Raw genomic sequence first — 57,671 nt, forward strand, 5'->3', positions numbered from 1 at the left:
AGGCTGTCCCAAATATTGTTCAGCCCAATCCTGCTCATGTGAATGTGATAATGAGACCCCATCATCAACAATGCGGCGGGAACGGCCGTTCCCCGGCCAAACATCACCCGCGCCAAAAAGTAGGTGGCCACCACCGCCAGCACGCCGCCCAGCGCCGCAAAATAGCGCACCGCCTCAATCGTCTGCCCAAACAGATCAATAAACACGCTTTGCAGGGCATAGTAAAAAGAAGGGAACGAAAACCAGCCGATGGTAAACCAGTTATTTGCCTGCCCCCGTACAAACAACGCCGCGTGCAGCCCGGCCGAGCCTTCATCGCCAGAGAAGGTGTTGGGAAATTGAGTAACGGCCGTTCCCCGCAACAACCACGCCCCAACAATCAATCCCAGCAACAACCACCACTCCCACCGTACCAGCCCCAAATCGCGCCGCAGCCAAAAACGGTACTCCGTCAACGGCACGCCCCCCAGCAGCATAAAGCCAATTGCCAACAGCCAAGCCACCACCGACACATCCCAGCGGTGCGCCAACCACAAATCTCCGGCCGCAAGCCAGGCCAAGAAAGTCAGCAAAACGGCCAGCAGCAGCAACAGCGTCTGCCAGCCCACCACGCCCAGCCGTTGCCCAAGCTGGTGCAGCCGGGCCGATACCCAATCGCTGGCCAAACCATCGGGGCGAACGCGACTGCCAGCCCACAAAAAGAGTGCGCCGCCCAGCACCATAACGCCGCCCACGGCCCAACGCGCCCCAATGGGCAGATGGGCAAACGCGAGCTGCCCCAACACAACCAGCAGCAGACCGCCGCCCAGCATGGTGGCAATCAGTTGGCGATGCGTTTGTGGGGTTAGCGTGGGATTTTGTGGTGTAGGCTCTGTAGGTTCAACCGCCTTGAGCAGATCGGTGCCAGCTGAATCTACCCCCACATGCTGCCGCCAACGGCGCAGCAGCAGCCACCCAATCAGCAGCAACAAGACCCCCAACCACAAAAAAGCCAGCGTTGTATTTGGCGCATCAGTTATCACAATGTGAGCAATTATCGGCATCTGCTAATTTTACGCAATACGGCCGCTACCTCTGGGAACCAAAGAGTGAACCCCAAGCTGAACACGCGTTCAGCTTGGGGTTCACCAGGGCAAACCACTTTTTGCTGCATCTTATCATTCCGTAGCAATTGTATTTACCTCTGCCAATGATAAAATCCTCCGTGCTATGGAAAAAGAAACCAAACAGCTTGTCCAAGCCATCCACGATGCCCCAGAGCGCATTGTCCTCGTCGCTGCCGGGGCTGGCACCGAGGCACTCTCCAATCTATTGGGCGTTCCCGGCGCGACCCGCACCTTGCTAGAGGCGCTCGTCCCCTACAGCACCGCCGCCTTCGATGAGTTTCTGGGCAAGCCACCCGCAAAATACGTTACCGAAAGAACCGCTCGCCTGCTGGCTGGCCGGGCCTTTACCCGCGCACGCTGGTTAGACGCTGCCAACCATCCTGTCGTGGGCGTTGCCTGCACCGCCACCATCATCACCGACCGCCCCAAGCGCGGCGAGCATCGTGCCTTCATTGCCATCTGGCAGCCGGATCTTCTGGTGGAGTACGGCATTCATCTCAACAAGGGCTTTCGGAACCGATCGGGCGAAGAAAATCTAGTTAGCCGCATCATCCTCAACGGGCTGGCCGAGGCGATGGCTTTGCCCCACCGATTGCCGCTGCCCTTAACAGCCGCAGACCGACTTGTGGTGTCTACGCATCATTTTGGGCAGGCGGCCCGTCAGCTAAATTTGGGTGAGCGTGCGTTTTTTGGGGTTCGGGCAGACGGCCGTATCCGTCATAAACATGTCAACTCACAGGCGCTACTCTCTGGCGCGTTCAACCCCCTGCACGACGGCCACCTGGAACTGCTGCAGGTCTCTGCCAAGCTACTCGGCCATCCGGTTGCCTTTGAAATATCAGCAAAAAATGTGGATAAGCCACCCATCTCCCCAGAAATGGTGGTGGCGCGCATTGCCCAATTTGCCGGACGCTGGCCCGTGTATGCCACCAACGCACCCACCTTTCTGGAAAAAGCACGGCTGTTTCCCAACACCATCTTTGTGATTGGTTTTGATACGGCCGTGCGCGTTCTTCAGCCCCGCTACTACCAAAACAGCATCACGCGACGAGATGCCGCCCTACACGAGATTGCGAACCAAGGCTGTTCATTTTTGGTGGCTGGTCGTCAGGATAAAAATGGGATTTTCCGAGATGGGGCACAGCTTAACGTGCCAGAGGAATTCCAGCAGCTATTCCGGCACATTCCAGCAGAGGCGTTCCGCAAAGATATTTCGTCTACAGAATTAAGGGCAACGGGGCAGCGCGGCAGCCGTTAACCTATTGCAACAAAAAAGGGCTTGATGTCTCCCAACACCAAGCCCCTTGTAACCAAACCAAATTATTTTACGACGCTTGATTACGTGGCTCAACCACTATGCGAATGGCTGTTCGTTCTTGGTCGTCAATAGAAACTTCTACAAATGACGGGTCACAAACGATATCAACCCCCTCCTCGGCCAGGTACCCTTTGGCAATGACAATTGCTTTTAGAGCCTGGTTGACGGCACCGGCTCCGATGGCCTGTACCTCTGCCCGATTGACTTCCCGCATGACACCAGCGATGGCACCGGCAACAGCGGCCGTTCGAGATCGAGCAGAAACTTTGATGACGTTCATGTTAGGCCTCCAAGATGTCTCGTCAATGACCCACTTTCAGGTTCATGTCAGAGTGTAGTGCTCAGGATGACTAAATTCTCTCAATACATTAGTAAGTTGTCAAGGATAACAGTACCCCCAATTCCTGGCAAAAAAAGGAGCCCCCGGAAAAATGCTCTTTAACTTTGCTTTTTGCTAAATAGTTAGCACTGTCGTTTCATAACCCATCCCCCAAATATTCGGCAGCCCCGGTACATTTACCCATATACAGACCTCTCACTTTTGCGCCTCAGCCACTTTTTGGTGTCAAATTGCAATAATATTGTGGATAAACGGCCGTAAACTGTGGAAAACTGATCCCAGATGTGGAAAACTCCAGTTGTCATAAATTTCACAAAAAGAAACTATTCCCCAGATATGGGGGGCATACTGAAGTCCTGGGCTATATACACATTTTGACCAAAATGGGAAACAACCGTGATAAATCCCAACAAATCCAAATTTATACAAAGAATTCCCCAACCACTGAAAAGACCTTTTGGTGGTTTTTCAGAAAGATATGGGTCAGCCCCGGAGAATAGCCGAAGATATGGGAACTAAAAAGAAATGTACACATATCCCCAGCCCCTACGACTACATACTAAAAATAATATTGATAAGAATAATCATCTGAATAACTTCTTTAATAACAGAAACTGATCCATAAACCTGACAGGTCTTTAACCAACGCTATAATCTTTATATGTCACTTGCTGAACTGATTGCCTCTTTGCGAATGAACCGAGACTTTATGCAGAATGTCGTCGCCTGGGAACGCATCCCGGCACGGCCGTCTGCCACACATCCCCTCACCTTGCCCCCACAAATTATCAAGGCACTGCAGCAGCGGGGGATTGACCAGTTGTTTACCCACCAGGCTGCGGCGGTATCAGCCGTTTCCCAAAACCAACACGTCGTCATTGCAACCACCACAGCCTCCGGTAAATCACTCTGTTACACTATCCCCGTTTTTCAACGCTTGCTAGAGCGACCCAACGCCCGCGCCCTCTACATCTTCCCCACCAAGGCACTGGCGCAGGATCAACTCGCCGAAACCCAGGTGCTCATCGGTGCGGGCAATCTGCCGTTTGAAGTATACAGTTACGACGGCGACACGCCCCGCAGCCAGCGCACGCAGGTACGCCGCGCCAATGGCATTTTGATTACCAATCCTGACATGCTCCATGCAGGCATCTTGCCTTACCATACCGGCTGGCGCAATTTGCTGAGTAATCTGGAATTTGTTGTGCTGGATGAGATTCACGCCTACCGGGGCATCTTTGGCAGCCACGTAGCCAACGTGCTGCGTCGCCTGCAGCGCCTGTGCCAATTTTACGGCAGCGAACCCCAATTTATTTGCTGCTCGGCCACCATTGCCAACCCCCAAGAACATGCAGAACGATTGGTGGAACGGCCGTTCCACCTCATCGACGAAACGCAAAATGGCGCACCCAGCGGCGAGAAGCAGTTCATTTTGTACAACCCGCCCATCATCGACGAGACGCTAGGGCTGCGCGGCAGTTCCGTACTGGCCGCGCGGGATGCTGCCAGCACCTTCCTGGCCTCAGACATTCAAACCATCGTCTTTGCCCGCGCCCGCCAAACGGTAGAGCTGCTGCTGGCCTACCTGCGCGACGACGTGGTTTACCAAGGTGGCGAAGAACTGTCCGTGACGGGCTACCGGGGCGGCTATTTGCCGCTGGAGCGTCGCCAAATCGAACACGGTCTACGCAACGGGCAGATTCGCGGCGTGGTGGCGACAAACGCGCTGGAATTGGGGATTGATATTGGGCAGCTAGATGCGGCCGTCATCACTGGCTACCCTGGCTCGATAGCCTCGATTTGGCAGCAGGCGGGCCGCGCCGGGCGACGCAACGACCAGTCCGTCGCCATCATGGTCGCCAACAATAGCCCCCTCGACCAATACATCTGCACCCATCCGCGCTACATTTTTGGCAATTCGCCCGAACATGCGCTCACCAATCCAGACAATTTACGCATCATGGTGCGCCATCTGCTTTGCGCAGCCTTTGAGCTACCCTTCAAGCAGGGCGAACCGTTTGGCGGTTTTGGCGACGCGACCCCACTGCTGGAAGCCCTGCGCAACGGCGGCGATTTGCACGAGACGCGGGATCAGTTTCATTATGTGGGGGAAGGCTCGCCCGCAACGGCCGTTTCCCTGCGAACCAGCGGCGATGATACCGTCGTCATTCAAGCCCACGATGAGGACAGCGTGCAGGTGATTGGCGAGGTGGATTTGGAAACCGCCCCCGTCATGGTGTACGAAGGCGCGATTTACATGCACCAGGCACGCACGTATTTGGTGGAGGAATTTGATTGGAACGGCCGTATCGCCCACGTCCGCCCCATCGAGGTAGATTACTACACCCGCGCCAGCGTCGGCAGCTCCATCCGCGAGCTGAACCCGCTGGAGACGGCCGAAGAAACCATCCTCACGCAAAGTCGCAAAGCCGAAGGGACTAAATCCAAAAAATCCGCGCAATCCGTGGCTATTCTCCGCGCCTGGGGAGACGTTACCGTCGTGACCAAGTCCACTGGCTACCGCAAAATCAAGCGATACACGCACGAGACGCTGGGCTTTGGCGAGATTGAGTTGCCGGAGATGGTGCTGGAAACCAGCGGTTACTGGCTCATCTTCTCCGATGCGTTGACGGAGCGACTGTACGATGCGGGCATTTTGCTGCGACCCAACAACTACGGCCCCAACTGGCAGCAACAGCGCCAAATTGTCCTTGCCCGCGACAACCACCGCTGCCGCAACTGTGGTGCGGAAGGCCGCAAAGACCTGACAGGTTTACAACCAGACGAAGCTCAGAGCGAGTCACCTCAAAAACCTGTCAGGTCTGTTACGCTACACGTTCACCATATACGGCCGTTCCGCGATTTCAACTACATCCCCGGCCAAAACGACCACTACAAAGAGGCCAACCAGCCTGAAAACCTGATCACCTTGTGCCCAAGCTGCCACAAGCAGGCCGAAGCTGGGCAGCAGGCTCGCTCCGCGCTGGGCGGGCTGGCCTATGTGCTGCGTAACCTCGCCCCGCTTTACCTCATGTGCGATCCCGGTGACATTGAGGTGGTTGCCGAAAGCCGCAGCCCGCTTACCAAAGCCCCCACGATTGTGATTTACGAGTCTGTAGCAGCGGGGGTGGGCTTTAGCCAGCGGCTGTTTGAGCAGCACCACGACCTGCTGCCCGCTGCTCTGGAGCTAGTCAGCGACTGCCACTGTCGCGACGGCTGCCCCGCCTGCGTCGGCCCCCCCGGCGAAATCGGCCCGGACACCAAGCAAGTTACCCAGCAGCTTCTAAAAATGCTGACATGATAAAAAGCGTCAAAACCTGAAATTGTCATTCTGAGCGGAGTCTTCGGAGCGAAGAATCCCTCCAATGAGGGTGAGATTGAGCGATTTCTGGGGTTAGAGGGATGCTTCGGAGGACCTCAGCATGACAATTGAACGTAAAAGTGCCAGTCACTGGGCAGAACGATCTTGGTCATTACGGATCGTGTGCCCCGTGACTGGCACTTGGGAGACGCGACGAAACCTCCCGCAGGTTTACGCCAGAAGTGTGTTTGCTTACCAAACCTGCGGGAGGTTGGGTACAGGCGAAGCAATTGTGTAAAATGGAACCAAAATTTTGCCAGACAAGCGGGACGCACCTGCCAGATGCACCCACCTAAAACACGAGGAACCCCATGGCCAACTATAGATACAACAACCCCGATGATGCTTACAAAGAAGCACAGCGCCGCATAAAAATAGTTAAAGATGAGTCAGCCACCGAACTTACCTTGAACAATTTGGGCTTAACGGCCGTACCGCCCGAAATTGGGCTGCTGACTGAGTTGAATGTTCTTAAGCTCAAAGATAATAAGCTAACGGTCGTTCCGCCTGAAATTTGGCAATTGACGAAACTTAAGAGCCTTTGGCTTGAGGGCAATCAGCTAATGGCCATATCATCCGAAATTGGGCAATTGACGGTATTGACGAAACTTTTTCTTTATGATAACCAACTAACAGCCTTACCGCCCGAAATTGGGCAATTGAGAGCATTAGATTTGCTTTCTCTTCATAGAAATCAGCTAACTACTATTCCGCGCGAAATTGGTCTGTTAACAAGTTTAGAAGAGCTTTGGCTGCCAGATAATCAGATAACATCCATTCCCCCTGAAGTCACAAAACTAACAAAGCTAAGACGGCTTAGACTAGAAAACAATCCCGACTTGCCCATCCCGCCAGAGATTGTAGCACAACATAATGCCCAGGCTATCCTTGATTATCTGCGTGAACAGCAGAAAGTGTCCGCTCGTCCGCTAAATGAAGCCAAGCTCATCCTTGTTGGGCAAGGGGGCGTGGGCAAAACCTCCCTTGTTAAGCGGTTACTGGGGCAAGGCTTTGACGAAGCTGAAAGTCAGACGGAAGGGATCAACATCGAAACCTGGTCGCTGGATGTCAATCGAGACCAGCAAGGTGTTGTCCCTATCGCCCTCAATATATGGGACTTTGGCGGGCAAGAAATTATGCACGCCACTCACCAATTTTTCCTCACCAAGCGCAGCCTCTACCTGCTCGTCCTTGACGCTCGCCAAGGGGAAGATGAGGGGCGCGTGGAGTATTGGCTGGCGCTCATCAACAGCTTCGCCCCCGACGCCCCCGTCCTCATCGTCATCAACAAATCAGACCAGCACCATCTGGATATCAACCGGCGCGGCCTGCAAGAAAAATATCCGGCCATCAAAGGCTTCATCCGCACCTCTGCCCGCAGCGGCAGGGGCATTGATGAACTCAAAACAGAAATCGCCAACATCCTGGCTACGATGGAGCATGTAGACACTGCCTTTCCCGCTAGCTGGATGCAGGTAAAAACCTCGCTTGTTGCAATGCAAGCTCAGCGTCATTTTCTTCCCTACCATGAATACGAAGCCCTCTGCTACCAAAATGGCATTGAAGAAGAAAGTAGCCAAACCACGCTGGTTCGCTTCCTCCATGATTTGGGTATTGTTCTCAACTTCACCGACGACGACCGCGTCCGCGACACCAGCGTTCTTAACCCCAACTGGGTTACGGAAGGCATTTATACCCTGCTCAACAGCGATAAATTGCAGAGAAAGCACGGTATTCTGGCTCGCAATCAGGTGCGGAACCTGCTGCCCGGCGACGAATACCCAAACCAGCAACGCCGCTTTTTGCTGGACATGATGCTCAAATTTGAACTGGCCTTTGGCTTGCCGGGCGGTCAAACGCTCCTCATCCCCGATCTCATCAGCAAAGAGCAGCCTGCCTTTGAATGGGACGACGCCAACGCGCTCCATTTTGCCTACCAATACAGGGTTCTCCCGCGCAGCATTTTGCACCGCTTCATGGTGCGCCAACACCAGCGCGTGGACGAGAAAATCCGCTGGCACACCGGCGTCATGCTCCACCATGATGGCTTCGCTGCCCTCGTCAAAGCAGACATCAAAGCCGCCACCATCCGCATTTCCATTCTCGGCGGCGGAGATCGGCGGCAATTTCTTTACAGTCTGAGGCTGGAATTTGCAGGCATTCACGACACCATTCAGGGCACCAAGCCGCGCGAGGTCGTGCCCATCCCCGGCCATCCAGACGCGCAGCCTATTGATTATGCCTACCTGGAGCAGCTAGAAGAAAAGAAGATAGACGTGATTCCCTACCCTGGCAAAGAAGGGAAAGTGATTATGCTGGATGTGCAGCAACTGCTCAACGGCGTCAGCACGTCAGAAATGCGGCAGGCAGGCATCCCCACCCGCCGTGAGGTTTTGTCTGCTCTGAAATCAGCGTTTGATGAAAATGAGTTTCACGATTTGCTGTTTGATCTGAAAATAAGGTCAGGATCGTTGGTGGGTAATTCGCTGGATGGCAAGATGCGGGAATTGGTGACGCTTGTGGAGCGGGAGAGCCGTTATCAGGATTTAGTCACCGAGGTGGTTGGCAAACGGCCGCATCTCTTCAACGAATCCCGCCGTTCCCACACCTAATCTTGTAGGGGCAGACCCCCGTGTCTGCCCAAATTTGGGCGCGCACGGGGACGCGCCCCTACCATTGCCTGGTTTACTTTTTAACACCGAGAGGGTGGAACAAGAAAAACGGTATTTTATGAGAGATTCTATTCCTTACATTGACTTTGGCGGCAACGGCCGTATTCTCCACTTCGCTCATCCGAACGCCTACCCCCCGGCCGGGTTTCGACAGTTTTTAGAGCCGCTGACGGAGCGGTTTCGCGTTTTCGCCGTAGAACATCGACCGCTGTGGCTGGGCTCAAAGCCCGAGGAGATGCACGACTGGACGGTGATTGCAGATGACCTGATTCGCTTTTTTGACCAGATGGGTTGGCAGCAGGTAATTGGCGTGGGGCACTCTTTGGGGGCGGTGGCGACTTTGTATGCGGCCGTTTCCCGCCCAGACCTCTTCTCCCAACTCATCCTTATCGAGCCCGTCTTTTTACCCCCAGAAGTGCTGCAAATGACGGCCGAAAATCCCGATGCAGGCGCGTTTAACCCGATGGTGGCTGGTGCGCTCAAGCGGCGCAACCGTTGGGACAGCCGCGAAGCTGCTTTCTCCCGCTTCCGCCGCAAATCGGTTTTTGAACGCTTTTCAGATGACGCTTTGTGGGATTATGTCAATTCAGCTATCAAGGAAACCGAAGCTGGCAAGTTTGTGCTGGCGTTTCCACGCGAGTGGGAAGCCCGCTTTTACAGTATGCCGCCGCAGGGCGTGTGGGAGGCGCTGCCCAAAGTGACCCACCCCACGCTGGCCATCCGCGCCGAGGATTCCGACACGCTTTGGCCACCATCCTGGCAGCTATGGCAAGAATTACAGCCCAATGCCACCTTTTTAGAGATTCCCGACTGCGGCCACATGCTGACGCTGGAACGGCCGTCTCAAGTCGCCACCATCATCCTCAACCAGTTAAGAGACCCTTGAAAACAGATTTATTTTGCCACAGAGATCACAGAGAATTTAGAGGAAAAAGAGTTTTCCTCTGTGTCCTCTGTGGCTTTATTCCGTGAGCCAGTTATGAAGATACAATTTACCACTTGCCAAGCACGCAACACCCACGCCGTCACCGGGGCCATCGCAGACTATTTAGCAGAACAGCTCAACTTAGAAACTGAGTTCATCATTGATCCCCCGTGGGAGGAATGTTTGCAAAACGTGCTGGCGGGGCGCATTCAGATTGGCTGGATGTGTGGCTACCCGTATGTGCAGGAAACGGCCGTACCCACCCCAGACATCCAACTGCTAGCCCTGCCCGTTTTTGCCAAGACCCGTTACCAAAACCAGCCCATCTACTTTTCTGACGTAATCGTGCGGCGAGACAGCCCGTTCACCAAATTTGAGGATTTGCAGGGAGCGACCTGGGCGTTCAACGAAGTTGGCTCCCAATCTGGCTACCATGTCGTGCGCTACAAACTGTCTCAAATTGGGGCAGATGGGGATTTCTTTGGCAAAATTGTAGCCTCTGGCGCACATTTGCAATCGCTAGAGATGGTTTTGGCAGGGGAAGCAGACGGTGCAGCTTTAGACAGTACTGTCATGGACATAGCTTTGCGTGAACGGCCGCAGTTAGCCAATCAAATTCGCATTATCGAGGCACTTGGCCCCAGCCCTGTTCCCCCCTGGGTGATTCACAAAAGCGTCCCCTCACCGCTGCGGCAGGCTATTCAGCAGGCACTTACCCAAATGCACCTAACCCCCGACGGACAGCAAGTTTTGGCTTTGGGCGAGCTAGCGCGGTTCGAAACGGCCGTAGACACCCACTACAATCCCATCCGCCACATGCTCCACGCTGCCAAGCACGTCCATTTGGGACACAGATAAACACAGATTCACACTGATCTGGTAGAAAAATCTGTGTTAATCTGCGAAATCTGCGGATAAGTTTATTCGCGGCGCAGGAACAGCTTCTTGCAGTTGGGGCAGCGCCACGCGGCTTCACCCTTCTCTAACGGAAAAATCGGTATAAAAAAGAGGGAAAAGTACCGCTTGTTGCGGACGGGCTCCATCTGTACCAGCTCGCGGCAGTAGCCGCAGGTGGTTGTTTGCTTGCTGGCGCTATCGTCGGCCACGACGCGCCCTTTTGTGCCAAAGATGATAATCGGCATAGCTTTCCTCACGGTTGTTTGCAACATTTTACCTGTTTTATGGTATTTATGGGTAAGCAAGTGTGCAGGTTTTCAAGTTTGCAGGTGAACAAGTGGAGGTATTGGTATGGCTTCTTTTGAAAAATCATTGGTGGTAGGGATTGGTATTGTGGGGATTTTGGTGGTCTGCTGTCTGGGCGCGATTTTTGGAGCGCAGGTGGCACGAAATCAGGAAAATGGGGGTGGAAACAGGCAAACGGCCGTTACCAACCAAACCAATCAATCTGCCCCACCTGCGCCCTCGCCAACGGCCGTTCCTACGCTGCCCCCCGTTGAACTCCCCGAAATTGCCCTAAACGATACCAACCTGGCGCTCCTCTCTGCCTATGCCGAAGAAGTTAAGCCAATTTTGGAAGAAGGGCTCACCGTTGCCGAGCGAGATGGCCAAATTTTGGAAGCAGGCAAAGAAAACCCAGAGGCACTGTGTGGCGGAAGCCAGGTAGCGCATCCCACCTTTGTGGCGGATGCAGCGGTGATGGATCGGCTGCTCACTGAGTTGGAACAGGTTGAAGCTCCGGGGGAAACGGCCGCTGCCATCCATAAACCGCTCACCGAAAGCCTGCGCCTGTGGGGCGAAGCGCTGGATAACCTGAACAAATCGTGCGAAACGGCCGTTGCCGTCGAGCGTGATCTGTTGCGGGTGGGTGCATCGTTGCAGGCAGGCGGAGCCATCCTCAACTTCCACGTCGCCAGCGATAACTTTTGGCGGTTGTTAGTGGTTTATGGTCTGGAAGCTGTAACAAGGTGACAGAGTAAAGGGATAAAAAAAGAGCGGGCACGCCGCTCTTTTAGGTTTCAGAAGTTGGGTTCCGAAAAAACCACACTACTTTTTGGTTGAGAGCTTGAATGGTGCATACAGCGGGCAAAAGCCAACCACGCTGGTAAGCAAAAAGACAATGGCCAAAATGCCCAGGATGATTGCGGCCGTGCCAGAAATAAGATTGGTAAAATACAGCACGGCAACGGCAACAGCCAAAACCACCCGAATAATACGATCTGCACTTCCCATATTTTGTTTCATGAGTATCCTCCGAAAAATTATTGTGTAAAAAGCTGAATCAGATAAACTAGGCCAGAAATGAGGCTGATACAGAGCAAGCAAACCAAACTGAGTTTTAAGAGGGTGCTGCGGGTATTGGTTTGCCTCTCTTCGCTACGGTTCATTTTGTCCTTCATTATTTTTTAGACGGAGACGAGTGGAAAAGGTTACAAAATTACTGAGATGTTTTTGATTTCATAAAAGCATCTTGTAGCTGGTTAAACAAACGGGCGCGGCTTTGGGCTGGAATGGTGCGCTTGCCTTGTTCACGGAACAGAAAGATGGTTTGCTGGGTGCTGTCTAGCACCACGCGGCAATTTTGGCAGGTTGCCAGATGTTCCTGCGCTTCGGCAATAAGTTCATCTTCCAACTCCTGGTCAATGTAATCAGAAAGATATTGGAGCAGTTCTTCACATTTCATTGGGTTCAATCTCACTCAGAGCCAATCGCCAACAGCGACTGGGTTAAATGCTCGCGCAAAAAGAGGCGGGCGCGGTGCAAACGGACTTTTGTTGCGCTGATGGAAAGGTTGGCAATGTCGGCCGTTTCCTGCGTAGATAAACCTTCCACCTCACGCAGCACAAAAATAATGCGGAATTTTTCTGGCAGTGCGGCAATGGCATCATCCAAAGCCTGCCCTACCTCGCTATCTGTAAGTAGTTTCTCTGGCCATTGTTGCCAATCTACTAAACAGACAGGGGCCGGTAAACGGCCGTCCTCTGGCTCATCTTCTAGCACCACATCTGGCTTTCTTTTACGCAGTCGGTCTATGCTTAGGTTTTGAGCAATGCGGTATAGCCATGTGCCTAAATTGGCGCGTCCTTCAAACTGGTCTAGCCGCTCAATGAACCTTAGAAAAGTGTCTTGCACAACGCCCTCGGCTGCGACTTCATCCTTAAGCAGGCTTACCGCAAGCCGAAACAGCTTATCCGAATATTGCTCAAAAACGTGTGCAAAAGCATCTGGGGTTCGATTCCGCAAAGCTGCCAGCAGGGAGTCAGCGTCATTGGCGTAAATTGATTGTAAGTCCATATCTCCTTTTGACGTTTGGCGGCTTAAAAAGTTACAGTGCAAATTTTGCAAACAATGTGAAAATGGCAACGGTCATATCCGCCCCCACAAAATTTTAAGCTGAATTTTGCCTCAAAAGAGTGACAAAACGGCCGTTTGTGGTTCTAATAGTACTAGGGTACCGTTTGCCTAATTCAGTCAATTTGTGACGAGATGACTCAATGTGATGTCTATCGGATGTGTCCCAACCAGGGGCTCATAAAAATTACAATTGGGCAAAAATTGTTAATAGATTGACCCCTACAATTTTCAAGGAGATGTTTATGTCAAAAGCGAAACTATCAGCTACCGAATGGAATTTGGTAAAAGATGCACCATTTTGGGTTAATGCAGCGTTGGCAGCGGCAGACGGCCGTGTGGCCCTCATCGTTAAGCGCAAGGAAAACAAGGCACTGGGTAAAGCAATGGAGGCGTACAAAGGAGGGAACCAACTGGTACGCGATGTTATTGCCAATGAAGATGATCCCGACAAGGACGTAAAAAAAGCGACACAGTCACAGGCAGAAAAAGCGTTGAGCCGCATTTCTGGCATTGTTGAGAAGAAGCTGGGGGCAGATGACCTGGATGCGTTCAATACTTTCTTACTTAGCGTAGGCCGCTCTGTGGCAGAAGCCGCCGGGGAAGGCGTGCTGGGCATTGGTGATAACACCAGCGATGAAGAAAGTGAAGCCCTAAAAGATATTGCCGAGGCACTACAGGCAACGCCAGCTCACAAGCAAGCTCGTCGTAAAGCCAAACAGGAAGCCGATAAAGCTGCCCGTGAAGCGGCCGCCAAAGAAGCCGCCGCCGCCAAAGCGAAAGCAGAGGCAGCAGCCAAAGCCAAAGCAGAAGCCGCTGCCAAAGCAAAGGCAGAACGCGAAGCAAAAGCCAAAGCAGCTGCTGACGCCAAAGCCAAAGCAGAACGCGAAGCCAAGCTAAAAGCACAAAAACAGAAGCGTGATGAGGCACTCGAAGCCCGCAAACTGGAACGTGCCAAGGAAAAAGCAGCCCGCGAAGCCGAGGCAGAAGCAAAAGAAAAAGCCAAAGCGGCCAGCAAATCACGCTTTACTGAATTTATTGCAGAGCATAAAGTAGTTTCTGGCGATAACTTGAGCATGATCTCCCAGAAATATTACAATACGCAGGCTAACTGGCGGTTTATCTATGAGGCCAATGAGGACGTGATCGGGGACAACCCGAGCCTGATCCGCGTGGGGCAAGTGTTGAAGATTCCAAAACTATAGAAGCCACGTTCATTTCAGGGTCTGGGAATTTACCAGACCCTGTTTTATGTAAAAACCACAAAGAAATTGCACTTTGGTTTTCAAGATATTTTCTGTGGTTTGCTTAATTGGGGCAGAAGTAAGATAGATACCTATTATATTAGATGCAGATTAGACACAGGAGAGAAAAATGAATTTAAGCGCACCAAAACAAATGACATTTATCGTAGCAGTTGTTCTTGCTGTATTGGGTCTTCTTGGCCTGCTCATTCAGCTTGGTTTTGTCACCTCTATGGCGTCCTGGCTAATTTTGATTGGCTTCATTGTTTTAGCCGCTGGCTGTTTTGTGCCAAATTTGTAAAGATATTCAGTAGGTCAAGTGCCACTGTAGAAATGCGACTTCTGGCCAACAGCACTTGAAAGTTAAGCTGCATCGCTTGCCCCGGCGATGCAGCTTTTTTTGTTCTTGTCGAATAGTGAGACAGAGTTTAGTTGATGTGGGTGAGAAGGGCACAAAGCTCAAACATTTTCTCGATTCGGTGGGGGACGTATAGTTCCTTTTCAATCCAGAGTGAGGTGCGATCCAGGTCGGCCTGGTTGATATGCTCTTGCAGGTAAGCTTGTCCTTTGTGGAAGGCGCGATAGCCTTCTTGGGTGAGTAACTTTTCTTTGAACAGCCTGTAAAGCGTCAGCAATCCGTAGGCCGTCTCTGAGGGGGTTGCCTCGTCGGAGACACCCCAGCCGCCGTTGGGGTGCTGGTTTTGGATGAGATCGTCTTGAGCGTGCATGACGGCCGTATACCCTTCAGGTTCCGCCGCTAAAGCCAACACCAAATGCAGCGTGTTGTACAGCCAGGAGATGTGCCACTTGTCGTCTTGCCAACGGCCGTTTTCACCCTGAGTTTTCAACAGCATCTGAATAGCGGCGTTGTCCCGCTGCCCAAACAGCCGCAAAGTGTGAACCGCACGCGCCGTGAGCGAAAGCGACATCTGAATTTCACCCCCAAAAGCATAGTACACACCATCGCCTCGGAATCGCTCCAGAACGGCCGTGTCCACCACATACCCCACCGTGTGCAAAATCGCCAACGCTGCGGCCGTATCATCGCCATCCTGGTAAAAGTAGTCGCTTAGGCCAATGCCCTGGTCAGTTAGGGCAAAGCCGAGGGCATCTAGCTGGGGTTGAAGAATAGTTTGCAAATCAGGGTGATCTAGCAAATCTGCCACCAGCAGCGGGTAAAGGCCAAACGCCAGCTCAAACTTATCCATCGGCCAAATGCCAGGCACCACGCCAGGGACGTTGTAACCTGTTACGCGAGAGGCGTTCTTTAGGTATGCTTCTGCTTCACGGCGCAGCGGCTCGGTTTCTGCGGTTTTGGGGAGACGGTTGAGCCAGACGGCCGTTGCTGCCGGACTATGCCCAATGCTGCCAGCCCCGTCCAGATAGGCAAGTTCTGGCGTGCTGCCCCACGCTTCCCAGGAGTGCATTGGTGGCGAACCGGCATCGGGCTGGATGTGCTGAATATATTTCAGCTTTTTGCGCCCCTGGCTGAGTAACGCCGTGTTGCCCTGGCGGGGAATACGCAGCTTGAGCCGTGCCCCCTCATCAATGAGGTACGGGTAAATGAGTTCCGCGCCTACGGGCAGGCTCTCCGGCACGGTGCTGGCCCATAGCTCCCGCTGAAAGTGCAGATGCTCTAGCCCGGCAGCTATGCTTTCGGATGAATCAACAATGTCGGCGTACTGGTGCAGCGCCAAAATGGCGGCAATGGTGGAGATGCGCCGGTAGAGCGGCGCAGCGGGGCTGCCCCAACCACCATCGGCCTCTTGCTGCCGCTTGAGCCATTCCAGGCCGGGGGTAACACCGCCCGGCGGGGGGTAAGCGCGCAACACCTGGGCGGTGTCGTAAACCGACGCGCTGATGCGCCCGCCACCTTGACCTAGCAAAGGCAGCAGCCCTTGCAAGCGTTGTAAAGTCGGGTTTTGGGTGGTGAAGGGAATGAGGGTAGTACGCCCGTAAGTTTGATTATCTCGTCCAAATTGCATTCGCATAAGCATCTCCATTTTGTCTAGAAAATGGTTGATCTAATGAAGCAGAACCGCAAAGCGCGTAAGTGACGATGCTGCGAATGATGGCGCAAATTCCCAAAAAGCCGATAAGTGTAGAAGACGGCCGTCTGTGAAGTTTGTGTGGTGTGAATCGGGCGGGGGTACAAGGATAACGAGAATGGGCTCCGCTTTTTCCGAAAGGATCATAGCAAATGATCCTGTTAAGAAAACGAGAAGATTGTACTATAAATCCACGACATATATCCTCAAAACGGGCAAAAACTAGGGATAAGACGCACAATTGTTCTAACTGAGATATAATTCTCACATTTGTGACAGCAATCACTTGCCAAATAAACAGAGGCTATCTTGAGTAAAAAAGAGTTTCGGGTTGAAAACGAGTATGAATACAATCGCCGTGGGCCGCTTCGCTGGATTTTGTCCCACGTGATGCGCTATCCGTGGCTGCCAATCCTGGTAACAGTGGCGTCCATCATTAACAATCTGGCTGCCAGCTATGTGCAGGTGTTTATTGGCCGCGCCTTTGACTTGATTAGCACCCCTGGTTGGGCAACCACTGCGTTATTGGGAATTGCGTTTGCTGTCTTTGGCACGGTGGCGGCGCAAAGCGGGTTAGGCATTGCCCGCAATTTTTCTAATGAATATATTGCCCAACTCATCGAGCGGAACAGCCGGGATGAGCTTTACATCAGTTTGTTGGGAAAAAGTCAGACATTCCACGGCCGTCAGCGCATTGGCGACATCATGGCGCGGGCTACCAACGACGTCCGTGCTCTAAACATTATGTTTAGTCCAGGCGTTATGCTGCTGGTGGATGGGTTTATGGGGATTGTGGCACCGATTGCGCTCATTGCCACCTTGCGCTTGGAACTGCTTCTTGTGCCCGCCATCTTTTTGGTTCTATTTGTTATTACGGTGTGGGATTATGCCCGCCAGCTAAACCCGGTGAGCCTTTCCATGCGGGAGCAGTTTGGCGTGATGAATGCCGGGCTGGCGGAATCCATTGGCGGTATTGAAGTGGTAAAAGGGAACGCGCAGGAGCGGCAGGAGATTCAAAATTTTGTCACCAACGCGGGGCGTTACCGGGACTTTTTTGTGCAGCAAGGGGTTATTCAGGCGCGTTATTTGCCGCTTCTTGTTTATTCACTCTGTTTGGGTGCGGGCTTTTTCCACGCGATGTGGCTGTGGCGGGCGGGCACGCTGACGCTGGGCGAGGTTGTGACCTACATGGGGCTGTTTGGCATTTTGCGTTTCCCCACCTTCATTTCTATCTTTTCATTTAACCTGGTGCAGCTTGGCATTGCCAGCGCCCGCCGCATTTTGGAGATGATCAATGATGAGACCAACCTGGATGAAAATGAAGCGGGGTACCAGGCGGAGATTCAGGGGCAAGTAACGTTTGAGGACGTGCGCTTTGGCTACGACGGCGAACCTGTGTTGGACGGTATTAGCTTCTCAGCAGAGCCAGGGCAGACGGTAGCTATTGTGGGGCAGACGGGCTCTGGTAAGACGACAATGACCCGGTTGATTAACCGAATTTTTGACGCGGAGAACGGCCGTATTCTCATAGACGGTTGTGACGTGCGCGACTGGAGCCTGGAGTCGCTTCGCTCCCAAATCTCGACGATTGAGCAGGACATCTTCCTGTTTTCACGCACGCTGGCAGAAAACATCGCCTTTGGCGTGCCCAATGCCACGCAGGCTGACATTGAACAGGCGGCCAAAGAGGCCCAGGCCCACGACTTCATCATGGGCTTCAACGAGGGGTACGAGACAGAAGTGGGTGAGCGGGGCGTAACGCTCTCTGGCGGGCAGCGGCAGCGCATTGCCATTGCTCGCGCCTTCCTCACCAACCCGCGCATTCTCATTTTGGACGACAGCACTAGCGCCATCGACAGCGCCACGGAAGACCAAATTCAGCAGGCGATGCGGCGCATCAGCCGTCAGCGTACCACATTCCTCATCACCCATCGCCTGTCGCAGATTCGCTGGGCAGACAAGATTTTGGTGTTGAGTAACGGCCGTCTCTCCGACCATGGCACCCACGAAGAACTACTGGCTCGCAGCCCCGCCTACCAGCGCATCTTTGCTCGGTATGATTAATTTAGGGTAGGGGCGAGGCGGTGGCGAATGACGTGTGTTGAAACAAATAATCTGGTCTCGCCACCGCCTCGCCCTAAATTGTGGTGACGAGGGCGAGGCAATCGGAGTGAAGGTGTTTTTGCTAGGCCGAGATCTTGGCCGATTGCCTCGCCCCTACCATATTTGATTTAATGCTGAGCGATTTCACACAAGGGAATTGTTATGGGTTTTATTTTAGATGGACTAGATACTGAAGATTATGATCGCAATTATTCGGATCGGGAGTTGCTGGCTCGGATTATTGGTTATTTTCGGCCGTATTCGCGGCAGATGATCTTGGTGGCAATCATGATCACGCTGAACTCGGTGGCAGGAACGGCGGGGCCAATCATCATTGCCAGCGCGATAGACGTGATTGTAGCTGACCCGACCACGCGAACGATGTTGCTGTTGGCGGGCGGGGTCTCGCTGATGGGGGCATCGGCCTGGGTGTTTAACTATATCCGGCGGTATTTCTCGGCGCGGATTGTAGGGAATGTCGTTTTACAACTGCGCGAGGATGTGTTTTCGGCCACCATTAAACACGATTTGTCATTTTATGATGAGCATCCGTCGGGCAAGATGGTAAGCCGGGTCACATCCGACACGCAGGATTTTGCAGCGGTGGTGGATTTGACGCTAAATTTGCTGAGCCAGGTGCTGCTGGTGGTTATCCTGACGGGCTGGTTGTTTAGCATCAACGTCTGGCTGACGCTGATCCTCATTGGCATGACGCCGCTGGCAGTGGCGATTGCCCTGAGCTTCCGCAGCATTGCCCGTCGCGTGACGCAGGATGCCCGGCGAGTAACGGCCGTTATCAATGCACAAATTCAGGAGTCCGTTAGCGGCATCATCGTGGCCAAAGGCTTTCGGCAGGAAGGGGCCATCTACGAGACATTCCGAGACAACAACAAGCAAGGGTACGGCGTGGGGCTACGGCGTGGGCTGGTGCTTATGTCCATTTTCCCAATAATGGTAATTGCCTCGGGGATTGGCACGGCCGTTCTTGTCTACTCCGGCGGCTTGGCAACCTTGTCTGAATCATTTTTGGGCGGCTTGGCTGGCCTGTCTGTGGGGGATTGGTATCTGTACATGCAGGCGGTCGGCTTTTACTGGTTCCCCATGACCAGCATCGCCTCATTTTGGAGCCAGTTCCAGGATGGCCTCTCGGCTGCGGAACGTGTTTTTGCCCTCATTGATTTGGAACCAAAAGTGCAGCAAACGGCCGCTAGCAAAGTTGCGGGTGGACTAAAAGGTGAGATTCGCTTTGAAAACGTGCGCTTTAGCTACACCGACAAAGAAACAGTCTTGCCTGAGTTCTCGCTGACGATTGCACCGGGAGAAACGGTGGCGTTGGTGGGGCACACGGGCGCGGGCAAAAGCTCTATTGCCCGATTGATCAATCGCTTTTATGAGTTCCAGGACGGCCGTATCCTGGTAGACAACCACGACATTCGCACGCTAGACCTGGGCAGCTACCGGCAGCAGATCGGCTTGGTGCCGCAGGAGCCGTTCCTCTTTTCTGGCATCATTCGGGACAACATTCGGTACGGCCGTCCCGACGCAGACGATGAGCAAGTGTTAGCCGCCGCCAACCGCATTAGCCAGGGCGAATGGCTGCACGGCCTGGGGCATGGGCTAGACACCGACGTGGGTGAGCGGGGCAGCAACCTCTCGATGGGGCAGCGGCAGCTAGTGGCGATGGCGCGGGTGCTGCTCAAAAATCCGGCCATCTTCATTTTGGATGAGGCCACCGCCAGCGTAGACCCCTTCACCGAAACCCAAATTCAGGAGGGGCTGGACGAGGTGATGCGTGAGCGCACCGCCATCGTCATTGCCCACCGGTTGAGCACGGTGAAAAATGCGGACAGAATTATTGTCATGGGGAACGGCCGTATCATCGAAGAAGGCACCCACCACAGCCTCATGGCCGACAGCGGCCACTATGCCGACCTATACAACACCTACTTCCGGCATCAGTCGCTGGAGTACATAAATTCACTGGTTGTAGATTTAGAAGATTCGCTTTGAATCTTGAAAATTCGCTAATATGCAAGACGTGAATAGAACTCACCTCGAATTTAGATGGAAGCAAAAAAGGAGAGAGCGAGTCAAGCTCTTTATTTTCGCAAGATTAAAGGTAAAAATTGTATATCCCCGACAAATGTTTGAAATTCAACTGAGTTATTCGATAAAGCTAGTTCAGGTGTAGAAGAGTTGATTTCAACTCGCGTTTCCAAAGTTATTCCGGTGCTAACAGATTCTTTAACTGCTGTTGAAACTTGAATTGATGAAGCACCAGAATTTGCCAATAAATCCCCGACATTCCATGTCAAGACGTTTCCATTCACAGTTGGAGATATAGATGCGCTGGTAAATTCTAAGGAAGGTGGCAAAGTCATAGTTATCTCGGCTGCTTCTGCGTCAAGGTTTGTTTCATTCTCAAAATTTATTTCGTATAATATTTCTTCGCCAGGGAGGGTAGCCAAATCACCATGCAGTGATACCCAAATGTTTGGATAAGCTGAGCTTATTGTAACTTCATCCACATAAATTTGATGATCTGGAACTTCATTCGCTATTGAAACAGTTATTGTCTCTCCCGACCATTGACTGAGGTCTATCCAGCTATGTTCCCAAAATGAGAGATCTGAAATAAAAAATGTATCTTGTGTCGATTCCCCCCATATTGAAACGATTAGGTCATAATCTGAAGAGCCAACCGGTCCAGATACAAAGGATAATGTAGGATAAGTCATATCAAGCGGTATTGTTACTGTTTGAGAGATAGCACGTATAGAATCGTTAAACAAAATTGATTGCATTCCACTGTGAAATATTCCGGTTGAAGGAGATGAATGTGTTCCCTCGACTGTCCAAGCTAGCGACAAATCATTATTCTCAAACCCCCAATCTGCAATAAGGTTATCAGCACTTGGAAGATATACATCTGCACTTGCCCTAGCATATCTGGTAGGATACTCAGTCTCAGGTAGCGATAAATAACCACTTTCCACATTTGACCAACTTGCAAATTGATCAACCGTTTCAGCAAAATAGAAAGTTTGCAAATTTCCTTCAGGATTCTTTATAGTATGCAACAGATTATCGGCAACTATCTGTGTAGATTCTAAATAATTTCCCCGATTGTCCTGAGTTGTTGCTTCAAGAACCCATTCGTAAACCAAAAATTTGTATTCAGGTTGACTGGGCCACGGTTCAAAATTTTGTGCCCAATCATAAGCTCTGCCGCGAAATTCAAACCAACCGTAACGATAATCCTCCTTGTGATATGGAAGAAAGTTTCCACATTGATCTTGTATGTAGGAAAAATATTGCCAATCCTCTCCTTCTCCTCGATATTCTACTTCAATTGCAGCAAAATCTGAGCCACCGGTTTCATAAACAAACCAACATGTTCCATAGTTTATTGAATTGTCCTTCTCATCTCGCTGAATAAAATCAGGGGCAAAGTTTATGACACTGAATGGGGCTTGTGCATCAATCGTTTGTACATCTGGGTGCCAATCTGTGTTTCCACCATGAAATGTAGATGAATAGGATGTACTTGGATAATTATTTTGAAACCCAACATAGCTTGCAATTGCTTCAGTCCAATACCAGGAACCTTGATACTGGATAAAGGATATTTCTGTAAATGCGATAACAGCTCCCCCAAACCAACTTCTTACCCAAGCATCAACTTGTCCAGGGGGATCGAAATATTCACGCTGATCTGATCCATCTACATTCATCACCCAAATATCTTGCCAACCATCTCCATCCCCATCAGCATCATATGCAATATATTTCCCATTTGGAGACCAAGTTGGATTGAGGCTGTATGGTTGATTTGAAAGCTGTAATTGCCCTTCGCCTGTTTCAGAATCCATAACAAAAATTCGGTATCCCCCAGTTCTATTTGAAACAAATGCAATTTTCGTGCCATCGGGCGACCAAGATGGAGTGCCTTCATATGCGCTGTTCGTTGTTAAACGAGTTTGCCCAGTTCCATTTTTATTCATCATGTATATTTCGGCCTGACCGTCTCGATAAGCCTGAAACGCAATTCTTGTACCATCAAAAGACCAGGTGGGGTTTACATCATCTGTGGAATTGAAGGTGAGTTGTTTTAGGTTTGACCCATCTGGATTAACAGAATAAATTTCATAATCGCCATCTCTATTTGAGGCAAAAATGATAGACGTAGTACCACGATTGAATCTTGGATGAATATCTGACTTGGCATGATTTGTAATTCTCTGTTCTTCATTGCCAACTGTATTCATTGTGTAAACTTCCCAATTGCCATCTCTGTATGTTTGCAAGACTATTTCCCCCCAACTTACAATATTGGGAACATCTGGCCGCAGCTCTTCTTCGGCACTTATCGAAGTTTCTAAAAAACGCATAGGCTCAAAACTTTCAGGGTCTAATCGCGGAGGAATTGCGGATTCGTCACCTTGAGCTTCCAAATTTGATTTTAAGAAAACAGCAACAAAAACGATAAGGAAGGAAAAAACAAAGGATTTCAAGATACGATTTTTCATTATAATTCTCCAAACTGGCACAAAAATTTCTTCAAAAGCAAAGTGCTATGAAAATAATGTAACAGAAACAAGGATATTATAGAAAATTATTGAGTTCAATTTGAGAACAGACAATTCTATATTGTCACATTTTGTAGGTGATAATGTTCACAGGTTGAGATAGTGCTTTTTAGCTTACTCTCCAAGCTAAGAGTCGCTAATGACTGACTGAATTGAAGCACTGTACCTTGTCACCTTACTATATACAATAGCCTCATTCCATATTTGTTATTGGTACTTCAAAAATTATCAAAACCAATGAAAGATTTCGGATCGGATTGTGATCGGTTGCCTGGTAGAATGTGGATCAGTTATTTGATTTGCAAGCAAATTTGGAGAAGGCATGATTGAAAATGATCTGAACAAGGGTGTGGGGAAGCCGCTGATTGTGGCGGGGCTGGGTGATGTGGGGGCGCAGCTGGACCGCTGCTTTTTGCCGCTGGGCTTGCAGCCGGGGTCACTGTTTGGCGGGCGTAAATATTTTGGGGAGATTAACGGCCGTTCCTACGAAATCTCCATCGCCACCCGCACCCGCAACCGATACGTCACTGGTTCCATCAGCTACCGCAAATTTACCGGGCTGTGGCTGAGCATTTCTGTCACGACCCCGGTAATGAGCCGCCTGATGCTGGGGCAGCCACGCGGTTTGGCGCGGCGGTTTGTAGGATTTATGCAGCGTTTTTGGGGCAATCGCCCGGTGGAAAATGTGCCCACTCTGGTTGAGAACTTTATCGCCTTTGCCCACGACCCCGCCTGGTTGGAGGACTTCTTAGCAGATACGGCCGTTCAATCCCATCTCATCCTCCTCATGAACAACCCCACCTTGCCCCCCGGAGCGGCCGTGTCCTTCAGTCCCGGAAAACTAAATAGTTTGGACAGCGAAGCGTATGTCGGCAGGTGGCAGTGGAGCACCCCCGCCATGCCCAACGACTTCACCCCAGAAGCGGCCCGGCAATGGGTTAGCGCCCTCGCCCATTTGGCTGCGCTGGCTGAGAAATCACCACCGGGAACGGCCGTACAGCCTACCTGGCTAGAGAAACAAAATCCTAGAACGGCCGCTTTCCTCATGGTTAGCATCTTCTTATTTGGCATCCCACTTCTGCTGGCGGCCTGCTGCATTCTCCCCGCCCTGATACTGATTATTATTAGCGGCATTTAATGGAAAAATTAAGTTTGAGTGGCAATTTTGCAACGAATTGACGCGAATTAGCACGAATGTTTAATTTGCGAAAATTCGCGCTAATTCGAGCAAATAACATGTATGTTAACCGCCAAATGTGGTGCAGTATAAATTATTCTCTTCGTTGGCTTCGGTAATTGCGCCGCGGCTGTCTACGGAGATGCAAACAGTGCAGTCGGGATCATAACAGCTATCTCCGAGCGGACTGCTAAGGGTGAGCGTTGTGCCTCCACCTGGCCCAAGACCCTCCATCACTCCCACAATGACTACCGACTGTTGTGGGTCAAGCCGCACTAGCACGTCGAAAGAATCCGATACGGCCGTTCCCACATTCCTCACTGCCAGCGTTACGGTTGTGACACATTCGTCGTCACAACTTGTATCAACGACGGGCCAATCGCGTGTGTCGTTGATGAGGTCAGGCAAAGCCACTTCTTCCGTAACGGTGATGGTTGGCGTTACGGTGACCGGCGTTACTTCGACGATTGGCTCGGCGGTTTCCTCCACAAAAAATGGTGGCAGCCAGATGCGGCTGTAGGCCATTAGCTGGCCATACAGGCAGTTGGCCTGCTGGATGTTGGCGATGGTGGTGCCGCTCCAGCGGGCTAATGAGTAAAGTGTATTGCCGGGCTGTACCGTGTACAGTTGCCAGTCCGCCGGAACCTGGCCACAGGTGGAAACGGCCGTATCCGCTGGAACCTCTTTATTCACATTGCCACCATCGTCTTCACCCTCCACCACGGGTGTTGCGTCCACTTTGGCTTCCGTTGCGGGCGTGGGCGGTACGGTGGGCGTATTTGTGGGCAGCGGTGTTTCTGTGGGTTCCGGTTGCGTTTTGGGCGCAACGGCCGTCATCGTGGCAAAAATTGATTCAATTGAATCGGCTACATTTCCCTGCGGTTGCTGGCGGCTATCAATCTCGCGATCAATCACTTCCAGGGCAAACATGCCGGTGATCACCGCCAACGAGACGGGGATCAGCACGTAGCGGATCGCCCATTTGAGAATATTTTCCTGGTTTTCATCTGTAGACATCTTTTTCCTCCCAATACAGCTACAATTAACAAACACAAAACGCGCGTAATATTGAACGAGGAAACGGCCGTATTTCCGGTGAGCAAACCATCATAATTAAGGAAAACCAATGCCCAAACAAAACCGCATTACGCCAGAAGGTGACATTATTGCCACCCCGGCCCGAGGGCTGTTCATGGGGAATCGGGGAATTTTACACAATGCTCAGCAAGAAATTGTAATGCCTTACGCCCACAAAGCATGGATTATTTGCCAACTTCAATTTAAGGGACGGCGGCGCAAGCTCATGCAGCCAGGGCGCTACACCGAGCTTTTTTTCCTGGACGAGGCGACGGCGCTAGCAGCGGGACATCGCCCATGCTTTGAATGCCGTCGTGCTGCGGCAAATGCTTTTCGGGAAGCGTGGCTGTTGGGGAACAATGTGGAGCCACCGCTGAAAACGGCCGAAATGGATGCCACTCTCCATGCCGAACGGATGACGGAAGATTTTTACAAGAAAAACAAGAAGAAGCGCACGTTTACGGCCGTTCTAAAAGAGCTTCCCAACGGCACTTTTATTTTGTGGCGGGAACGGCCGTATCTCGTTTGGGAAGATGCTCTTTTCCGCTGGCAGCCAGATAGTTACGATGAAGCAGTCAGCCGCCCGAAGTTAGACCAGGTAACAACAATAACGCCGCCATCAACTGTGGCGGCGTTAGCAAAAGGGTATGTTCCTAAACTGCACCCGTCCATATTAGGCAGGTTGCGTTCGGGTTGAGATGGGTAATTTTGCTTCACGGGTGCGCCAGTAGCCCACCAGCGCCAGAATTAAGATGAGAGCGGCGGCGATAACGGCCGTATTCGCCACAATCGGCACACCACTATTGGCTGCCCGGATGCCAAACAATGCCCAAATCAGCACGCCCGCGTAAGATAGATTACGACGGTTGAACAGCAGTAGCCCAACCACAACTACCGCCACGCCCATCATGATGGCCGCCCAAGTTGGTTCGGCAATGCCTAAGCCATCCCAGCCTAAATAGTTAAGCACGCTGGCTACGTTGGCAATCGTTGCCACTGTAATCCAGCCGAGATAAATGCTGAATGGGAATTGCACCAACAGCTTGTTTGCCAAAGACGAGTTCGGGGCTGGCTGACCAATTTTCAGGCGTCGGTAAATGGTAATGAGCGTTACCAAAATGGATACCATAAAAAAGATTGAGAGCGCATAAAATCCGTAATGCCAGGCAAACAGCCAGGCGATGTTGACCACGCTGCTGAGTGCAAACCAGTAGCCAATTTGTGTCAAGAAAGGCTTGTGCCGATTTGATGGCAACGCCTGGTAAATGATGAAGCCCAGCAAAGCTAAATAGATGACGCTCCAAATGGAGAACGTATAGGCAGCGGGCGTGAAGTACGACGGGAGTGCATCTGAAATTTCACCGGGCGTACGGCCGTTTAGCGGCAGCAGATTTGATAAAAAATTCATAATAAGTACCGCAACAAATGCTGCGATATTGACAGCTTGCACAATTTTTGGAGAGATATTTTTTGTATTCATGCCCGCATTGTACAGAATTTTACTAGATTTGTCAAGGTTTTGTCTAGAAATTGATGCGCGGAACGCCATTGAAGGCTGTCGCCAGTGCGAATGGCGTTCACCCCGCCTAAATGGGCACAAGTCTCAAAATAGTTACCAGGCCAGCCCACTCCCGAATAGCTTGTAGCTGCTCCTCATCTATGCAAATAACAGCAATTTGGATGATTGGTGCTATTCTTCATGCCGAAACGATTATAATTGTAAGGTGATTTTTAGAGGCGTTTCGCTAAAAATTGGACAGTTGCATTCAGTTTGTTGGAGGATTTTTCAATGAAGAAATTTACATGCCTGATTATTACTTGTTGTTTATTCTTACTGATGGGGTGTCAGGAAGCGCCTGCGGCCGAAATTGCTGGGGCAACCGAGCAACCGGATGTGGTGCCCACAGAGACGGCCGTTCCGCCAACCAACACAGCCGTCCCAACCGAAACCGCGACGCTTACGGCCGTTCCCACCGAAACCAACACCCCCACGCCAGAACCCACAGCCACCAACACCGCTGCCCCCACAGAAACACCCACTACCGAACCAACGGCCACAAATACTGCCACGGCAACGCCAACAGAGATGCCAGCTACGGCCACCACCGCTCCGCCAGCACCCGTCTCTGCTCCGCCGCCAGCCCCAGCACCGGCTGGCCCCAATTTGCTTGTTAATCCCGGCTTCGAGCTTGGTGGGGAACCGTGGGAAGCTCATCATGCTGGCCCAACGATTCAACATTTCTACGGAGCTGGAGACAATCCACAGTTTGTTCATTCAGGCCAAATGGCGGCTTTCCAACTAGGGCCAACCTCAAGCACGACGTTTCACAATATTTATTATCAAGTAGTCAGCACAAATGTAACGCCCGGCGCCACTTACCGTGCCGGGGCGTGGGTGAAAATATGGTCTAGCAGTGGGGAAGATCGTACTATCTCTGAAAACCCCGGCGATTTTAGTGCGCGTCTTTGTATAAACACATTCGGCGAAGGCGATCCCAATTCCGCAAAAAGTTTTTGTACGGGCTTTGTGAGACCCTTGGACGCATGGCAATTCATATCGGTAGATGCTATTGCAGAGAGCGAGCGACTTTCCATTTTGTTGGTAAGTCAATATGTTGGCCCTAATTCTCCCGCTCACAATGAAGCTATCTGGGATGATGCCACTTTGGGGACAGCACCTTCGTCTGCAACGGCTACACCTAATCCTGTATCTAATGATCCCGTACGGCCGAATCCCATTGCCTTTAGCCCCACAGCCCTGCGCGACAGTATGAATGGCGTCCGCTCGACTATTGAGCAGGCGGGCGGTTTGCTGGACAGGCTGTTCAATGGCGAAAACCAGACCTGCGTCGAATACCAGGGCTACTACGATGATGCCATCCGCAGTGCCACCTACAGCGGCGTACCGGATGATTGGGCAGGCATCTACAACGACTACATCTTTGCCGTTGAGAACTTCCTGGCAACCAATGAAAGCATCAACGCTTTGTGCGACGGCGGTGGCGGAGGGCTTAGTGGTTTAAACTATGGCGTGGCACGGACCGGCATCAACGACAGCTTGAATCGCTTGATTCCGGCCATCGAAGCAGCCAATGCCAAACTAGGGGGATAAGCCTAATTGAACTCAGATAGTTGGTGGTGCTTGCTTTAGCGGATAGAAATAGGATGCGCCAAAATTTGGCCTATTGAATCCAAAACCACAATCTCAGACAGCCACTTCACCCAAAACGTGCCGCGGCGTGAAGGGACAACCGCCCGTGCCGGGGCACCGTGCCAATGAGAAAGCGGCTCACCACCCACATGCGTGCTCACCAAAATCTGGTTGGCTTCTTCAAGGGTAAACACTTGCGAATACCCTGTTACCGAGGTGAGCCGAACCGCAATCGCCTCCTCATTGATTTCTGCTTCCGCCAAGAGCGTTTCTAGCGGAATGCCACCCCAATTTTGAATAGTCCACCAGCCGTTGGTGCAATCCAGCACCGCTTCAGTCTCTTGGTAGGTATAATCTGAGAGCTTTGTGGTGGATAGATTGAATTTGTTCCTAACTGCGCCGCTGACCTTTAGCTGCCATTTTTCTGCATCGATTGTTGGGGCTCTTTCGCTAGTGATGGGGAAGTCGTTGCCGCTAAAGGCACCCTGTTGGCGCGAACCCGTGATAAGCCGTGGGGATACGGCCGTTGCCCGAAAATTAGCCAACGCTTCTGCCAGTCGCCAGCCAATCAGCCCCACCGTGCCCAAACCAAGCAAATGCAAAGCTGCGCGCCGGGAGGTAAAATCCGCTCTTTTGGGGCGTGGCCAACGCCGCCAAGTGTGAATTGCAAAGGGAATAAGTAAAATTAGCGCCAAAATCCAATGCCACCAAAGCAGTCGTTGGCCGAAGGCCGTCTGTTCGCCAATTTGCCACGTCCACAGCAAGGCCAGGATGACGGCCATTATAGCCAATGTTGCCAGCAGCAAGGAGATGGCCACCACAATGTTGCGATCCGGCCGTTTGCCCAAACCCCGGCGCAGCGAACGCCACGAGATGACCACCTTCCAGGGAAGTAAAGCCAGCAACGCCCAGGAAGCAATGCGGTGAATCTCAACAATCCAGCCGCCACTGACCCAAATGAAGCTGTACAGGCCAGTTAGTGTAAGAATGAGCACGGCTGCCAGGATAGCAATATTGGTAAATCTAAAAACTGTGGCTTTCATTTTTCTTGGCATTGTTTGTTTCCAGAAAGTGCAGGTTGTCGAATTGCAGTTATTAACTTACGATATGGACAGTATAGGTTAAATGGCAATATTGACATTGTCAATATTAAAATAGTACCTAATAATGTCATTGCCGTCAAGATCAAGAGGAAAAAACCATGACGCTAAAGTATGCAATTTTGGGTTTCTTAGAGTTTGAACCACTGTCAGGATATGATCTCAAGACGCGCTATTTTGATGGCTCGGTTGGGAATTTTTTCCCGGCAAATCAAAAACAAATTTACCGAACCCTGGAGCGTTTGGAGGAAGAAGGGTGGGTAGTTAGCAATCTGGAAATACAAACAGGCCGACCAAATCGGCGAGAATATCAGATTACCCTTGCGGGCCAAAACGCGCTGCAAAATTGGTTGCGCCAGTCGTATTCACTCAAACCAGTTCAGGTTCCTTTTTTGGTTCAGCTTTATTTTATGCGAAACATTGCGCCGGAAGACGTTTTGAGCGTATTGGCGGATCAGGTTCGCCAACATCAAATGCAGCTCGCTTATTACCATGATGTTGCTCTTCCGGCAGTTGATGATCCCACGGTTGATCTTGAACAGAAGTATGGTGCGCTGACGCTGGACTTTGGGATACGGTTTGAGCGGATGCAAATTGAATGGCTGGAAAGGGCTATTGAGACCGTGTCACAATCATTGCTGAAAGAGTAAAGTGACCGTTACGGCTTGCTTCATAAGGAAAAAATTGTTAACGGCCGTATTCACCTCGTACAGCATGATCCGTGATGTTCAAGTACGTTTCTAGTGCCTGTTCAACAAACAAGCCGTGCTCAGATGAGTCCAGACCAGATAACAATTTCTGATGGGTTCCCTTTTTAAGAATCACATGAACTTCAAAACTCCCTGACCACGTATTTCGCCTGAACCTAGAGCGGTTTTCTTTCGTGTAAAGCTGCACAATATGTGATGGTTCGTAACGTTTGTTGCCCCACCAGGGCAATGGTCCATGCTGTACGGAAAGCTGTCCATAATTTACCGTTACGACAGTTTTGTTGAGATAGCCAGTGAGAACATAGTAAATCAGTGCCAATCCCACCCAAAAGTGAGGCAAAATTAGAAGTGGCAATAAGGAAGCGAAAGAAGGCAGTTCGCCGCTGTCTGCAAAAAAGAACGCCCCGCCAAAGCCGAATAGGATAATGCCATTCCAGAAAAGGGCGAAGAGCGTCATTGGCACAATATACCAACTGAACCAACGCCAGTGCAGGGTAAGATCCGTGCCTGAATTTTCTACTCGGACTTTTTCTGGTTGGGGAGCATCCAGTTTGGCGGGGGTAGTTGGCGTGTCTAGCCGATCTGCAAAGCTAAATACCGAATGGCAACGATTGCATTTTGCTATCATGCGATCCAGATTCATATTTTCGGACAGGATTTCTGTGCCACATTTGGGACAATTGAGTTTCATGATTCTATATTCCTCTATTCTCAAGCAAAACAAGACGACCGTACACACGCAGCCGCCATCATACACGAAGAAAACACACTATTAGGCTTTCAGGCTCAAGGGGATGAGTTATGAATCATGACCTGCCTCCACCGGGACAGCTTGCTAAATAGCCACGAATGTTGTCCCTGAACAGTCGCGTTGCATATCTTTATTACGTTGATTATAGCGCAAAGTTGTACCAACCTCACAGTTTCTTGCTGCGCCCAAAAGCGCGATAAGAAATCGCGGCTACGGATTGTTTTAGGCGTCGGCAAGGAGGCGGTCTACGGCCGTTGCCAACTGCGCTAAATTTCGCACTACACTAACCGAATCACAGACCGGGTAATATTCCAGCATGTCGCTGTCGCCAGTGCCCCACTGCCGCTGGTATTCCGGGTTGAACCAAACCAGCTTCTTGGCGCGACGCTGCAAATCTTTCATCAGGTCAATGCGCGGGGAGTTGTAATTGTTGCGCCCATCCCCCAAAATGACGACGGTGGTACGGCCGTCCACCGCATCCATAAACTTTTTGCTAAATGTATTCAGGCTGTTGCCCAAATCGGTGGCGTAGTAGCCGGGGGGAATGTCGTACAGCACCTTTGTCACCGCATCGGCGGCGCGGCTGCCAGAGAGCGTGACGCTAATTTCCAGCATGTCAGAATTAAAGGCAAAGCTGCGCGCTTTGGCCACCTGGTCTTGCAGTTCGTAGGTGAGCCGCAGCATAAATTCGGCCACTGCCCGCATCGAAGTAGACACATCGCAAATGAGTACCAAACTGGGCTTGAGCTTTTTCTTTTTGAATTTTAGCTCAATCGGCACGCCCCCATTTTTCTGGTTGGCGCGGATGGTGCTTTTGGAGTCGAATTTGCCCTTGTTGCCCCGCTTGCGCCGCAGAGCCGCCCGGCTACGCATCTGCGTAACCAGTCGCTGAACCTCTTTGCGTAGCTGGTTAGCGTCCTCTTCCGTTAGAGATTGCAGGGGCTTGTTCATGAGGTCGGAACCGTGCAGATCGTCGGCGCGGTTGGCGCGCTGCTCGGCAATTTGCTGCCCCACTTGCTGGGCTACCTGCTCGGCCAACGCTTCGCGGTTGGCTTCCACCACGCCCATCAGCTTTTCGATGGCTTCTTGGCTCATGCCCATCTCTTGCAGCTTTTCGTAAAGCTGCTGCATTTGCTCTTCCAGGTGGGCAAAACCCATCTGCTGCAACATGCGGCGCGATACCCAGCGGGCTTCTTGCGGATTGTTGGCCCACTCCACCCCGGCGCGGCGAGCCATCTCTTCCAGCTCTTCTTTGGTGGGACCATCGCCGCTAGAGAGCCAGTCTAGTAGTTGCTGCATACGGCCGCTTAACGCACTCAATGCCATCTCCAGCATCTGTTGTTCATCAGGGCTCATATCATCCAGAGCATTTTGCAGTGGGGGGCCGCCGCTGCCAAAGTAGAGCGGGAACAGTTCCTCGAAGGCGGCAAAATCGTCTGACTCTTTGATGAGCGTGGCGCGTAGCGAGGAACGGAACACCTCTTTATTGGTGATGCCTAGCTCTTCAACCGCGTGCAGCGCATCCACCGATTCTGCTAGTGACACACGTACGCCTGCAGCGCGTAAGCCTCGTATAAACTCTACAATTCTGTTATCCATCTGCTTTCTCCGAAAGCCGGTATTCAGTTTGACTACTGGTTCACTGATTACTGAATACGAACTTACCGATTATAACGGCCGTATCGTCCCCCATCGTCGCCGCCCATCATGCGGCGGGCTTTTTGCACATCGGCCTCATACTTTAGCAGCACCGTGAGCGTGTTGGTGAGCGTCTTTTCGTCAATTGAATCTGCATTGAGCGTCACCAGGGCACGCGCCCAATCTAGCGTCTCGCTAATGCTGGGCATTTTGCGTAAATCCATGTTGCGTAGCTGGTTGACAACGGCGACGGCCTGCTCGGCTAGTTCTGGCTTGAGGTCTGGCACCTTGAGGCGCACAATTTCCAATTCCGCATTTTGGGTAGGGTAATCCACGTGCAGGTAGAGGCAGCGGCGTTTGAGTGCTTCGCTGAGTTCGCGGGTGTTGTTGCTGGTGAGCAGCACCATTGGCTGGTGCTTGGCCGTAATCGTGCCCAATTCCGGCACGCTCACTTGAAAATCGCTGAGCACTTCCAGCAAAAAGGCTTCAAACTCTACATCGGCGCGATCAATTTCATCAATCAGCAGCACAACGGGTTCATCTGAGGTGAGGGCGGTGAGCAGGGGGCGGGGGAGTAAGAAGTTTTCGGAGAAAAAGACATCTTCTTCTTTGGCGAGCCTTCCGGCGGCTTCTGCTAGGGTGGTAACATCCCCCAAGACGTTGCGAAGCGTGTCACGCAGCAATTGCGTGTACAGCATCTGCTTGGCGTACTCCCATTCGTACAGTGCTTTGCTTTCGTCCAGCCCTTCATAACATTGCAGGCGAATAAGCGGCATTCCGGTAGCCAGTGCCCACACTTTGGCGAGCTCTGTTTTGCCTACGCCCGCAGGCCCTTCGGCCAAAATAGGCTTGCAAAGTGAATGCGCCAAATAAACGACAGTGCCAATTTCTTCAGAGGCGATGTACTGCTGTTGGCCTAATCGTTGGCGTACATCGGCAATATCTTTGAACATGCTGTTTTCTCCATTTTTAACTTGCAGAGACAATCGGTTATCGGGCATCCGTAATCGGTATACGGGTCAACGACCACGGATTACTGATAACTGCTTACCGATTACTGATACAAGGTTCATTGTAAGATGGTTTGGGTTAATCGTAAAGATGGTTCTAGGGAACGCTCATGTTGACTGGATGGTATAGGTGAGGCTGTAACTGCTGCTAACGTGACGAAAGCCGACGCTTTGGTAAAGGTGAACAGCCGTCTCATTATTTGCCCATACACCTAAAGAAACTGTTTGGAATTCCCGATTTTTCAGGCTTTGCAGGACGGTGGTGAGGAGGAAACGGCCGTGGCCCACGCCTTGCTTCTCACGCACAATGCCAATTGGTTCAATGAAGGCCGTCTTACGTTCAGGAAAATGCAGCCAAGCAAAGCCGATGACTTCGTCGTCGGTTGCCAATATCCACAATTCGTCTGCTGATTGCCAACTGGCGGCAATTTCGGCGGCACTGTACGGTTGGAACCAGGGCGTGCGGGCAAAGCAGCGACTGTAAAGGTTGGGCAGGGTGCGAACGGCCGTTTCCCGATTTAGCTGTCTTACTGTGCCTCGTTGAGCAGGCTGGAGCAGGGTCGCGTTAGGCAGATTGTGTAGCTGCATTGTCCACTCTTCATGATCCAACTCAAATTGATGATGGCGCAAAAAGTGGGCGGCGGGTGTTTCTAACTGTTCGGTGGTGTAAGTGATTTGGTGAACGGCCGTTCCCATTACATCCGCCCGCATTGCCTGCCACAAAAAGCTGCCTGCCCCTCGCCGCTGAAATTGTGGCACGATGCCGCCCGTCAGCTCGAACAGGTGGGGCAAACCGGGTAGCGGCAGCAGTGCTGCGTAGCCGATGGGTTGGTTTTGTTGGGCGAGGGTCCAGAAACGGCCGTTTGTTTGCTGGGTAAGAATTGCTTGGATAGGCTGGGTTGGTTGAGAAACGGCCGTGGCAATTGCTTGCAGCGGATCAACATCGCTGAATTTAGGCGGGCGCACCAACCAGTTGGCAGTATTCATACCGAATTATACAAACTTCTTGACCCAACTGCCGCAGAATGATAAAATTTCGCCCGTTGCCCCTATCGTCTAGGGGACTAGGACGTAGCCCTTTCAAGGCTAAGACCGGAGTTCGAATCTCCGTAGGGGCACAGCCAAAAAACCAGCCAATCGGCTGGTTTTTTTGTTTCATGACATCCCTCAACCAAAAGAACCTATTTTCGTCTTCGCCACCAAATCAAGCCAGCAATAAACCCAGCAATGACGGCCATAAGCACTTTGCGCCGCTTGGCAGCCGCCTGTTGCTCAGCTTGCTTTTGCGCTAGCCGCCTTTGCTCTTCAACAGGGTCAAATTCATCAACAAGGGTGACCGTACCAGCATCCCCGTCAACTTTGAGCATCGTGCCAGTTTTGATGCGTTCGGTTGCGACACCCGTACCCATCACGGCCGGAATGCCATATTCACGAGCCACGATGGAGCCGTGTGCCAATGCGCCGCCTACGTCCGTGACCAACCCAATTGCCTGAGAAAAGAGCGGTGTCCACGCCGGAGTCGTGGTTGTACAAACCAAGATTGTGCCAGGTTGCATTTTGTCGAAATCAGCGGCGGAATGAATGACCGTAGCGGGAGCCGTAACTTGGCCTGTGCTGACTGCATAGCCACGCAAAATTGCGCCTTCGGTAGCAGAGTTGTGGGGTGTGGGATCAAACATTGAAAGATCGAATGGCCCCATCTTGAGGCTACCGCGAGGGGGGACTGCTGGTTGTGGCGTGAGCAGCTTGCGGGCTTCGCGCAAGGTGCGCCGCTCTTTTACCCGTTGAGCAAAAGATGGCATGGGTGCTCCGTTAGCACGAGCTGCAATTGCCAAATTGATTTCACTACTATCAAGGTAGTAAATGTCATCTGGCGTGGCGATGGCACCGGCATCAGTAAGGCGTTGGCCCAACTCTTTGGCTAGCTTTCGCAGCGTTGGCCAAGCTGCGCCCATGTAAAACATCACGTTTTCACGGTAGGGGGCATATTTTTTAGTCCACTTCCAGACCCAGCGGAAAATTGACAGCGACAATGGATTGAGCTGCTGCTCTGTCTGGGCGACTAATACATCTCGTTCTTTGGCCATTTTGGCCTGACGAGTGCGGACATCCTGCGCGGGTGGATTTTTAACTAGCGCTTTGAGACTCAGCAAAATGGGGAGCGGGTCTTCTGTTTGGGTTGGTTCGGCAAAGTCTAGATTGTAGATTTGGTGGCCATATTTATTCAGAAATTGCTGAAGGTTATCAAGCACTGGCTGGCCTTCTGGATGTTCGTTTAAGGCTGAAATGAGGGCATTGGCTTCTGTTTTGAGAACCAAATCAGGCAAAGTTTCAGAGTTGCGAATTAGTATGGCGATGGCTTCCATGTCTGCCTGGGCATCCAGCGCTTTGGAATCGAACCCGCGCAAAAAGGCGGCACTGGCGCGGCGCGATTCTGGAAGGGCGTGCCGAATGAGCGGTGATTTCAATAATTTGTCAAAAAATGGGTCTACCAGTCGGGAAAATCCCAGATTTCTGGCGGAGCCGAACCAGTAATAGCCGTCGGCGGCTGCCATGTCGGCGATGCCTTGCAGTAAGGCTTGGTCTGTTTCCTGGGTAAGGTCTTTGGCTTCCCAGTGGGTGATGAGGGCTAGATAGTCGGGCAGCACTTCGCTATCCCAGTCGAAGGCGTTCATGTTGAGAAATTGGGGGAGACGGCCGTAAATCCGCATGATCCCCTTAAAGTCCTCAAAATCCATGGTGAAGCTGCCAGTTGTGTAAGCGTAGCCATTGATGGTGCCAGCAAAGCCGTGGGGAATCATCTTGTTAAAATCAAAAGTGACCCCGCTGATAGATTCCAGAGCTTCCATCAAAAAATTCATGGCGTTGGTAAGCCCCTGCCGCAGATAAAGGTCTTCAAATAGTGGCGAGAGCGGTTGGGGCATATGCTCCACAATTTGGCGGCGCATCCAGACGGTGTTAGGGACAATGGGTTCCCAGACGACATTTTGCAACGGTTCTGGTTTGGGGTCTGGCAGTGAGGTGATGGGGCGGGCTTGCAGGATAGCGATCTCCCCGTTGGCGATGGCCCATTCGATGTCCATAGGCAGGTTGTAGTGGGCTTCGATTTTGGTGGCGAGTTTGGCGAGGGAAACGGCCGTACCCTCATCAAGCACGCGCTGCGTTTGCAGTTCCACAGGCACGGCTTGTTCTTCCGTCCCCGCATCGGTGCGTACGGTCATCACCGCTTTGGTTGTTATCTCGCTGGAGAGAATCTTCCACGTTGCTTTGTCCACAATCAGGCTGTCTGGTGTGACCTGCCCGCTTACAATCGCCTCGCCCAAGCCCCAGGTGGCATTGATGAGCAGTTGATCTCGCTGCCCATTGACCGGGTTGGCTGTAAACAAAATGCCAGAAGCTTCGCCTGGAACGAGTTGCTGCACAACAACGGCCAGACTGACGCTGTTCGGATCAATCGCTTGGCGCAATCGGTAAGCGATTGCGCGGGCAGTCCACAGGCTAGCCCAGCACTTTTTCACGGCCTCCAGCAGGGCGTCTTTGCCTTGCACATTGAGGTAGGTTTCCTGCTGCCCGGCAAAACTGGCATCTGGTAAATCTTCGGCGGTGGCGGATGAACGAACGGCAACAGCCGTTGCTGTGCTGTTCAGATTTTCATAGGCAGTCAAAACCGCTCTGGCAGTCTCTGCAGGAACCTCCGCTGCTAAAAAGAGCTGCTTAATCTTAGCCGAGGCGGCTTCGCCCGATTGCGGATCACTCGCCGAAACTGTGCGCGCAAGTCCCACAATCTGCTGTTGTAAACCGTGTTCTTTCACAAAAGCATCATACGCGGCAGTAGTCAGGACAAATCCTGGCGGGACGGGGAAACCAGCGGCGGTCATTTCGCCCAGGTTGGCACCTTTGCCACCAGCGAGGGGAATATCTTTTTGTCCAAGGGTATGGAACGGAGCAATAACCGTCATGACATTTCACCTTTCAGCATTATCAAAACAGATAATCTGGTAGAGGGGGATCATATGTGATTTTGCTGGAGGTTTCAAGATTATGGGCAAGTAGATGGGGGACCGGCCGTTTTGGCACAAATTGGCATCGCTTTTCATACAAATGGCAGGCTCCATTGGGTAAACTGATACAACATTCACTTTTGGAGGAACCGATGTTTACCAATCCAGACAATCTTTTTTTGCTGATGTTAGCCTTCTTCCTGTGTCATGAACTGGATGCCATTCGCCACCACGAATGGCGGCTATTCGCCTTTATCAACCGCCTGGATGATGAAACTGGCTATGCTATGTTTGCCATGCTGCACATTCCCCTCTTTGCGATTTTCTTGTGGTTTGTGGCCAACCCTGCCCGCTGGTTTTTTGTTGCGGCAGATAGCTTTGCCTTCATCCATCTGGGCTTGCACTGGTGGTTTCGCAGCGATTCCCGCTATGAATTTCAGGGTTTTGTTTCTAGCTTTTTTATTGTTGGAACGGCCGTTTTGGGTGCGGCTCATCTAATCTTGCTGTTTACCACAATCTAGATTCTGTTTTGGCTTTTTTCGTCCCTGACTTACAATTCGCCCATTGGCTAATGCTAAACCATTAACCATTAAAAATTTACCATTAACCATTCTGGAGGGTGTCATGCGTTTAGGAATTATGTTGGGGTATGCCGGACGGCGAATTGAGCTGCCCGTAGAGCTGGTAAAAGAGGCGGATCGACTGGGCGTATACTCGGTTTGGACGGCTGAAGCGTATGGCTCGGATGCCGTGTCGCCGCTGGCCTGGCTGGGGGCGCAAACGCAAAACATTAAGCTGGGCACGGCCATCATGCAGATGCCGGGGCGCACCCCAGCCAACGCTGCCATGACGGCCATGACAATGAATCAACTCAGTAACGGCCGTTTCCTCATGGGTTTAGGTCTCTCAGGCCCGCAGGTTGTGGAGGGCTGGCATGGGGTGAGTTACAAACGGCCGCTTACCCGCACCCGTGAATATGTCAAAATCGTGCGGGACATCTTCAGGCGCGAAGCCCCCGTCACTCATGACGGTAAGCTGTACCAAATTCCCTACACAGGCGAGGACGCCACAGGTCTGGGCAAGCCGCTCAAAAGCACCCTGGAAGCCCAGCCAGACATTCCCATCTACCTGGCCGCCATCGGCCCCCAAAATGTGCAGCTCACCGCCGAAATCGCCGATGGCTGGCTACCCATCTTCTTCTCCCCCAGCAAATACGACGAAATTTACAAGCCCCACATCGAAGCGGGCTTTGCTAAAGCGGGTGGCAATAAGAGCATTAACAATTTTGACATCGCCCCCACCGTCTCCGTCGTGATTCAGGACGATGTGGAGGTGGCCTACAACATGCTGCGCCCCATACTGGCTTTGTACATTGGCGGCATGGGTGCCAAAGGCAAAAACTTTTACACCGATTTAGCCGGACGGTACGGCTACGAAGCGGAAGCCGCCGAAATTCAAGATTTGTACCTGGCGGGCGACAAAGGGATGGCGATGATGAAGGTTCCGGGCGCGCTCATCGACGATGTGGCGCTGGTTGGCCCCCGCGAGCGTATCAAAGAGCGTCTGTCGCTCTGGCTCGACTCCCCCGTCACCACCATGAACCTCACCGTCTTCGACGCTGAAAGCTTGCGCATTATGGTAGAATTGATGGCTGAACTCACTTAATGTTGGGCAAGATTAAAGTCTTGCTCATGAGTGAACAACTTGTGGGTAAGTTGTGGATAATTGACCAAAACTGAATCAAAACACAAGAGTGATGAGTAGGAGATTGCTATGAGACAGGCAATTATTTTTCGAGGTGAAGATGGCTTCTGGGTAGCTGAATGTCCCAGCTTACCGGGCTGCATTAGCCAGGGGGAAACAAGGGAAGAAGTAGTCCAAAACATTCGTGAGGCAATTCAACTGTACATTGAAACCCTTGAGGAAGATGGTCTGGATGTTCCAGATGAGTTGTTTGAGACATTTGTTATCGCAGTATGATGGACGATGTGCCTTTAACTTTAAATAGAACACAAGTCATTCTATCGCTCGCTGATCAATTGTTAAATGCAACGGTCGAACTTGATGAAGCAACAATTGACAGTCAATTTTTATTTCGGTTCGATCCAGTTTGGTATCGTTGGGTAGGGGGTACACGAAGATTAATTTGGTTGCTTGTCGCAAATCAAGATAGGTTTGAACCCCTGACAATGGATGACAATTTGCACTTGCGCTGGTCGCTTCATATTGAAGATAATTTAGGAGTCTCGGTAGGGTGGGATTCTTCAAGTGGATTGACAATCCAAAATGTTGTAAAAAACAGAGACGGTTATGCTCCGTTTAACAAGGATTGGGCTACTCAAGTCTGGGAAATGAGGGATGATAAAGAGACTCAACGGCAAGTCTGGTCAAAAATATGGGGTGAGGCCAATCAAATAAGCAAAATTCACGATGAAATATTTAGGTTAGGCCGAGCATATGGGCTTATACCGCTAGACAGTGAAGCTAAAGATTATTCAGAAAACCAAAAAGAAGTTTTTCATAGCAGAGTGTTTGACTGGGTGTTTTGGGGGCAAATCACACCGGTGTTTCGTTGGCCTATGACACAATTGATAGAAAGTAAAATTGGAGGAGTTACACGTTCATTACGCCCTTTCAAGCTGCCTTTAGGATATTGGGAAGATTTACCTGACGGAGGGAAGGTGTGGATAGCAGAAAAATTTGGCAATACAAAAAGGATTACTCATTTAGTTAGAATTAGGACATGGGCAATATATTACCTAACAAGGCGTGGTGGCGGAAACCGTACAGAACAAGCTGCGGTTAAATTATGGCACCAAGCATTTCCGCAAGGTTTGGTGGATGTTAAACACTTTCGTAGAGAGCGAGATAGATTGTTTGCTAGGGGATCAAAGAAAAACTCCCCAAATGACAGTCTCCATATCGGGCTATCATGGTGGGACGAAAATGAGTAAATTATCCACATGAGTAAATTACCCCAAATTTCAGGCCAAGAGTGTGTTAAGGTATTGCAGAAAGCTGGCTTCTACATTAAGCGACAAAAAGGGAGTCATATTATTTTGCGACGCGATGAACCATTTGCCCAACTGGTAGTCCCAGATCACAAACAACTCGATCGCGGCACTTTGCGAGCGATAATTCGGCAGGCAGACATGTCTGTTGATGAGTTTGTAAATTATTTATGAGCAGGAAAGGATCCCCGGACATTTTAGTGCCGCCAAATGAAGTGCAGGTGCAGGTGGCTGAATGGCAATCCCGCAATGCGCCGGTGCTGCTAGGTGAAGGCCAGGAGCCGATGTTTTTGGAATTGGTAGAGGCGTTATTACGGAAACGGCCGTTAACCTCCAAAAAGTATCAGCGCACCATGCGCACCTACGCTCGCCAAGGCTTACCGTGGCTCTCCAAAAGCAATGTTATCCGCCTTTATGAAGAGCTATGCGAAGCAGGCTGGGCAGAATTTAACCCTGAAGTACGCACCCATCTGCAAATGAAACCAATCCGCAGCCAGGCAGGTGTGACCGTTGTAACCGTACTTACCAAGCCATACCCTTGCCCCGGCAAATGTATCTTCTGCCCCACCGACGTGCGTATGCCCAAAAGCTACCTGCACGATGAACCGGGAGCACAACGTGCCGAACGCCACGGCTTTGACCCCTACGCGCAAACGGCCGCACGCATCCGTGCCCTTGAGCAAATTGGGCACCCCGCCGAAAAAATAGAGCTGCTCATTTTGGGTGGTACCTGGTCCAGCTACCGCCGCGACTACCAGGAATGGTTTGTCAAACGCTGCCTGGATGCCATGAACGAAGAAGATTCAGAAACGCTAGTTGAAGCACAGCAAAAAAACGCTGCTGGCCAGCGGCGCAACGTGGGGCTGGTGGTAGAAACGCGCCAGGATCATGTGGATGTGGACGAACTGCGTTGGCTGCGCTACCTGGGCGTGACCAAGGTGCAGGTGGGCATCCAAAGTTTAGACGAGCGCGTACTTGCGCTCAACAATCGCGGCCACGACGTGCAAAGCACCCGCGACGCCTTCCGCCTGCTGCGATTGGCGGGCTTCAAGATTCACGGCCACTGGATGGCCAATTTACTGGGGGCCACACCGGAAAGCGATGTAGAAGATTTCAGCCGCATCTGGTCAGACAAAGCAATCCGCCCCGACGAACTCAAGCTGTATCCCTGCATGTTGGTGGAAAATGCCGAACTGTACGACTATTGGCAGCGGGGTGAATACCTGCCTTACGACGAAGAGACGCTCACTGAACTGCTCATCGCCTGCAAAGTGCAAGTGCCGCGCACCGTGCGTCTCAATCGCGTCATCCGCGACTTCCCAACCACCAACGTGGTGGCGGGCAACAAAAAGGCCAATCTGCGCCAGATTGCCCTGAACCGCATGGCAGAACGCGGGCTGCGCTGCAACTGCATCCGCTGCCGCGAAGTGCGTCGCCACAAAGTGCAGCGCCGTGATGTGCAGCTTCGCATCGAAGCCTATGAAACGGACGCCACCACGGAGCACTTTCTCAGCTTCGAAACGGCCGATGACAAGCTGGCAGGTTTTTTGCGGCTCTCGCTGCCACATAAAAACATCCCCCATCCACTGCCGGAGCTAGAAGATCATGCTATGATTCGGGAGGTGCATGTGTATGGTCCGGCGCTTAACTTGGGCGAAGATAGCAGCGGCGAGGCGCAGCACATGGGGTTGGGCTCGGAGCTAATCCACAAGGCGAAGGAGATGGCGTGGGAGGCAGGATATGCCAAGATTGCAGTCATCAGCGCTATCGGCACGCGAGAATATTATGCCAAATACCACAGTTTTGAGATGGACGGCTTGTACATGACGGCCGATTTAATAGTAAATGGTGAATTGTAAATAGTTTTATGGCTCAGTGTACAACCAACTCCTTTTAGCGATTTACATAAACAATTGAAAGACTCTTCTAATCTGTCTGGCAATACAAACCCTCTAACCCTCAACCCATCCCATCATTGAATTGACAATTAAATTCGCATTTTTTACAATGTTGGCAGTTTCCAGTACCCATAGTTTGTTGCTTTTCTAGGAAAAGAGTCCAAGCAAAAAATCAATAGACTCAGTATCCTTGCCTAAATCATTAGTTTTACCATTACCAAATAATGTCTCCTTTTAGGTTTATCGTTGGTTTTGTTTCTCGCTTTGCCTTTTTAGGCGTTTTTTGTTTGTTTGCTTTTCATCCCATTGTGGTTGCGCCAACAATTGAAAAAGGGCTGGATTTTTCGATATTGCTTGACCAGTCAGGCTCGCTCAAAAGTGGTGATTTGATTTTTCGCCGAGGTATTGGTGCAGGAAGACGCATTGTCGAATTAGTAGATGAGCAGAGTCAATTTTCGCATGTTGGTTTAATTCAGGTGTTAAATGGGGAAACTTTTGTGATACATGCTATGCCTGAAGCATTGCATGGAGCCGGTTGGGTGCGACAGCAGGCACTCGCTGACTTTTTGTCTGAATCCACGGCCGTTGCCATTTATCGCTTAAAATCAGATTATCAACATCTTGCAGAAACGGCCGTTGCTCAGACAATTCCCTGGATTGACACTGTTCCTTTTGATAATGCTTTTGATTTCTCCTCGCCCGATTCCCTTTACTGTACAGAACTTGTTTGGCTGGCTTACCAACAGGCGGGCATTGATTTGGTTGACGGCCAGTTTGATGAACTTGAACTCCCGTTTCAATTTGATGGTACGTACCTGTTGCCTTCCCGTCTAAGCCAAAGTCCTTATTTACAAACTGTTGTATCCATTCCCAATAATTTGGAGGAAAAATGAAAAAATACACCTTACTATTACTTGTTTTGTTTGGCATGTTCATGCTAACTGGTTGTAGCTCTGGCCCAGGCAAGGTTGTTGAGCGTTTTTTCCAGGCTATAGAAGCAGGAGAGATAACAGAAGCCATTGGTTATCTTTCAAGCGGTGCTGTCCAATCTTTAGGTGAAGATAAATGGCGTGCTTTGCTATCGCAAGGAACAGCTGATATTGAAGCCGATGGCGGCCTGGATAAGATTGATATTATCTCTGAAGAGGTAACTGGGGAAACAGCCGAAGTCGAAGTGGAATTTACTTATGGCAATGGTAATCAGGATTCAGATACCGTAGATCTAATTGAAGAGGATGGTGATTGGAAGATTCATGTAGACCCCTATAGTAAATAGGTCAGCTTGTTTTGTAAGCTATAAGAGTAAGACGGCCGTACAGTTCCAATTAGGCAAAGAAATTCCGCATGAAATGCCTGGGCGGTACGGCCGTTTTGCAACCCCTTACTCAGCTAATTCCGGCTCTGCTTGTCAGGCAACTGTCAGTTGTTATACTCCCCCGTTATGAAACGAAACCTGCTTTTACTGGTCAATTTGCTGCTGTTGGTTGCCTGTGCGCGCAGTGGCGAAGAAACGGCCGTTACCCCCCAACCACCCACACCAACCGCTACGGCCACAGAAGAAGCCCCACCGCCCCTCAGTAACAACGATTTCATCGTCATAGCTACAGATGCCCCACTGCCCCCCTTCACCGAGTTTGATCCATTTGGCGATTTGGATGGCTTCGTAAGCCGCCTCATGGAAAACATCGCGGCAGAAGCTGGACTGGACTACGAATTTGTTGTGACGCCCACCGAGGGAGTGCTAGAAAATTTGGCAGCGAACCCTGGCCGTGACTTCGACGCTGCCATGTCTCGGTTGGTCATCCCAGAGGAGCCGCTGCCCGGCATTGCATACACCCAACCTTACCTAGAAGTGGGCCAGGTGCTGGTGGTACTGGCCGACGAGAATCGCTTTAGCAGCTACCAGGATTTACAGTCCGGCATGTCGGTGGGCGTGGTGCAAAATAGCGAGGCGGAGCAGGTGGCGCGCACGGTTGTGGGGGTTAATGAGGCCGATTTGCGGAATGGGTACAGCAACAGCGTAGATGTGTTGCAAGCGCTAATAGATGAGTCTTTAACGGCCGTTATCACCGACCATTACGTCGCTAACCATTTTAGCCAAATTTACAGCGACCAGATTAAAGTGGTTGGGGGCAACGAGCGTGATGCCTGGATTAGCCAGAAAATGTTTGGCATTGCCGTCTCTGCTACCAATGTTGCTCTTTTAGAACGATTAAATGCGGCGATTACGGCCGTACAAACCGAAGGCAACATTGACCGACTGACCGTTTCTTGGCTGCTTCCCACCGACACGCTCATTCCCGGTGAACCCCGCGTGGTTGCCTCGCCCAACGAAATCGTTATCGGCATTGTGGGGAACCCCAGCGACCTTGATCCCGCCGCCAGAGCGTCTAACTTGACAAGCTGGGAAATTAAAATAAACACCATGAGTGGCCTGTACACCCTTACTGCCAACAACACGCTAGAACCGATGCTGGCTACCGATTTCCCCACCATTTCTGACGACAAACTAGAATACACCATTACATTGCTGCCTGGCCTTAACTTCCCAGATGGTAGCGAATTTACCGCCGCCGATGTGAAATGGTCAGTGGATCGTGCCCGTAGCCTGGGCAACTTCTGGGTCAATAGCTATCTAAAAGATAGTAATGGAGATGGCTTTGCCGATGAAGATTCGGTGCAGGTAATAGACGACTTCACTGTAAAATTTGTGCTGCAAGAGCCGGATGCCAGCTTCCTCAGCTTATTGGCAACGCCGCCTTACTTTCCCATCAGCAATGAATGCTTTAGCGAAACGCAGGACGACCTAAGTAGCTGCGGCGGGCTTGGCCCATACACAATTGTTAGCTGGTCACAGGGTGAGCAGATGCGTCTGCGTGCTAACCCGGAATGGCCTGGGCGTCCCACACCTGCTTTTGAAAACATTTTGCTCCGCTTTCAGGACGATACGGCCGTTCTCCGCCGCTCCCTCGAAGAGTTCCAATCCATAGACATTGCCTGGACCGGCCTGCCCTTCAACGACTTTGCCGCTTTGCAAAACAGCGATTCCAATGGGGATGGCCAGCCAGACTTCCGCGCCTGGATAGGCCCGGCAGCCTTCAAAAGTTATGTGCTGTTCAATCAGGAGCTAGAGCCGTGGGATAGCACCCTCGTGCGTCAAGCGTTTGCTCTCTCGGTGGATCGAAACGCTTTAGCCGAACAGGTTTTTGGCGGTGGCCGCCAGCCACTTTTTAGTCCCATCCCAGATGGGTTTCCTGGTCATTTGCCCGTGTTGCCGCAGCGCAATCTGGAGCTAGCCCGCTCCCTCTTGCTGCAAGAAGGGTATAGTGCAGATGTGCCTTTAGAAATTGAACTGTGGTACGTGAACGACGGCCGTTACAGCAACGTTGAAGCCGCTTACGCCACCGCCCTGCAAACCCAATTAGAAGAAACGGGCGTCTTCCAAGTCACCCTTTCCAGCGCTCCCTTCGACCAATTTATTGGTCAGATAACCCAATGCAACCTGCCAGCCTACTTGCTGGGCTGGCCCAGCCCGGGGCGGCCGGTAGATTACCCCGACCCTGGCGCATGGACAGATATTTTTGTCACCAGCAGCACCTTCTGCCCCAACTACGAAAGCCCCTCTATGACCGCCTTCCTCCAGGCTGCAGATGAAGCAGTAGCTCAGACCGAACGGCTAGCAACCTTTGGCGATATTCAACAGCTATGGGCGCAGGATTTTCCTACAGTGGATTTATTGCAGCAGCCACGCTTTGCCATTGCCATCAATAATGTAAACAATGTGCAAATTGACGTGATGGGCTTGATGCATTACGAACTGCTAACAAAGGGAGGGAGCTAGTTTTTACATATAGGAGTGCACCGCCTTATGCGTTCAAATAAATCTCGGCCAAACGCTGAGGCAACACCGTAACCATCTCGCCTGAGGCCGAGCCTACACCCCAAGTATTGGCGAGAATAACACCAACAAACTTGTCATCGGGATAAACATAGATGGCTGCCTGCACACCAGGGTTTGCACCAGTTATATAAATGCACCGCTGTTTGCTCTGTTTGGGCACTTGTACAAACCAGCCAAAACTCCAGGGAGATTTTTGTGGATACAAAGGAGCGTAAAGAATATCCAAAGCCTGTTGTGATAGCAATCCTGGTTGTGTAAGCGCATTTCCGAAATTGGCTAGGTCAACGGCCGTTGCGTACATGTTGCCCCCAGCCAAATTATGACTGTAATCCCACTCTGGTACGCGGTAAAGGTTGTCTTTGTCTTCTACGTATGTAACAGGGTCATAATAACTGTAGCGCCGTGAGCGATTTGCCAGTACGCGCCTTACATCATCGAAGCCACTATCTTTTAGCGAAAGAGGTGTAAGAATTTCCCGAACAACATAATCCTGAAAGCGCACCTGAACAGCCTCCTGAATAACTGCCGCCAGCAAATTGTATCCAGGGCTAGAATAGTGATATTTACTTCCAGGAGGTGCTTTTAATGGGTTGTCCTTGAACAGCGTCAGAACGTTCAAAATATTGGCGAAATGAGTACTGTATAGTTCAGGCGTTCTTTCCCTTTCCCAATGACGGACGCCAGCCAAATGGGCAGTTAATAAGCGAGGGGTAATCCTTGAGTTGGCACTTTCTGGAAAATCAGGGAGATATTGCTGGATGGGTGCGTCCAGGTCAATTCGACCATCTTCAAACAGCTTGAGCAAGGCAATTCCCGTAAATGCTTTTGTTACGCTTGCGATCCCGAACTGAGTTTTTGGTGTAACTGGCACCCGGTGCTCTAGGTCAGCAAAGCCGATACATTCAAAGAGTACGGTTTCGCCATTTAAGGTGAGAACGGCCGCTAATCCCACATTCTTTTGCCGATTTTGAATGTCCTGCAAAGTTTCACGGGCCGCGTTTGCCATGCTCAATTTTGTGCTTCTTGCTTGCGCTTTAGGCGGCGGGCGCGAGGGCCAACAACACGCTCATTTCCTTCGAGCAGACGTTTGATGTTGGGGCGCAGCGCCCAAGCCACAATGACGAAAGCCACCAGCCCGCCTACGATGTAAGCCAGCGACGCATCAAATGGAGGGATGCCAGCCACATACAAAACAAAAAAGGCAATGGCGATGAGCGCCCCCATTGTAAGCGAGGCGACGGAAGCCATACCGATGCCCAGCAACATTCCGGACATGACCACAATGGCAATGGGGAGCATGGGCCACCAGAGGGCGGTGCCCCAGCCCACATTGGGGCCAGTACCAGCGCCACCGCGCCAGCCCATAAACACAGACCAGTTATGCCCAATAACCGACATGACACCAGCCAGAGCCAATGCCCAGGGTAGTAAATCGGCGCTGAGTTGGTTAGCTAGCAGCCAGCGGCTAAGAATAATGCCTAGTGCGCCTTTACCCACGTCGCTAAAGGAAGTGGCCAAGCCTACGCCTAAACCAGCAGCGCGTAAAGAGTTGGTGCCTCCGGTACGGCCGCTTCCCACCGTGCGAATATCTACACCCTTCACCAAACGCACGTACAGGTAGCCAAAGGGAATTGCGCCACATAAGTAACCAATCAACGCTGCCACTAAAAAGTAAAAAACTGAAATCATCTGTTAGGTTCCTCTCCGATTTGTGCAGCCAACAGTAGCGTCAGCCAATGACAACCTATTAAACACAGAGTTTCACAGATCGTTACACGACCTTCATCTTCTCTTCTGTAACCCTTTGCCCTTCTATTTGAAAAATGCGGACGATAGGTGTTTTTCTGTTTGCCAAAGAGATAATCATAGTGAGGGCTTCGGGGTAGTAGGCTTGCTGAATGTCGGTGTTGGAGGGCGTTTCTGGCCCCTGCGGATGGGAATGATAGATAGCCAGCAACTGCCAACCTTCGGCTTCCAAGTTCAGCATGGCCTGGAGTTGTTGCTGGGGGTTCATTTGGTAGGCGATGGGGCTGTGCAGGCTGTTTTTGATGGGATAAACGGCCGTTACCCGCCCCACAGCATCTCCAGCCACCAAGCCACACCCTTCCTGCGGATAGCAATCTTGCAAATGGTTCAGGATTTGGTTGAGAAACGACCGTTCAATGATAAGCATATTTCGTAAGAAACAAAAGGGTCGCTCATGGCGACCCTTGCATTGGTATTGGGAAACGGCCGTTACTTCTGAATACCGCCGTCGGTGAGCGAGCGGACGTTGAGGAGCCGATCCACCTCTTCCGCTTCTAAGTAGCCTTTCTCGATGACCACTTCGCGCACGGTACGGTTGGTGGCCATGGCTTCCTTGGCTACTTCTGCACCCTTCAGGTAGCCAATCACCGGGTTGAGCGCGGTAACGAGAATTGCATTCTTGGCCAACCAGCCGGTTGCCTTCTCCTCGTTAGACTTCACGCCAACGACGCATTTTTCTGTAAACGCATTCACCGAATTGATGATCACATCCATGCTTTGGAATAGATTGTAGGCCATCACTGGCATCATCACGTTTAGCTCAAGCTGCCCTGCCTGGCCGCACAACATTACTGTGAGATCGTTGCCCATCACCTGGAACATCGCCATATTCAGCATCTCGGCCAGCACCGGATTCACCTTGCCGGGCATAATAGAGGAGCCAGGCTGCACCGCAGGTAGGCGAATCTCGTCTAACCCCGTGCTGGGGCCAGAGGAGAGCAAGCGGAAATCGTTGGCAATGCGCGTGAGATCTTGCGCCAGGGTGCGTAATGCACCACTAAAGTGGACTGCATCGGCCAAGCTTTGCATTGATTCAAACAAATTGTCCGATTCATGTAGCTCTAGCCCGGTGAGGCGGCCCAGCGTGGCTACCATGCGCCGATGGTATTCGGTGTGGGCGTTAAGGCCGGTGCCGGTAGCGGTGCCGCCAATACCCAAACGGCGCAGCCCCTCGGCAGCCTGAGCAATCTTTTCACGATTGCGTTCTACGGAGCGGGCGTAGGCGCCAAACTCTTGCCCCAGTCGCACTGGTACGGCGTCTTGAAGATGGGTACGGCCGCTTTTTACCACGTCATCAAATTCAGCCGCCTTGCCATTCAGGGCATCGGCCAGGTTTTTCAGGGTGGCCAGCAGCTCATCCAGCCGCCACAGGCAGCCCAGCCGGATGGCGGTGGGGATGGTGTCGTTGGTAGATTGGGCCATGTTGACATGGTCGTTGGGATGAACAGGCTTGGCGGTTACATCCAGCCCATACCCCAGGTGCTCATTGGCTCGGTTGGAGATTACTTCGTTGATGTTCATATTGTGGCTGGTACCAGCCCCGGCTTGTATGGGGTCTACAACGAACTGCTCGGCAAAACGGCCGTCAATCACCTCATCTGCCGCCATCATAATTGCTTGGGCCATCGCATCACCAGAGACAACCTTGCCATCTACCTCTTTGTCCTGAAAGAGACCCAGATCAGAATTTACTTCGGCAGCAGCACGCTTGATAGTGGTCATTGACCAGACGAATGCAGGGTATGGCTTTAGGCCAGTGATAGGAAAATTGTGAATAGCGCGCTGGGTTTGCGCGCCCCAGTACGCATTCGTAGGTACGTGTATTTCCCCTAATGAATCCTTTTCCACACGATAATCGCTCATTATTTCCTCTTTGCTAGTACTGAGATAAAGACAAAAAACCGAATTAGCCACGTTTGCAAATAAGCATTAGAGGTCTAATTCGGCTTTTTAAGAGAAAGACCCGTTGCTTGGGCAACAGGTCTCAAAAAAACTTTAATTAATCCAGGGCGTCGTAGCCTGGGCCTTCGGAGAAGAAGTCGTAGTTCGGCGGAATGTCTTCGGTGAGATCCAAAATTTCACCACCGGAAAGCTGCTGGGCATTGAGCAATTTAACGTCATGCCCATCAACTTCGCCTTCAAAGGCGGCACCGTCAGGCAGAAGCTCTTTGGTGTTGGCGATCCACACACCGGCGGGTGCTTCATAATCGAACGGTACTTCTTCTTCTGGGAAGATGGCTTCGTAGGGACATTCCGGTACGCAGGCACCGCAATCAATGCAGGTATCAGGGTCAATGTAGAGCCAGGGCCATTCCTCTTCGGGCTTCCCCAGAACCATACATTCTACCGGGCATACATCTACGCAAGCGGTGTCGCGCAGACATAAACGGGTCACAATATGGGTCATAAATCCTCTCCTTACTTGGTCAGAAAGTTAATTGTTTGGTAACCGGCCTTGGTTTAGGAAACTATCTCCGTTTGGTTAAACCGATTACGATTTGTGTTTGCTCAAACTGAATTTGAATCACTTTGGGCTGGGGTGGAGATAATTTCAGATTGTGTTATTGACGGTTGGGTCAATGGGTTCATTCTAGCCACACTAAACTGCTTTGTCAATTATTTTTGTGGTTGGTAAAAACGGCCGTTTCCCTGACAAAATTCTCCTAAAAACGGTGGGTTACTTTGCCTAAAATATGCTGCGTCTGCACAGGACCAAAGCTGCGGCTGTCTGTGCTGGCTAAACTGTCGGAATTATCGCCTTGTAAGAAGTAACGGCCGTCTTCGGTAACGGCCGTAATGCGCTTAATCATTTGGTTGCTGGGCTGGTACGGGTGCTGCGCCAGGACGATGTCGCCAATTTGGAGTTGAGTGTGGGGGCTGACGGCCGTATCTACTAAAACGGTGCTGTCATCGGGGAGGGTGGGGTGCATGGAACGGCCGTTCACCCGGCGGCGCTGCCAGCGCGGCAGCAGCAGCTTCAAGAAGGCAAACACAGAAGCGGTAGGCAAGGGAGTTGGCATGGATAGCAAAAACGCCGACCCATGCGGATCGGCGTTTGTTGTCGTTTGTTGAAAATGATTAGCTGGCGGTGTAATAAGTGACGTCGCGCCCTTTGGTGGCCCAGAAGATGTCGTGGATTTTTTCCACGGTCGCCATTAGCTCTTCGGCATGTTCCAGATTCACTTCAACCTTGCAAGCAGAGCAAAGTTTGGCAGCATTCCAAAAGGTTGTGTGTAGGTCAGGGTATTTTTCCAAATGGACAGGCTTGAAGTAGTCGGTCCACAACACTAGCAGTTCTTCTTTCGCTTTGTGCGCTTGTTCTTCCTTAATGGCAATGTAGCGAGACATCGTGTTTAGGTAAGCGGCCCAGGCAGCAGAATCGCCATCGCTTGGCGGGGAGAGAGCCAGAATTTTCTTGGTCATAGAAAGAACCGCTTCTGCTTTAATGCGGGCATCTGCTGGATCATACACCCCACAGGGGCCGTCGCAGTGGGCATTTGCGTCTTCCGCCGGGAACCAATCGTTAATCATTGCTTTCAAATTTTTCATCGTATTTGCTCCTTCCAAGTTGGTCAAAAAAATAGTCGGTTGAATTGATTATAGTTGTACCAATAATTGTGACACCTGTCCATTGGGTCAGGGAAAAAGCATCGGGAAGGCGACTTGCGTTGCCTGGGGTACTAATTTCACTCTTTGTTCATGAGAACGGCCGTTCGTTCCCCATGATCTCCTATATTAACCGATGTAAAAATCATATACAGTATTGGGCAAATGAGCGCTGCAATTGATGAAAGAGACAAAAAGAAAACACCTGGCCGGAAGGAGCGGCTCCTGAATCGGCGGCAAATCTACTCTGGTTTGCTTTCTTTTGCTGGTCTTGTCATTATCATATTGGGCTTGTTACGCTTCCCCCAATATGAAAACCCCTCCATTTTGCTGCTCTTGCTATTTTTTGCCATTGCTACCCAAAGCACCATGACTTACTTGGTTGGCGGTAACGTTAGCGTGTCTGTTAGTGGGGCCATTAGCTTTGCCGTCGTGGGATTATATGGCCCTGTGGCCGCAGGTATGGCAGCCGCTATTGCCGAAGTGGGCCTTTGGCTGCTGAGCTTGCGCCCCAAAGACCGCGATTGGAACCACGAGATTGAGCGGCTTGGGGTAAATGGCGGCATTCACGGCGTCTCAATTTTGTTGGGAGGGCTCGTTTTTGTTTGGGTGCGCGATATGCTAGGCACGGGTAGCTTTATTGCCGACGCGATTCCCTGGTTTGCGGGAGCTATCGTTGGCGATCAGGTCAACTTTTGGCTACTGTCCATCATCATCTACCTGGCTAATGGCGTAAGCCCCAAAGAAGTTTTCAGAGAAAACCGCTGGGCCATTCCCATGAACGTGCTGGTAATGAGCGTGGGCGGCGGGTTAATTATGCTGGCTGTGGCACAATTTGGGCTGCTGGGGCTGGCTATCTTTGTACTGCCCATCATCCTCTCAGCTTACTCCTTCCGCGTAACGGTGAACAATGCTAAAAAGCAGATGGTGGAGCTGGAAGAAATGGTGACGCTGCGTACCCAGGCATTGGCAAATGCCAACCATGAGCTGGAGGCATTGCACAAGGAAAAAGATTCCTTCCTGGCCGTGCTTACCCACGATATGCGGACGCCACTTACCAGCATTCGCGGCTACGGCAGCATCATGCGCGACCGGGAGCTAACCCGTGAGCAGCAAACCAAGATTGCCAAGGTTATTTTGAACAGCCAGGATACGCTGTTGGAAATTGTGAACAATATTCTGGAATTAGAAAAACTGCAATCTGGCGTGCCGATCTTGCTGGAATCATCTAACTTTGATGTGGCGCTGCTGGTGAAAAATACGGCCGAATCGCTAGAAACCCAAGCTCTAGAGAAAAAGATTACGCTCAATTACGATCAAGTTCCATCCCCCATCATGATCACGGCCGATATGAGCAAAATCCGGCGCGTTATCCTGAACCTAATTTCTAATGCGCTAAAGTACACGCCGGAGGATGGTTTGGTTTCGGTGCGGACGATGGTGAACGGCCGTTTTGCCATATTCGAAGTAGAAGACAACGGCTACGGCATCCCCGCCGACGAGCTGCCCCACATCTTTGACCGCTACAGCCGCGTCAAAGGCCACCGCCACCTGGCCATCGGCACCGGCCTCGGCCTAGCCATCGTCAAAAGCCTCATCGAAGCCCACGACGGCGAGATTAGCGTACAAAGCGAGGAAAACGTCGGCAGCACCTTCACCTTCAAACTCCCCCTCACTTGATACTGCACATAAGCCGCCCTAACGCCCGCTTCAGCCGCGCTTCGCGTCGGCTGCAAGCCATGTTGGGCGGCGACATGGAGAACCTGGAACTAGAAACCGTTCAACCTGCCAGCAAATAGGCATCTTTTAACCAGCTAAGTAGTTCTTGGTCAATTTGTTTGCCGCTATCCAGCCTAACCGTATGCTTGAATCGCCTTGCTGAAAGCTGTTGCTGTTTCTGTATCCGTGAACTATCAATTGGATAATCTGTCCGAAAATGCAGGAGAATGTAATTCTTACGAAGATAGACTCCGGCAAATCCTGATTTGTGATCTAAGTGGATCGACCCTTTTTTAGGTGCTTCATGAACATGACCAAACTCTCGTACAGAGCCAAGTAATCGCTCGTAAATTACTCTGACTCTTTCATCTTTTCCCTCAAAGTGATCGTTGATTGAGATTTGTATTGCCATTATGTTTTTCACTATTTCCTAAACCATGCACCAATCGGGAATTACACTCCCCACAAACCAATTAGATAGCCTAAAATTGCGCCGCCAATGACACTAATTGACAAAATCGGGACATAATTTCGGGCAATAATTGCACTTGGTAGGCTGACTAAAACGCTCACAATTATTCCCTGCAACCATGGTGCGAAGGGGAAAATGCTTGCTCCAATCAGAACACCTATGGCAAATCGATCAAAAAATGCTCCTGTCATGGCAATTCGCTTATCGTTAGCTGTAGGAAATGAAATAGGGATCATGAGCAGCACATCTATAACACCGAAAAGTAATCCCAACAATATACCTAGCGCGATGCGGTTCATATTTTTCTCCTATTGGTCGTCTGCCCGTTCAGTTGCATAAGCCGCAAAATCTGTGTGCAGTTTTGTCGGCTTTATGCGGTGTTGGGACGGCGATTGTTGATTTAGCCACACCTAAAAATGTATTAAGCCGTCCCAACATATATTAGTCTGCACACGTGCATGATAAACCTGCGAATTTATTGTTATACGGCGCGTTTTGCAGTATAAACCTGTAATTTTCAACAAATAGCTGCACATCTTGCGGCATAAGCTTGATTTCTTAGGTTTGTGCAGCACCGCTGTATGATAACACCCGAAAAGTATAAAAGAGACAACAGGATTTTACAATGAAACCTCTAAAATCCCCTTGGGGCGGCATAGATAGTGGGATTTTTTTGGCGTAGAGATACGCTGGCTAGCAACGGCTGTCCAAAACCAGCACACAAAACATACTCAAGAAGGTAAGAGCAGTTGCCTTGCCTCGTAATGGGTTGCCGGGTTGGCCAGAATGGTTTGGGTGAGCCTATCTACTTTTGCCTGTTCGCCCAAGAAACGCCAGTAAAGTACCCAATGCGCCGCCAACCACAGCCAAGTTGCCCCCAGTTTGCTTTCATCAACCAATAATTCTGCGGCTTTGAGGTGGGTCGCCGCACGGTCTGGCGCTGACTCTTTAAGGGCAATCCTGGCTAGCAAGGCCAAGGCTCGCGCTTGGCCGCGCACGCTTTGCTGTGCTTGCCACTGTGCCAGCCCCCTCTCCAGATTCGTTTGTGCAGATTCAAGATCACCTTCAGCCAAAAACAGATGACCCAAATTTGTATAGCTTGAAGCTAGGCCAAATTTGTAATCAATGGACGTATTGAGGGCCAGCGCACTTTGTATGAGCTGGTGGGCTTCTTCAAATGCACCTTCAGCAATGGCAATTCTGGACAATAAGTTGAGCGTACCCGCCTCGCCACGCCGATCTGCCGAGGCACGGGAGAGGGCAAGGTCTTTGGCATAATATGCTTTGGCTTCTTCAAGCTGGCCCAAGGCAAACTTGGCGCGGGCTAAATTGGCGTAGAGGTAAGGTAAACTGTGGATTCTATTTGCTTGAAGCTCAAACTGTATGCCGTCGAGCGCATAACGTTCGGCCGCTTGGTAGTCACCCGTGACCACAGAAAGCTGCGCCAAATTATTGAGAATCGTTCCGTTGTGGGCTTTGCCCATCTGCAACGCTTCTAAATGGTAGGCCTTGGCTTGAGTAAACCGCTGTTGGGCCAAGGCAATAAGCCCCAGGATATTAAGCGTTGAAGCGGCCCAGTTGTCTTTCCCCTGCTCTTGATAAATCGCCAACGATTTTTGCAGATGTTGTTCCGCTTCATCTTGTTCGGCGCTGAGGTAGTAGCTCCAGCCAAGCCATTTTTCGCCAAGAGCGATGGCTTGAGCATCTTCAAATTGGTAAGCAAGCTTTAACCCGTCGTGTAGATACTGCTTGCCAGCGGCAACGTGGCCTTGCGGCAGGGTTAACATGCCTAAGATGATTAGCAGTTGCCCCATGAGCAAGCTTTTCTTGGGCTGTTTGCTGGCGCGAACGGCCGTAACTGTCTCCTCTAAAATCACACTGCCTTCTTGATACCAGCGCACCTCATAATAAAAGTGCCCGAAGGAAATGATGGCCGTTTGCAGGGCGGCAAAATCTTGATGGGCAACGGCCGTTTGCCATGCGACCCGAATATTATCAATCTCGTCCTGTACTTGTTGATTGGTGATGCCTTGTGTGGTGTCTACCAAGTGACGCGCATAATTCGCCAAATGTTGCAGATAAAATTGCGTGTGGGCTTGAACGGTTTGACGTTGTTCGGCTGCTTCCGCTGCCAATTTTTCAGCCGCATATTGCCGCAAAAATTCGTGCAGTCGGTAACGGCCGTTTTCTCGTTCAACTTCTAGTAGCGACTTATTAACCAAACTAAACAGCGTTGCCAGCGAAGCCGCTGCCACCTGCTGCGCCGCCTCCCGCTGAAAACCGCCCCGAAACACAGACAATCGCTGCAAAACGCGCTGTTCTTGCGCGGTAAGCCGCTGCCAAGCGTGCCGCAGCACTGCCCGAATACTGCCATGCCGATCAGGCACATTGCGGGATTGCGTCGTTAGAAAATCCAGACTTGCCTCAATTTCAGCCACGATTTCGCTACAGGCGAGCATATTTACCCAACTGGCCGCCAACTCTATCCCCAGCGGCCAACCTTCCACCAGTTGGCAAATGCGCTCAATTTCCTTTAACTCCGCTTCGCTAGGATCAAACGAGGCCAAACTTTGCTGTGCCCGTTGCTTGAAAAGCGCCACAGCCTCAGCCCCATCCTCGGCCAAGACAGACAAACCGGACAGTGGGAATACCCATTCTTCTTGCAAATTGAGGCGTTCACGAGAGGTGATGAGCAATTTTATTTGTGGTGCCTCTCGCAACAAGTCGCCTAACCAATGACCCTCGTTGCTGATTAGCTGCTCAAAATTATCCAGAATCAGCAGCATCTGTTTTTGCTGTAGGTGGTTGATGATCTGTTGCTTTGCTGGGAGTTGTCCTGAAAAACGAACGTCCAGTTGGGTGGCCATAGATTCGGCCAGGAACGTGGGATTATCAACAGCGGCCAACGGGATGAAGGCCACGCCATCTGCAAAGGTATCTGTTTCTCTACCAGCCGCTAATGAAAGCCGCGTTTTGCCGATTCCACCGGGCCCAACCAAAGTTAACAGTCGGCAACCAGCTTCCTCTTCTAACAATTGCCTGATTTTTGCCAATTCTGTTGCTCGACCAATGAGCGGGGTAGCCGGTGTGGGCAATGGTTTGACCGCTTGGCGTGGGAGTGATGAGGACAGTACGGCCGTTTCTTGCGAGCCTATTTCCTGAGCCCTGATGGCCTCGACTAATTTCTCAGTAGCTGCTTCTGGCTGTACGCCTAACTCTTTGTCTAGCAACGAAACACAGGTTTGGTATTGGCGCAGAGCGGCCGCTTGCTGCCCTGCCTGCGCGTAAAGCGTCATCAATTTGCGGTGAGCGGGTTCGTGCAGCGTGTCGAGCGCCAGCCAGCGCTGTGCATAATGAATGGCCGAGTCAAACACCGCTTGCTTCTCCTGCCAATGAACCAGAGCGATTAAGCCATTGCCCAATAATTGACGCAGTTGGGCAGCTTGCCAACTGTGCCACTCTTCAAAAGCCAGGCAGTTGGGTAGCGAAAACCCAGCCAAAAAATCACCCGTGTAAAGGTTAACGGCCGTTGTCATTTGTTCAGCCTGTTGGGTGGTGGAAATTTTGGAAACGGCCGTTTCCCCAGATGCACCAAGCGCTGTTTGGAATGCCAGCGCGTCTACCCAAA

At 51.3% G+C, this 57,671-nt stretch carries 50 protein-coding genes and 1 tRNA gene (2 of these 51 only partly in view); 25 read left to right on the forward strand and 26 right to left on the reverse strand.

The features are described 5' to 3' along the window. Positions 1-1,043, reverse strand: the start of a protein-coding gene (locus ACOQPM_RS09930) for an ArnT family glycosyltransferase (protein ID WP_420629101.1). It extends 1,114 nt beyond the left edge of the window; the window shows 1,043 of its 2,157 coding nt (coding positions 1-1,043); it begins with the start codon at positions 1,041-1,043; its stop codon lies off the left edge, out of view. A gap of 166 nt (positions 1,044-1,209) precedes the next feature. Here ACOQPM_RS09930 and ACOQPM_RS09935 point away from each other — a divergent pair, with 166 nt between their 5' ends. After that, positions 1,210-2,364, forward strand: a complete 1,155-nt coding sequence (locus ACOQPM_RS09935) for a hypothetical protein (RefSeq protein ID WP_420629102.1) — start codon at positions 1,210-1,212, stop codon at positions 2,362-2,364. Between the two features lie 67 nt (positions 2,365-2,431). On the opposite strand, the gene ACOQPM_RS09940 is transcribed toward ACOQPM_RS09935, so the two are convergent. Next, on the reverse strand, positions 2,432-2,731 hold the full coding sequence (locus ACOQPM_RS09940; protein ID WP_420630526.1) for a stage V sporulation protein S: 300 nt from the start codon (positions 2,729-2,731) through the stop codon (positions 2,432-2,434). 694 nt (positions 2,732-3,425) lie between these two features. Between ACOQPM_RS09940 and ACOQPM_RS09945 the strand changes: the two genes are divergently transcribed. The 4 genes from ACOQPM_RS09945 (at position 3,426) to ACOQPM_RS09960 (ending at position 10,580) form a co-directional block, all read left to right on the forward strand. Beyond that, entirely contained in the window at positions 3,426-6,065 is a 2,640-nt protein-coding gene (locus tag ACOQPM_RS09945) for a DEAD/DEAH box helicase (RefSeq protein ID WP_420629103.1), read from the forward strand. Positions 6,066-6,436: 371 nt separating this feature from the next. Next, complete coding sequence (locus ACOQPM_RS09950) at positions 6,437-8,737, forward strand: COR domain-containing protein (RefSeq protein ID WP_420629104.1); 2,301 nt, start codon at positions 6,437-6,439, stop codon at positions 8,735-8,737. 118 nt (positions 8,738-8,855) lie between these two features. Continuing rightward, positions 8,856-9,683, forward strand: a complete 828-nt coding sequence (locus tag ACOQPM_RS09955) for an alpha/beta fold hydrolase (protein WP_420629105.1) — start codon at positions 8,856-8,858, stop codon at positions 9,681-9,683. A gap of 93 nt (positions 9,684-9,776) precedes the next feature. Continuing rightward, positions 9,777-10,580: a phosphate/phosphite/phosphonate ABC transporter substrate-binding protein gene (locus ACOQPM_RS09960; RefSeq protein ID WP_420629106.1), complete on the forward strand. Its 804-nt coding sequence runs from the start codon at positions 9,777-9,779 to the stop codon at positions 10,578-10,580. A gap of 62 nt (positions 10,581-10,642) precedes the next feature. Here the strand turns inward: ACOQPM_RS09960 and ACOQPM_RS09965 are convergent, their stop codons facing one another. Continuing rightward, positions 10,643-10,864, reverse strand: coding sequence for a zinc-ribbon domain-containing protein (locus tag ACOQPM_RS09965; protein WP_420629107.1), 222 nt, complete (start codon positions 10,862-10,864; stop codon positions 10,643-10,645). Between the two features lie 106 nt (positions 10,865-10,970). Between ACOQPM_RS09965 and ACOQPM_RS09970 the strand changes: the two genes are divergently transcribed. Next, positions 10,971-11,651 carry a hypothetical protein gene (locus tag ACOQPM_RS09970; protein WP_420629108.1) on the forward strand — a complete coding sequence of 227 codons (681 nt, stop codon included), beginning with the start codon at positions 10,971-10,973 and terminating at the stop codon, positions 11,649-11,651. Positions 11,652-11,726: 75 nt separating this feature from the next. Here ACOQPM_RS09970 and ACOQPM_RS09975 read toward each other — a convergent pair whose 3' ends face one another. The 3 genes from ACOQPM_RS09975 to ACOQPM_RS09985 all read right to left on the reverse strand — a co-directional run bounded on the left by ACOQPM_RS09975 (position 11,727) and on the right by ACOQPM_RS09985 (position 12,974). After that, positions 11,727-11,924, reverse strand: a complete 198-nt coding sequence (locus ACOQPM_RS09975; protein ID WP_420629109.1) for a YgaP family membrane protein — start codon at positions 11,922-11,924, stop codon at positions 11,727-11,729. A 193-nt stretch (positions 11,925-12,117) separates the two neighbouring features. Then, entirely contained in the window at positions 12,118-12,363 is a 246-nt protein-coding gene (locus tag ACOQPM_RS09980) for an anti-sigma factor family protein (protein ID WP_420629110.1), read from the reverse strand. 11 nt (positions 12,364-12,374) lie between these two features. Then, positions 12,375-12,974, reverse strand: coding sequence for an RNA polymerase sigma factor (locus ACOQPM_RS09985; RefSeq protein ID WP_420629111.1), 600 nt, complete (start codon positions 12,972-12,974; stop codon positions 12,375-12,377). Between the two features lie 302 nt (positions 12,975-13,276). On the opposite strand from ACOQPM_RS09985, the gene ACOQPM_RS09990 reads away from it, so the two are divergent. Together ACOQPM_RS09990 and ACOQPM_RS09995 are read left to right on the forward strand one after the other, a co-directional pair. Next, positions 13,277-14,236, forward strand: coding sequence for a LysM peptidoglycan-binding domain-containing protein (locus ACOQPM_RS09990; protein ID WP_420629112.1), 960 nt, complete (start codon positions 13,277-13,279; stop codon positions 14,234-14,236). Between the two features lie 169 nt (positions 14,237-14,405). Then, positions 14,406-14,576, forward strand: coding sequence for a hypothetical protein (locus ACOQPM_RS09995; RefSeq protein WP_420629113.1), 171 nt, complete (start codon positions 14,406-14,408; stop codon positions 14,574-14,576). Between the two features lie 127 nt (positions 14,577-14,703). On the opposite strand, the gene ACOQPM_RS10000 is transcribed toward ACOQPM_RS09995, so the two are convergent. After that, positions 14,704-16,266, reverse strand: a complete 1,563-nt coding sequence (locus ACOQPM_RS10000) for a hypothetical protein (protein ID WP_420629114.1) — start codon at positions 16,264-16,266, stop codon at positions 14,704-14,706. A 366-nt stretch (positions 16,267-16,632) separates the two neighbouring features. On the opposite strand from ACOQPM_RS10000, the gene ACOQPM_RS10005 reads away from it, so the two are divergent. Both ACOQPM_RS10005 and ACOQPM_RS10010 read left to right on the forward strand, forming a co-directional pair. Beyond that, positions 16,633-18,387, forward strand: a complete 1,755-nt coding sequence (locus ACOQPM_RS10005; protein WP_420629115.1) for an ABC transporter ATP-binding protein — start codon at positions 16,633-16,635, stop codon at positions 18,385-18,387. Positions 18,388-18,588: 201 nt separating this feature from the next. Continuing rightward, the gene (locus ACOQPM_RS10010) at positions 18,589-20,436 is read left to right on the forward strand and encodes an ABC transporter ATP-binding protein (protein WP_420629116.1); all 1,848 of its coding nucleotides are present in this window, start codon (positions 18,589-18,591) and stop codon (positions 20,434-20,436) included. Positions 20,437-20,525: 89 nt separating this feature from the next. Here ACOQPM_RS10010 and ACOQPM_RS10015 read toward each other — a convergent pair whose 3' ends face one another. Continuing rightward, a complete protein-coding gene (locus ACOQPM_RS10015) occupies positions 20,526-22,955 on the reverse strand; it encodes a hypothetical protein (protein ID WP_420629117.1) in 2,430 nt (809 codons plus the stop codon). Positions 22,956-23,337: 382 nt separating this feature from the next. On the opposite strand from ACOQPM_RS10015, the gene ACOQPM_RS10020 reads away from it, so the two are divergent. Further along, positions 23,338-24,153: a hypothetical protein gene (locus ACOQPM_RS10020; RefSeq protein WP_420629118.1), complete on the forward strand. Its 816-nt coding sequence runs from the start codon at positions 23,338-23,340 to the stop codon at positions 24,151-24,153. Between the two features lie 105 nt (positions 24,154-24,258). Here the strand turns inward: ACOQPM_RS10020 and ACOQPM_RS10025 are convergent, their stop codons facing one another. Then, positions 24,259-25,209, reverse strand: coding sequence for a LysM peptidoglycan-binding domain-containing protein (locus ACOQPM_RS10025; RefSeq protein WP_420629119.1), 951 nt, complete (start codon positions 25,207-25,209; stop codon positions 24,259-24,261). A 109-nt stretch (positions 25,210-25,318) separates the two neighbouring features. Between ACOQPM_RS10025 and ACOQPM_RS10030 the strand changes: the two genes are divergently transcribed. Then, positions 25,319-25,966, forward strand: coding sequence for a hypothetical protein (locus tag ACOQPM_RS10030; protein WP_420629120.1), 648 nt, complete (start codon positions 25,319-25,321; stop codon positions 25,964-25,966). Here ACOQPM_RS10030 and ACOQPM_RS10035 read toward each other — a convergent pair. Next, complete coding sequence (locus ACOQPM_RS10035) at positions 25,943-26,677, reverse strand: tryptophan-rich sensory protein (RefSeq protein WP_420629121.1); 735 nt, start codon at positions 26,675-26,677, stop codon at positions 25,943-25,945. The two genes, ACOQPM_RS10030 and ACOQPM_RS10035, sit on opposite strands and share 24 nt — an antisense overlap. 381 nt (positions 26,678-27,058) lie before the next feature. On the opposite strand from ACOQPM_RS10035, the gene ACOQPM_RS10040 reads away from it, so the two are divergent. Then, entirely contained in the window at positions 27,059-28,381 is a 1,323-nt protein-coding gene (locus tag ACOQPM_RS10040; protein WP_420629122.1) for a hypothetical protein, read from the forward strand. Positions 28,382-28,416: 35 nt separating this feature from the next. Here the strand turns inward: ACOQPM_RS10040 and ACOQPM_RS10045 are convergent, their stop codons facing one another. Then, complete coding sequence (locus ACOQPM_RS10045) at positions 28,417-29,475, reverse strand: molybdopterin-dependent oxidoreductase (RefSeq protein WP_420629123.1); 1,059 nt, start codon at positions 29,473-29,475, stop codon at positions 28,417-28,419. Positions 29,476-29,621: 146 nt separating this feature from the next. Between ACOQPM_RS10045 and ACOQPM_RS10050 the strand changes: the two genes are divergently transcribed. After that, entirely contained in the window at positions 29,622-30,170 is a 549-nt protein-coding gene (locus tag ACOQPM_RS10050) for a PadR family transcriptional regulator (protein WP_420629124.1), read from the forward strand. A 37-nt stretch (positions 30,171-30,207) separates the two neighbouring features. Here ACOQPM_RS10050 and ACOQPM_RS10055 read toward each other — a convergent pair whose 3' ends face one another. From ACOQPM_RS10055 to ACOQPM_RS10070, 4 genes are all read right to left on the reverse strand, one after another. Then, complete coding sequence (locus tag ACOQPM_RS10055; RefSeq protein WP_420629125.1) at positions 30,208-30,921, reverse strand: hypothetical protein; 714 nt, start codon at positions 30,919-30,921, stop codon at positions 30,208-30,210. Positions 30,922-31,203: 282 nt separating this feature from the next. Beyond that, on the reverse strand, positions 31,204-32,580 hold the full coding sequence (locus ACOQPM_RS10060) for a vWA domain-containing protein (RefSeq protein ID WP_420629126.1): 1,377 nt from the start codon (positions 32,578-32,580) through the stop codon (positions 31,204-31,206). A 62-nt stretch (positions 32,581-32,642) separates the two neighbouring features. Beyond that, positions 32,643-33,572 carry an AAA family ATPase gene (locus ACOQPM_RS10065; protein ID WP_420629127.1) on the reverse strand — a complete coding sequence of 310 codons (930 nt, stop codon included), beginning with the start codon at positions 33,570-33,572 and terminating at the stop codon, positions 32,643-32,645. A gap of 165 nt (positions 33,573-33,737) precedes the next feature. Further along, on the reverse strand, positions 33,738-34,616 hold the full coding sequence (locus ACOQPM_RS10070) for a GNAT family N-acetyltransferase (protein WP_420629128.1): 879 nt from the start codon (positions 34,614-34,616) through the stop codon (positions 33,738-33,740). 58 nt (positions 34,617-34,674) lie between these two features. Between ACOQPM_RS10070 and ACOQPM_RS10075 the strand changes: the two genes are divergently transcribed. After that, a tRNA-Glu gene (locus ACOQPM_RS10075) sits at positions 34,675-34,747 on the forward strand. Between the two features lie 63 nt (positions 34,748-34,810). Here ACOQPM_RS10075 and ACOQPM_RS10080 read toward each other — a convergent pair. Then, on the reverse strand, positions 34,811-37,588 hold the full coding sequence (locus ACOQPM_RS10080; RefSeq protein WP_420629129.1) for a PEP/pyruvate-binding domain-containing protein: 2,778 nt from the start codon (positions 37,586-37,588) through the stop codon (positions 34,811-34,813). A gap of 194 nt (positions 37,589-37,782) precedes the next feature. Here ACOQPM_RS10080 and ACOQPM_RS10085 point away from each other — a divergent pair, with 194 nt between their 5' ends. The 9 genes from ACOQPM_RS10085 (at position 37,783) to ACOQPM_RS10125 (ending at position 46,380) form a co-directional block, all read left to right on the forward strand. Beyond that, positions 37,783-38,151 (forward strand): DUF6713 family protein, encoded by a 369-nt coding sequence (locus ACOQPM_RS10085; RefSeq protein ID WP_420629131.1) that lies wholly within the window; start codon positions 37,783-37,785, stop codon positions 38,149-38,151. Between the two features lie 103 nt (positions 38,152-38,254). Beyond that, positions 38,255-39,295, forward strand: coding sequence for an LLM class F420-dependent oxidoreductase (locus ACOQPM_RS10090; RefSeq protein ID WP_420629132.1), 1,041 nt, complete (start codon positions 38,255-38,257; stop codon positions 39,293-39,295). 108 nt (positions 39,296-39,403) lie between these two features. After that, positions 39,404-39,610: a type II toxin-antitoxin system HicB family antitoxin gene (locus tag ACOQPM_RS10095; protein ID WP_420629133.1), complete on the forward strand. Its 207-nt coding sequence runs from the start codon at positions 39,404-39,406 to the stop codon at positions 39,608-39,610. Beyond that, complete coding sequence (locus ACOQPM_RS10100) at positions 39,607-40,584, forward strand: hypothetical protein (protein ID WP_420629134.1); 978 nt, start codon at positions 39,607-39,609, stop codon at positions 40,582-40,584. The genes ACOQPM_RS10095 and ACOQPM_RS10100 overlap by 4 nt, the downstream gene beginning before the upstream one ends. A 9-nt stretch (positions 40,585-40,593) precedes the next feature. After that, entirely contained in the window at positions 40,594-40,815 is a 222-nt protein-coding gene (locus ACOQPM_RS10105) for a type II toxin-antitoxin system HicA family toxin (protein WP_420629135.1), read from the forward strand. Continuing rightward, positions 40,812-42,500: an elongator complex protein 3 gene (locus tag ACOQPM_RS10110; protein WP_420629136.1), complete on the forward strand. Its 1,689-nt coding sequence runs from the start codon at positions 40,812-40,814 to the stop codon at positions 42,498-42,500. Before ACOQPM_RS10105 ends, ACOQPM_RS10110 begins: the two co-directional genes overlap by 4 nt. Before the next feature lie 326 nt (positions 42,501-42,826). Continuing rightward, positions 42,827-43,432 carry a YiiX/YebB-like N1pC/P60 family cysteine hydrolase gene (locus ACOQPM_RS10115; RefSeq protein ID WP_420629137.1) on the forward strand — a complete coding sequence of 202 codons (606 nt, stop codon included), beginning with the start codon at positions 42,827-42,829 and terminating at the stop codon, positions 43,430-43,432. Continuing rightward, on the forward strand, positions 43,429-43,815 hold the full coding sequence (locus ACOQPM_RS10120; protein ID WP_420629138.1) for a DUF4878 domain-containing protein: 387 nt from the start codon (positions 43,429-43,431) through the stop codon (positions 43,813-43,815). Before ACOQPM_RS10115 ends, ACOQPM_RS10120 begins: the two co-directional genes overlap by 4 nt. A gap of 165 nt (positions 43,816-43,980) precedes the next feature. After that, positions 43,981-46,380: an ABC transporter substrate-binding protein gene (locus tag ACOQPM_RS10125; RefSeq protein WP_420629139.1), complete on the forward strand. Its 2,400-nt coding sequence runs from the start codon at positions 43,981-43,983 to the stop codon at positions 46,378-46,380. A 25-nt stretch (positions 46,381-46,405) separates the two neighbouring features. Here ACOQPM_RS10125 and ACOQPM_RS10130 read toward each other — a convergent pair whose 3' ends face one another. The 7 genes from ACOQPM_RS10130 to sodN all read right to left on the reverse strand — a co-directional run bounded on the left by ACOQPM_RS10130 (position 46,406) and on the right by sodN (position 51,795). After that, complete coding sequence (locus ACOQPM_RS10130) at positions 46,406-47,446, reverse strand: serine hydrolase domain-containing protein (RefSeq protein ID WP_420630527.1); 1,041 nt, start codon at positions 47,444-47,446, stop codon at positions 46,406-46,408. A gap of 2 nt (positions 47,447-47,448) precedes the next feature. Continuing rightward, positions 47,449-48,129, reverse strand: a complete 681-nt coding sequence (locus ACOQPM_RS10135; RefSeq protein WP_420629140.1) for a glycerol-3-phosphate acyltransferase — start codon at positions 48,127-48,129, stop codon at positions 47,449-47,451. 82 nt (positions 48,130-48,211) lie between these two features. Next, on the reverse strand, positions 48,212-48,613 hold the full coding sequence (locus ACOQPM_RS10140; RefSeq protein ID WP_420629141.1) for a M67 family metallopeptidase: 402 nt from the start codon (positions 48,611-48,613) through the stop codon (positions 48,212-48,214). A gap of 62 nt (positions 48,614-48,675) precedes the next feature. Continuing rightward, positions 48,676-50,109, reverse strand: coding sequence for an aspartate ammonia-lyase (locus ACOQPM_RS10145; RefSeq protein WP_420629142.1), 1,434 nt, complete (start codon positions 50,107-50,109; stop codon positions 48,676-48,678). A gap of 136 nt (positions 50,110-50,245) precedes the next feature. Beyond that, positions 50,246-50,653: a 4Fe-4S dicluster domain-containing protein gene (locus ACOQPM_RS10150; protein ID WP_420629143.1), complete on the reverse strand. Its 408-nt coding sequence runs from the start codon at positions 50,651-50,653 to the stop codon at positions 50,246-50,248. Positions 50,654-50,909: 256 nt separating this feature from the next. Next, a complete protein-coding gene (gene sodX, locus ACOQPM_RS10155) occupies positions 50,910-51,266 on the reverse strand; it encodes a nickel-type superoxide dismutase maturation protease (RefSeq protein WP_420629144.1) in 357 nt (118 codons plus the stop codon). A gap of 58 nt (positions 51,267-51,324) precedes the next feature. After that, complete coding sequence (sodN, locus tag ACOQPM_RS10160) at positions 51,325-51,795, reverse strand: superoxide dismutase, Ni (protein WP_420629145.1); 471 nt, start codon at positions 51,793-51,795, stop codon at positions 51,325-51,327. Between the two features lie 222 nt (positions 51,796-52,017). On the opposite strand from sodN, the gene ACOQPM_RS10165 reads away from it, so the two are divergent. Continuing rightward, positions 52,018-53,532: a sensor histidine kinase gene (locus tag ACOQPM_RS10165; protein WP_420629146.1), complete on the forward strand. Its 1,515-nt coding sequence runs from the start codon at positions 52,018-52,020 to the stop codon at positions 53,530-53,532. Positions 53,533-53,632: 100 nt separating this feature from the next. Here the strand turns inward: ACOQPM_RS10165 and ACOQPM_RS10170 are convergent, their stop codons facing one another. The 3 genes from ACOQPM_RS10170 to ACOQPM_RS10180 all read right to left on the reverse strand — a co-directional run. Next, entirely contained in the window at positions 53,633-53,983 is a 351-nt protein-coding gene (locus ACOQPM_RS10170; protein ID WP_420629147.1) for a DUF5655 domain-containing protein, read from the reverse strand. Positions 53,984-54,024: 41 nt separating this feature from the next. Then, a complete protein-coding gene (locus ACOQPM_RS10175; protein ID WP_420629148.1) occupies positions 54,025-54,342 on the reverse strand; it encodes a hypothetical protein in 318 nt (105 codons plus the stop codon). A 432-nt stretch (positions 54,343-54,774) separates the two neighbouring features. Continuing rightward, positions 54,775-57,671 carry the 3' portion of an AfsR/SARP family transcriptional regulator gene (locus ACOQPM_RS10180; protein WP_420629149.1) on the reverse strand. 280 nt of this gene lie beyond the right edge of the window, so 2,897 of the gene's 3,177 nt are visible here — the last part of the coding sequence; the start codon falls outside the window, past its right edge; it ends in the stop codon at positions 54,775-54,777.

Origin of the sequence: Candidatus Leptofilum sp. (genome assembly GCF_965223525.1) — a bacterium.
Taxonomy (GTDB): Bacteria; Chloroflexota; Anaerolineae; order Promineifilales; family Promineifilaceae; genus Leptofilum.

Excerpts from the sequence above, each read along its gene's own strand:
- ACOQPM_RS10120 (WP_420629138.1), top strand. The coding sequence starts at position 43,429 with ATGAAAAAATACACCTTACTATTACTTGTTTTGTTTGGCATGTTCATG.
- ACOQPM_RS10100 (WP_420629134.1), top strand. The coding sequence starts at position 39,607 with ATGATGGACGATGTGCCTTTAACTTTAAATAGAACACAAGTCATTCTA.
- ACOQPM_RS10110 (WP_420629136.1), top strand. The coding sequence starts at position 40,812 with ATGAGCAGGAAAGGATCCCCGGACATTTTAGTGCCGCCAAATGAAGTG.
- ACOQPM_RS10015 (WP_420629117.1), bottom strand. The coding sequence starts at position 22,955 with ATGAAAAATCGTATCTTGAAATCCTTTGTTTTTTCCTTCCTTATCGTT.
- ACOQPM_RS09980 (WP_420629110.1), bottom strand. The coding sequence starts at position 12,363 with ATGAAATGTGAAGAACTGCTCCAATATCTTTCTGATTACATTGACCAG.
- ACOQPM_RS10140 (WP_420629141.1), bottom strand. The coding sequence starts at position 48,613 with ATGCTTATCATTGAACGGTCGTTTCTCAACCAAATCCTGAACCATTTG.
- ACOQPM_RS10010 (WP_420629116.1), top strand. The coding sequence starts at position 18,589 with ATGGGTTTTATTTTAGATGGACTAGATACTGAAGATTATGATCGCAAT.
- sodX (WP_420629144.1), bottom strand. The coding sequence starts at position 51,266 with ATGCCAACTCCCTTGCCTACCGCTTCTGTGTTTGCCTTCTTGAAGCTG.
- ACOQPM_RS10175 (WP_420629148.1), bottom strand. The coding sequence starts at position 54,342 with ATGAACCGCATCGCGCTAGGTATATTGTTGGGATTACTTTTCGGTGTT.
- ACOQPM_RS10135 (WP_420629140.1), bottom strand. The coding sequence starts at position 48,129 with ATGATTTCAGTTTTTTACTTTTTAGTGGCAGCGTTGATTGGTTACTTA.
- ACOQPM_RS10145 (WP_420629142.1), bottom strand. The coding sequence starts at position 50,109 with ATGAGCGATTATCGTGTGGAAAAGGATTCATTAGGGGAAATACACGTA.
- ACOQPM_RS09985 (WP_420629111.1), bottom strand. The coding sequence starts at position 12,974 with ATGGACTTACAATCAATTTACGCCAATGACGCTGACTCCCTGCTGGCA.
- ACOQPM_RS10060 (WP_420629126.1), bottom strand. The coding sequence starts at position 32,580 with ATGGATAACAGAATTGTAGAGTTTATACGAGGCTTACGCGCTGCAGGC.
- ACOQPM_RS10170 (WP_420629147.1), bottom strand. The coding sequence starts at position 53,983 with ATGGCAATACAAATCTCAATCAACGATCACTTTGAGGGAAAAGATGAA.
- ACOQPM_RS10020 (WP_420629118.1), top strand. The coding sequence starts at position 23,338 with ATGATTGAAAATGATCTGAACAAGGGTGTGGGGAAGCCGCTGATTGTG.
- ACOQPM_RS10035 (WP_420629121.1), bottom strand. The coding sequence starts at position 26,677 with ATGAATTTTTTATCAAATCTGCTGCCGCTAAACGGCCGTACGCCCGGT.
- ACOQPM_RS10105 (WP_420629135.1), top strand. The coding sequence starts at position 40,594 with ATGAGTAAATTACCCCAAATTTCAGGCCAAGAGTGTGTTAAGGTATTG.
- ACOQPM_RS09960 (WP_420629106.1), top strand. The coding sequence starts at position 9,777 with ATGAAGATACAATTTACCACTTGCCAAGCACGCAACACCCACGCCGTC.
- ACOQPM_RS10090 (WP_420629132.1), top strand. The coding sequence starts at position 38,255 with ATGCGTTTAGGAATTATGTTGGGGTATGCCGGACGGCGAATTGAGCTG.
- ACOQPM_RS10055 (WP_420629125.1), bottom strand. The coding sequence starts at position 30,921 with ATGAAACTCAATTGTCCCAAATGTGGCACAGAAATCCTGTCCGAAAAT.
- ACOQPM_RS10130 (WP_420630527.1), bottom strand. The coding sequence starts at position 47,446 with ATGGCAAACGCGGCCCGTGAAACTTTGCAGGACATTCAAAATCGGCAA.
- ACOQPM_RS10025 (WP_420629119.1), bottom strand. The coding sequence starts at position 25,209 with ATGTCTACAGATGAAAACCAGGAAAATATTCTCAAATGGGCGATCCGC.
- ACOQPM_RS10085 (WP_420629131.1), top strand. The coding sequence starts at position 37,783 with ATGTTTACCAATCCAGACAATCTTTTTTTGCTGATGTTAGCCTTCTTC.
- ACOQPM_RS10040 (WP_420629122.1), top strand. The coding sequence starts at position 27,059 with ATGAAGAAATTTACATGCCTGATTATTACTTGTTGTTTATTCTTACTG.
- ACOQPM_RS09995 (WP_420629113.1), top strand. The coding sequence starts at position 14,406 with ATGAATTTAAGCGCACCAAAACAAATGACATTTATCGTAGCAGTTGTT.
- ACOQPM_RS09945 (WP_420629103.1), top strand. The coding sequence starts at position 3,426 with ATGTCACTTGCTGAACTGATTGCCTCTTTGCGAATGAACCGAGACTTT.
- ACOQPM_RS09955 (WP_420629105.1), top strand. The coding sequence starts at position 8,856 with ATGAGAGATTCTATTCCTTACATTGACTTTGGCGGCAACGGCCGTATT.
- ACOQPM_RS10095 (WP_420629133.1), top strand. The coding sequence starts at position 39,404 with ATGAGACAGGCAATTATTTTTCGAGGTGAAGATGGCTTCTGGGTAGCT.
- ACOQPM_RS10070 (WP_420629128.1), bottom strand. The coding sequence starts at position 34,616 with ATGAATACTGCCAACTGGTTGGTGCGCCCGCCTAAATTCAGCGATGTT.
- ACOQPM_RS10165 (WP_420629146.1), top strand. The coding sequence starts at position 52,018 with ATGAGCGCTGCAATTGATGAAAGAGACAAAAAGAAAACACCTGGCCGG.
- ACOQPM_RS10080 (WP_420629129.1), bottom strand. The coding sequence starts at position 37,588 with ATGACGGTTATTGCTCCGTTCCATACCCTTGGACAAAAAGATATTCCC.
- ACOQPM_RS10125 (WP_420629139.1), top strand. The coding sequence starts at position 43,981 with ATGAAACGAAACCTGCTTTTACTGGTCAATTTGCTGCTGTTGGTTGCC.
- ACOQPM_RS10030 (WP_420629120.1), top strand. The coding sequence starts at position 25,319 with ATGCCCAAACAAAACCGCATTACGCCAGAAGGTGACATTATTGCCACC.
- ACOQPM_RS09965 (WP_420629107.1), bottom strand. The coding sequence starts at position 10,864 with ATGCCGATTATCATCTTTGGCACAAAAGGGCGCGTCGTGGCCGACGAT.
- sodN (WP_420629145.1), bottom strand. The coding sequence starts at position 51,795 with ATGAAAAATTTGAAAGCAATGATTAACGATTGGTTCCCGGCGGAAGAC.
- ACOQPM_RS09935 (WP_420629102.1), top strand. The coding sequence starts at position 1,210 with ATGGAAAAAGAAACCAAACAGCTTGTCCAAGCCATCCACGATGCCCCA.
- ACOQPM_RS09950 (WP_420629104.1), top strand. The coding sequence starts at position 6,437 with ATGGCCAACTATAGATACAACAACCCCGATGATGCTTACAAAGAAGCA.
- ACOQPM_RS10045 (WP_420629123.1), bottom strand. The coding sequence starts at position 29,475 with ATGCCAAGAAAAATGAAAGCCACAGTTTTTAGATTTACCAATATTGCT.
- ACOQPM_RS10000 (WP_420629114.1), bottom strand. The coding sequence starts at position 16,266 with ATGCGAATGCAATTTGGACGAGATAATCAAACTTACGGGCGTACTACC.
- ACOQPM_RS09990 (WP_420629112.1), top strand. The coding sequence starts at position 13,277 with ATGTCAAAAGCGAAACTATCAGCTACCGAATGGAATTTGGTAAAAGAT.
- ACOQPM_RS09970 (WP_420629108.1), top strand. The coding sequence starts at position 10,971 with ATGGCTTCTTTTGAAAAATCATTGGTGGTAGGGATTGGTATTGTGGGG.
- ACOQPM_RS10150 (WP_420629143.1), bottom strand. The coding sequence starts at position 50,653 with ATGACCCATATTGTGACCCGTTTATGTCTGCGCGACACCGCTTGCGTA.
- ACOQPM_RS09975 (WP_420629109.1), bottom strand. The coding sequence starts at position 11,924 with ATGAAACAAAATATGGGAAGTGCAGATCGTATTATTCGGGTGGTTTTG.
- ACOQPM_RS10065 (WP_420629127.1), bottom strand. The coding sequence starts at position 33,572 with ATGTTCAAAGATATTGCCGATGTACGCCAACGATTAGGCCAACAGCAG.
- ACOQPM_RS10050 (WP_420629124.1), top strand. The coding sequence starts at position 29,622 with ATGACGCTAAAGTATGCAATTTTGGGTTTCTTAGAGTTTGAACCACTG.